Origin of the sequence: Sandarakinorhabdus sp. AAP62 (assembly GCF_000331225.1) — a bacterium.
Taxonomy (GTDB): Bacteria; Pseudomonadota; Alphaproteobacteria; order Sphingomonadales; family Sphingomonadaceae; genus Sandarakinorhabdus.
This window is the reverse complement of the sequence record NZ_ANFY01000003.1, coordinates 295001-350854: the sequence shown is the minus strand read 5'-3', so window position 1 is coordinate 350854 and position 55854 is coordinate 295001. Positions and strand designations below refer to the sequence as shown.

Sequence of the window (55854 nt, the reverse complement as noted above, 5' to 3'; positions counted from 1 at the left end):
CACGGCTTCGAAATCGCCTTCACTGGCGATGGCAAACCCGGCTTCGATGATATCAACGCCCAACGCTTCCAATTGCGCTGCGACTTTCAGTTTTTCCTCGAGATTCATCGAGCAGCCGGGGGATTGTTCTCCGTCGCGCAAGGTGGTGTCGAAAATGCGGATATGGTTGGTCATGGCACTGCCTGTCTGAATGCTTTGGTTGCAGTTGTCAGGTTCATCCCCTCAAGGCGCGCGGCCGAGGGACAATGCCCAGCAGCCAGCGTCACGCCCGAGGGCGTGTAAGTCGCAGACGCAGAAGGGCCGATTGGAAAGCCATAGGCAGCTAATGCCACGAAAGCGCCCGCCGGCGCAAGATGCCGCCTTGCTCTTGCCGCCATTGCGGGCATGAAGGCGGCATGGAAACCATCTTCTCTGCCGATACGGTCGGTTCGGCCATCCAGAGCGCGCTGGCACCCGTGTTCCTGCTCACCGCCATCGCCGGGATGCTCAACGTGATGGTGCAGCGCCTGTCGCGCGTTGTGGATCGCGCCCGCCACCTGGAAGCCCACATGGCCGAATATCCCGAACAGCGCCGCCGCATCGCCCTGGACGATCTCGCCGTGCTCGCCGGGCGGATGACAGCGGCCAACTGGGCGATTGCGCTGTGCATCCTGGCGGCCTTGCTGGTGTGCTGCGTCATCGTTCTGCTGTTTGTCGAACAACTCGCCGGCTTTCGCCTCAACGCTGCCATCGCGTGGCTGTTCATCGCTGCGACCCTGCTGCTGACCGGCGGGCTGAGCCTGTTCCTGTGGGAAGTGCAGCTGGCCCTGCGCAGCGTGCGGGTGCGGGCGGCGGCGATGATCAGCGAGCGGGGCCCGGCGAGTGAATAGCAGAGAAAGAAAGGGCGTCGCGGCCAAGCCGCGCCGTCGGACGAGTCAAAAAGGGCGGCCTGTTGGGGCCGCCCTTTTCGCTCGCCGTCCGATCTTGCCGGAGTCGGCGCGCGGCACGCGCGCTCGGGCGGCTGCGATTAATTGCGGGCCTTGTCCACCAGCTGGTTCTTCGCGATCCACGGCATCATCGCCCGCAACCGCGAACCGACTTCCTCGATCGGGTGCGCCTTGGCGGCGATGCGGCTGGCCTTCAGCTCCGGCTGGCCGGCGCGGTTGTCGAGGATGAAGTTCTTCACGAACCGGCCGCCCTGGATATCAGCCAGCACGCGCTTCATTTCGGCCTTGGTTTCCGGCGTGATGATGCGCGGGCCGGTGGTGATATCGCCATATTCGGCGGTGTTGCTGATCGAATAGCGCATGTTGGCGATGCCGCCTTCATACATCAGGTCAACGATCAGCTTCACTTCGTGCAGGCACTCGAAATAGGCCATTTCCGGCGCGTAACCGGCCTCGACCAGCGTTTCGAAGCCGGCCTGGATCAGGTGGGTGAGGCCGCCGCACAGCACGGCCTGTTCGCCGAACAGATCGGTTTCGCACTCTTCCTTGAAGCTGGTCTGGATCACGCCCGACCGGCCACCGCCGATGGCCGAGGCGTAGCTCAGCGCCACATCATGCGCGTTGCCGCTGGCATCCTGGTGGATGGCGATCAGGCAGGGCACGCCGCCGCCCTTCTGATATTCGCTGCGCACCGTGTGGCCGGGGCCCTTGGGCGCGATCATGAACACGTCGATATCGGCGCGCGGCTCGATCAGCTGGAAATGCACGTTGAGACCGTGCGCGAAGGCCAGCGCCGCGCCCGGCTTCATGTTGGGGCCGAGATCTTCGGCATAGATGGCGGCCTGATGCTCATCGGGTGCCAGCACCATGATCACATCGGCCCAGGCTGCAGCTTCGGCATTGCTCAGCACCTTGAAGCCGGCGCCTTCCGCCTTCTTCGCGGTAGCCGAACCGGCGCGCAGCGCGATGGCCACTTCGCTCACGCCGGAATCGCGCAGATTCTGCGCATGGGCATGGCCCTGGCTGCCATAGCCGACGATGGCGACTTTTTTGCCCTTGATCAGGCCGACATCGGCATCGGCATCATAATAAACGCGCATTGGAGTTCCTTCTTCTCATTCCTGCTCCCCTCCCTTGCAAAGGGAGGGGCTGGGGGAGGGTCTGCGCCGCCAGGCCCGACCTTCCGGGTTCGGTGGGGAAAGGGCTCGGCTTTGCCTCGCACCCTCCCCCGGCCCCTCCCTTGCAGGGAGGGGAGATTTGCTAGACCGCCTCCGCCCCGCGGGCGATGGCCACAACGCCGGTGCGGGCAACCTCGACCAGGCCAACCTCCCGCATCAACGTGATGAACTGGTTCACTTTCTCGGACGAACCGGACACTTCGAACACGAAACTGGCCGTGCTGGTGTCCACCGGCCGGGCGCGGAAAATGTCGGCCAGGCGCAGCGCCTCGACGCGCTTGTCCCCGGTGCCGGCCACCTTCACCAGCGCCATCTCGCGCTCCACGTGCGGGCCCCAATCGGTGAGGTCCACCACCTTGTGCACCGGCACCAGCCGATCAAGTTGCGCCATGATCTGGTCAATCACCGGCGGCGGGCCGTTGGTGACCACGGTGATGCGGGACACGGCGTGATCGTCGGAGACGTCGGCAACGGTCAGGCTCTCGATATTATAGCCGCGCGCCGAGAACAGGCCGACAATGCGGGCCAGCACACCGGCCTCGTTATCAACCAGGATCGACAGCGTGTGTCGTTCGGAGGGGAGATGTTTCATGTTCTCACCTCTCCCCGCCGGGGAGAGGTCGACTCGCGCGCCAGCGCGGCGGGAGAGGGGCCGCGCCCATCACCACATGTGCCACCCCTCTCCCGGGCCGGCTTCGCCGTCTCTCGACCTCTCCCCGACGGGGAGAGGTGATGTTCATGTGTCCCATCATCACACCAGCGCCTTTGCATCGTCATCCGCCTCGCCGCGCTCATCAGCGGCCGACAGGATCATATCGGTGTGCGCCGCGCCCGACGGGATCATCGGGAAGCAGTTGGCGAGTTTCGCCACCCGGCAATCCACCACCACCGGGCCGGGGTGATCGATCATCGCCTGAATGCCAGCATCCAGATCATCCGGCCCGTCGATGGTGATGCCCTTCCAGCCATAGGCTTCCGCCAGCTTCACGAAATCGGGCAGGCTGTCGGAGTAGCTTTCGCTATACCGCCCGCCGTGGTTCAGCTCCTGCCACTGGCGCACCATGCCCATATATTCGTTGTTGATGATGAAGATCTTCACCGGCAGGCGATATTGCGTCGCCGTGCCGAGTTCCTGGATGTTCATCTGGATGCTGGCTTCACCGGCGATATCGATCACCAGCGCGCCCGGAAATGCCAGCTGCGCACCGATCGCCGCCGGCAAGCCATAACCCATGGTGCCGAGCCCCCCCGAGGTCAGCCACTTGTTCGGCTCATGGAAGCCGAAATGCTGCGCCGCCCACATCTGGTGCTGGCCAACTTCCGTGGAGATGATCGGCTTTTTCGCCCTGGTCATCTCATACAAGCGCTGAATGGCCTTCTGCGGCAGCAGCGCCTCACCCTTCTGTTCGAAGCCGAAGCTGTTGCGCGCGCGCCAGCCCTTGATCTGTTCCCACCACGGCTTCTGATCGGCCGCCCGGTGCCCGCGCGCGCGCCACACCTTCAGCATGTCTTCCATCACGCTGCCAACATCGCCCTGGATGGCCAGATCAACCCGCACCGTCTTGTTGAAGCTGGAGCGATCGATATCGACATGGATCTTGCGGCTGTTGGGGCTGAACGCATCCAGCCGGCCGGTCACGCGATCATCGAACCGCGCGCCAAGGCAGACCATCAGGTCGCACTTGTTCATCGCCATATTGGCTTCGTAACTGCCGTGCATGCCCAGCATGCCGAGGAACTGCGGGTGATCATCGGGCAGCGAGCCCAGGCCCATCAGCGTGCTCGTCACCGGCGCGCCACAGGCCTTGGCCAGCTCGCGCAGCAACTGGCTCGCCACCGGGCCGGAGTTGATCACGCCGCCACCAGTGTAGAGAATCGGTCGCTCTGCCGCTGCCAGCATCTCCACGGCGGCCTCGATGGCAGTCAGATCGCCCTTCACCTGCGGCTTGTAGGTCTTGTGGCTGATCACGCCGGGCTTGGCATAGCCGGCCCTCATGATCTGCACGTCCTTGGGGATATCGATCACCACCGGACCGGGCCGACCGGAGCGGGCGATATAGAAGGCCTCGTGCAGGACGGGGCCGAGCTTCGCCGTCTCCTTCACCAGATAATTATGCTTGGAACAGTGGCGGGTGATGCCCACCGTGTCGCATTCCTGGAAGGCATCGGTGCCAATGAGATGCGTCGGCACCTGGCCGGTGAGGACCACCAGCGGAATCGAATCCATCAGCGCATCGGTGATGCCAGTGACGGCGTTGGTGGCGCCGGGGCCGGAGGTGACCAGCACGACGCCGACCTTGCCCGAAGCGCGCGCATAGCCTTCGGCGGCATGCACGGCGGCCTGTTCATGGCGCACGAGGATGTGGCGGATGCGGCTCTGCTTGAACAGCGCATCATAAATCGGCAGCACGGCGCCGCCGGGGTAGCCAAACACCACCTCCACACCCAGATCGGTGAGGGCCTGCACAACGATGTCGGCGCCGGTCATTTCCGTGCCCATGATCTCTATCCCACGCAAAATCGGCCGCGATGCAGCGGCGGACTGCTGTTATGGGAAGGAAAATGGCAGGTCAACCGCTATTTGCGTAATTAAAATACCGAATGGGGCGATTTTCGGTAATTCTCTGATGGGTGGGTCGTGCCCGGGGAGCAAAAAGGGCCAACGGCTGGTGCGGCTGGCCTCGGCGAAGAAGGGGGATGAATGCCGTGTGGGCCGGGATCAGGCGGAATCGGCCCGCAGATCAACAACCCACCTGCGGCAGCGCGGAACGGCGGCGGCCGAACACCAGGCCCAGCACAAGCAGCCCGGCCAGGCCCGCCACGATCTGGCCGGGGCTCATGGCGCTATCGTCTGCAACCGGCGCTGCGGCGGCGGGCTGGCAATCGGCGGTGTCGGGGGCGCAGGTCACGGCCAGCGGCCGCGGCTGGACCATGCTGGTTGCTGCCGCCGGTTGGACGAACAGTAGAGCCAAGGTCAGAACCACAAACGGCTTCAAAACACATCCCCCAAGCGCCTGATACAAACTCTAGATCGCACTGCAGCATGACGATGCCATGACATTCCGCGCCGTCTAATGGGCGAAATGCCCACTATGCGTTACAGGGAGATACGAATTGCGGTAGGCCGAGGTTGCGGTACGTCGAACGCGCCGGAGCGACCGGATCAACCCGGGCCGACGCGTTGCCAATCGGGGAATTGATTGCGCGCCCAGGTCTGCTGACGCTTCTGATATTGGCTTGTGGCGTGCAAGGCCTGGGCCATGGCCGCATCAAGATCGATCGCGCCGGCCATATGCGCCGCCAGCTGCGGCACCGCCAGCGCCTTCATCACCGGCACATCGGCGGGCAGGCCCAGCGCCAGCAGCGCCGCCACCTCGTCCAGCGCGCCGGCGGCCAGCATCGCCTGCAGACGGGTCGCGGCCCGCGCATTCAGCTCGGCCCGGGGCCGATCGACAATAACGCCCTGCACCGCTGTCGGCCCCAGCCCGCCATCGCGCCGCTGTTGCCAATCGGCCAGCGGGCGACCGGTCGATCGCACCACCTCCAGCGCCCGCAGCGTGCGCTGGCGATCGGCTGGCATCAGGCGGGCGGCGGCGGCGGGGTCCTCACGCTCCAGCGCGGCGCGGGCAGCGGCGGCGTCGAGCATCCGGACCGCTGCCCGCACATCGTCCGCGATGGCCGGCACCGGCGCCAGGCCATGCACCAGCGCCGTGAGATACATGCCGGTGCCGCCCACGATGATCGGCTGCCGCCCCGCCGCCTGCGCGGCAGCGACCTCCGCCTTGGCCAGATCGACCCAGCGCGCCACCGTGCACACATCATCGCCGGCCAGCGCGCCATAAAGTCGGTGCGGCACTGCGGCTTCCTCGACCGGCGACGGCCGCGCGCTGACGATGGCGAGATCGCGATACATCTGGCTGGCATCGGCGTTGATGATCACGCCATTCGCTTGGCGAGCCAGTTCCAGCGCCAGCGCAGACTTGCCCCCGGCGGTTGGCCCTGTCAGGACGGTGATCCGTTCCGGATCGAGGTTTATGGCAGACGCGCTCATCATCACCCTGGTTGCCGAAGGGGCCTTGTCGCCCGGCGATGCTTCGGCTGCAAGCGACGTCGTGCGCGGCATCGGTGCCGAAATCGTCGCGCAAAGCTGGCTGGAAGCCGGTGACGCCTTCGACATCCTGGCACGCGGCGACGGCCCCGCCATCCGCGCCGCGCTGGAAGACGCGCTGCCCGCCATGGACGTTGTGGTCCAATCCGGCAGTTCCCCGCGCCGCAAGCGGCTGATCGTGGCCGACATGGATTCGACCATGATCGCCTGCGAATGCATCGACGAACTGGCCGACTATGCTGGCCTGAAGGTCGAAGTGGCCGCCATCACCGAGGCCGCCATGCGCGGCGAACTGGATTTTGCCGGCGCCTTGAAGGCCCGGGTCGCCCTGCTGAAGGGTCTGCCCGTCGCCACGCTCGACCAGTGCCGCGAAGAGCGGGTGCGACTGAACCCCGGCGCCCGCCAGTTGGTGCAGACGATGGCAGCCAATGGCGCGCGATCCTTGCTGGTGTCGGGCGGCTTCATGCCCTTTGCCGTGCCGGTGGCACGCGAAATCGGTTTTGCCCGCGTGCTGGCCAACCGGCTTGACGTGGAAGGCGACGTGCTGGCCGGAACCGTGCCCGAACCCATCGTCGATGCCGCCGCAAAAAAGGCGCTGCTCGAAGCCGACGGTACGCCGATGAGCGCCGCGCTGGCCGTGGGCGACGGCGCCAACGACATTCCGATGCTCCAGGCGGCGATAGCCGGTGGCGGACTGGGCATTGCCTATCATGCCAAGCCCAAGGCCGCCGCGGCGGCCCAGGCCCATGTTCGCCACGGCGATCTTACCGTTCTGTTGCGGGCACAGGGCTATATCAGGGCCGACTGGGTGGGCTGATCCACATGGCAGCCATGCACGGCGTCGGCTTGGCAGCACGGGCACACAGGTTACACTCCCGGACCTATCGGGAGACCTGCCATGTCCAGCTTCACCCTCACCCCCATCGGCCATGTCGCAGGCGGCCGCCGCGAAGCGGTTGATGATGACTGGGGCAATAGCCGGGCCAGCATCAATCTTGATCCGGCGCGCTTTACCGCCGAAGCGCTGATCGGCCTGGACCAGTTCAGCCATGCCGAAGTGATCTTCCTGTTCGATCAGGTGGGCGACGATCAGATCACCACCGGCGCCCGCCATCCGCGTGGCAACCCCGATTGGCCGAAAGTGGGCATCTTCGCGCAACGCGGGAGGAACCGGCCCAACCGGCTGGGGGTCAGCATCTGCCGGATCGTGGCTGTCGATGGCCTGGAACTGGCGGTGGAAGGGCTTGACGCCATCGACGGCACGCCAGTGCTCGACATAAAGCCGGTGATGGCCGGTTTCCAGCCGCGCGGGGAGGTGCGCGAGCCCGATTGGGCCCGCGCCATCATGGCCGATTACTGGTGAAACAACTTTGAGGTCAGCCAGGTGCCCGCTGCCGCCGTGCCGCCGGTGAGCACCGTGCCCCAGATGAGATCGAGCACGGTCACCTTCAGGCTCCACACTTTCAGCGTGGCATAGTTGGTGAGATCGTAGGTGGCATAGCAGATGAAGCCGAGCACGGCGCCCTGCAGCGCCGCGCGGGCCACGCCTTCGCTCAAGCCCGGCCACACCGCGAAATAGACAATGCCGCCGATATAGATGGCATAGAAGATCATCGCCGGAGTGAGGCGGAAGCCATTCTCCATCATCACTTCGCCAATTTCCGGTTTGTACAGGCGCGGCGCCATGTTGATCAGCCACACCGCATCAATGGCGGCAAAGGCAACAAGTGTAAGGCCGTAGGCGGCGAGCATCTTGATCATGGGGCCCGCCTTAGCCGCGCAGCGCCAAATTGACACCCCATTTGACAGCATCCCCCCGCATCCGCGATGCTGTGTCACAACCAGGTCAGAATCTGGCAAAGGTCAGCCGGGCAGGACTGGCCAAACATGGGGAGCGCCATGCAGGGCGGGACAAAGAGTGGGCTGTCACGGCTGCTGGAATGGCTGCTGGTGCGTTTCTATTACGCCATGGGCTGGAAATCGATCGCGATCCGGCCGATTCCGAAAAAGGCGATCATTATCGCGGCGCCGCACACATCGAACTGGGATTTCGTCTATTATATCGGCCTCACCCGCGATCTCGGCATCGAAACCAGCTTCATGGCCAAACGGCAATTGTTCCGCTGGCCGTTGGGCAAGTTCATGCGCGAAATGGGCGGCGTGGAAGTGAACCGCGAAAAGGGCGGCAACTATGTCCAGGCCATGATCGACGAGTTCAATCGCCGCGATGAATTCCTGCTCACCATCGCACCGGAGGGCACCCGCAAATCGGTGGGGCAATGGAAAACCGGTTTCTATCACATCGCGGTAGGCGCCCAGGTGCCACTGATCGTCGGCATGATGGATTATGCCAAAAAAACCGGCGGGCTGGCGCTGGCCTTCATGCCCACCGGTGATTATGCCGCCGACATGGCGCGGGTGGAGGAGTTCTATCAATCCACGACGCCCAAACACCCGGACAAGGCGATGAAATCCATCCTGTCCGCCAATGTGCAACCTTTTGACAAAGCGGCCTGATCCTCCCCTATGCTGACCAATCTCGCGATTACCCTTGCCGCCGTTATCGGGCTGATGGCCCTGTGCTGGCGCTATGCCGTGTCCATCCGCGATGTTTCCTTCATCGATGCCATCTGGGCTTATGGCATGGTGTTTGCCGTGGCCGTTGCCGCGCTGCTGAACGGCGGCGTGGCTGGGCCGGCTGGCTGGGCGCTGGTCGTGCTGGTCGGCCTGTGGGGGCTGCGGCTGGGCACACACCTGATCACCCGCTGGCGCCGGCTGGGCCGCGATCCGCGCTATGAACGCATCATCGGCCATGCCGTGGAAAAACAGGGCATGAGCTTTGCCAAGGCGGCCTGGTTCCGCGCGTTCGGCATGCAGGGGCCGCTGCTGTGGGGTGTGTCGCTGCCCGCCCAGGCCGGCGTGCTCGCCGATAACGGCGCGGCGCTGCCGCTGTGGGGCGTCGCCGGGGCCGCCCTCGCGCTGATCGGCATCGCCTTTGAAAGCATCGGCGACGCACAACTGGAAGCCTTCCGCGCCGATCCCGCCAACAAGGGCAAGGTGATGGATACCGGGCTTTGGCGCTACACCCGCCACCCCAATTATTTCGGCGATTTCACCGCCTGGTGGGGCATCTTCATCGTCGGCATCGCCGCCGGTGCGCCGTGGTGGACAGTGGTGGGCCCATTGTTCCTCAGCTTCACCCTCACCCGCTGGTCCGGCGCGCCGATGCTGGAGCACAGCCTGAAGAAGCACCGGCCGGGTTATGAAGACTATATCCGCCGCACCTCGGGCTTCTTCCCGCTGCCGCCCAAACGCGGCTAGGGCTGGGCCTGCGCCCGCTCAAACAGCCACACGCGCACCGCGCTCGACAGGTTGGTGGTGCGCGCTTCGTCGATTTCGGCGACCAGCGCCGCTAACGACTTGCCCTCGGCCGAAGCCGCCTCGCTGAGCGCCTGCCAGAAGATCGGTTCCAGGGTCAGGCTGGTCGAATGGCCCTGGATGGTGAGGCTGTATTTCTTCGGGCTCATGTCACTTCAGCGAGCAGGTCCGCGGCAAAGCCGCGGACTCGTCGGACGGGTTCGCCGCGCAGAAGCGCGCGGCGCCCCGCCGACCGCGCTTGCGCCTGTCGGCGCGCGGCCCGCGCGCCAGAAACAGGCAATTTGGGCGCTGCGCGTCAATACATATGCTGCCCGCCGTTGACCGACATGGTGGAGCCCGTGATGAACCCTGCATCCTCGCTCACCAGGAAGGCGACGGCCCGCGCGATCTCGCTGGCCTGGCCCAGCCGGCCGACCGGAATCTTGGCCACGATCTTGGCCAGCACATCCGGCGGCACGGCGGCGACCATGTCGGTATCGATATAGCCGGGCGCAATCGCGTTGGCAGTGATGCCGAACTTGGCGCCTTCCTGCGCCAGCGCCTTGGTGAAGCCGTGGATGCCCGATTTGGCGGCGGCATAATTCACCTGGCCATATTGCCCGGCCTGGCCGTTGATGCTGCCGATCTGCACGAACCGGCCAAACCCGCGCTCCTTCATGCCCGCAAATGTGGCCTTGGCCATGTTGAAGCAGCCGCCCAGATTGACGCGGATCACCTCGTCCCACGCGTCCCAGCTCATCTTCATCAAGGTGCCGTCACGGGTGATGCCGGCGTTGTTGACCACCACATCGATGGGGCCCAGCTCGGCCGCCACCTGCGCGCAACCCTGAAGGCAGGCCTCGTGATCGGCGACATTCCACTTGTAGCTCTTGATGCCGGTCTTTTCGGTGAAGGCGCGGGCCTTGTCATCGCTGCCGCCATAATTGGCCGCCACCGTCATTCCCATGTCGCGCAGGGCGATGCTGATCGCTTCACCAATGCCGCGCGTACCGCCGGTGACCACTGCTACCCTTGCCATATGCCGCCCATCCCTTCTTCCCAAGTTGCCTTCTGCCTGCCTATTCCCTGACAGGCTTGGCCCGCATCTTGGGCCGGATTTGTGACAGGTTCAACCGGCGTTTATCCCTTTGTTCAGAGCCACCCGGCCAATTCGCGGCGCATGATGGCTTCCAGCATGGCCATTCCGGTGTCACTGTCGTTCAGGCAGGGAATATAGGCAAAATTCTTGCCGCCAGCCTCGATGAATTCATCCCGGCCTTCCATCGCCACTTCTTCCAGTGTTTCGAGGCAATCAGCAGCAAAGCCCGGGCAGACGACGGCAATCTTTTCCACGCCCTGTTTCGGCAGGCTGAGCAGCGTGTCGTCGGTATAGGGTTTCAGCCATTCGGCGCGGCCAAAGCGCGACTGGAAGGTCACCTTCACTGGCCGGCCCAGCGCTTCCTGCAGCAGGCGCCCGGTCTTCAGGCACTGGCAATGATAGGGATCGCCCGCCTCCAGCGTGCGCAGCGGCATGCCATGGAAACTGGTGACGATCAGATCGGGTTCGAAATCCAGCCCGGCCACACCCTCGCGGATCGATTGCGCGAGGCCCGCGATGTGATCGGGATTATCGAAATAGGGCGCCATGGTGCGCAAGGCCGGCTGCCAGCGCATCGCCATCAGCGCACGGGCGGCATCATCGACAACGGTCGCATTGGTGGCAGCGGAATATTGCGGATACATCGGCGCCAGCAGGATGCGGTCACAACCGGCCTTCTGCAGCGCCGCCAGCCGATCGGCGATGGTGCGCGTGCCATAGCGCATGGCCCAATCCACCATCACGGCATGGCCCAGCCGTGCCTGCATCGCTTCGGCCTGGCGGCGGGTATGAACGGTAATCGGCGAGCCTTCGTCCATCCACACCTTGGCATAGTTGGCGGCCGTGGTGCGCGGGCGGATATTGAGGATGAGCAGGTTCAGGATTGGCTGCCACAGGATCTGCGGGATCTCGATCACCCGACTGTCGGACAGGAATTCGCGCAGGAAACGCTTCACCGCCGGCACATCTGGCGCATCGGGCGAGCCCAGATTGACCATCAAAACGCCAACCCGCCCGGCCCGCACCGGCGGGTGATCGGTGGGCAGGGCCAACGGCGGCAGGACCAGCGGTGCCGTCATGCGGAAAAGAAGGGCAGGTTGCGCCAACGCTTGCCCGTGGCGGCAAACAGCGCATTGGCCACCGCCGGCGCGATCGGCGGCGTGCCGGGTTCGCCAATGCCGCCGGGATCAGCATCAGACGCGATGATGCGCGTTTCGATTTCGGGGCAATCGGCCATGGTGACAAGCGGATAGGCGTGAAAATTGCTCTGCGCCACCGCGCCCTGTGCAAAATCGATGCGGCCAAAAAGCGCGGCAGACAGGCCATAGATGATGCCGCCTTCGATCTGCGCCACCACCGTATCGGGGTTGATCACCCGCCCGCAATCGACCGCCGCCCATACCCGGGTGACGCGCGGGCGTTGACCCGGCACGGCTTCCACCTCGGCAATCTGGGCGACGATGCTGCCGAAACTTTCGACCAGCGCCAGGCCGCGGCCAACCACAGGATCGGTAGGGCTGTCGCTGCCGCCATCGTCGCGGCCCAGCGGCCCGCCCATTTCCATCACCGCCTGCAACACGGCAGCATGGCGCGGCTTGTCCTTCAGCATGGTGAGGCGGAAGCTGGCGGGATCAACGGCGGCGGCGATCGCCAGTTCATCCACGAAGGATTCGACGATGAAGCCAGTGAAACTGTGGCCAACACTGCGCCAGAAACCCAGCGGCGCGGTGCAATCGGCCAGGCAATGCTGCACGCGCATGTTGGGAATGGCATAGGGCAGTTCCACCGCGCCTTCGATGGCGCCGGCACCCGCCGATGGCCCGCCAGCGATGCGGCCGATGTTGCGCCCGGCAAAGGCCGCCCCCACGTCGGGCACGGCGATGGCAGTGTTCCAGCCCTGGATGCCGGCCGGCGTTGCCTTGCCATGCAGGCGCGCTGCGGCGGCCGGGCGATACATGTCGTGGCCGAAATCCTCTTCGCGGCTCCAGATCAGCTGCACCGGCCGGCCCACGGCGCGGGCGATCAGCGCAGCCTGGGCGCAGGCATCGCCTTCCACCTTGCGGCCGAAACCACCGCCAATCAGCGTCGGGTGAATGATCACATCATCACTGCCCAGCGCCCGCGCCACGGCGCGTGCGGCCAGGCTGGCACTCTGCGTGGGCGCCCAGATCTCGGCACGGTCGTCCACCACGCGCGCCGTCGCCGTCATCGGTTCGAGGCAGGCATGGGCGAGGAAGGGCAGACTATATTCAACGGTGAGGACGCCGGACTTCAGCACGGCGCCGACATCACCTTCGTCGCGCACCACTTCGCCCACCCTTCCGGTTGGCCCAAAGGGTTTTCCATCGGCGGCCAGCGCCCCGCGGACGGCGGCAATCTGCCAGGGGCCAGGCGCCTCGTCCTTGCCCTGCTGCCATTTGATCGGCAGCGCCGTGACGGCCTTGTGTGCGGCAAACCAATTGTCGGCCACGCAGGCGACGAAGCTTTCTTCTTCCACCAGACGAACGCCAGGGGGCAGCACCACTTTGCCCAGCGGCGCCGGCCTAGACCCGAGCGGCCCCTGCGCGATGGCGGCAAAGCCCATGTTGGGCAGCCGCACATCGATGCCGAAGCGCGCCGAGCCATCAACCTTGGCAGGAATGTCGAGCCGCAGCACTGGCTGGCCGGCGAGCCGGCGCTCGCTGCGCAGCGTCGGCTCCACCGGCGCGTCATTGGGGTCGATATCGGCCATCAGTTCGTGGAAGGCCAGCCGGTTGGCCTTGTAGATGACAAAACCGCCGGCCGTATCGACTTCGGTCCACTCCACCTGCCAGCGCCGGGCGGCAGCCTTCACCAGCATTTCGCGGGCAGCAGCGCCAGCGGCCCGCAGCGGCATTTCCCAGGCGCGCACGCTGTTGGAACCGCCGGTGATCTGGAAATCGAGGAAGCGCGCCACGCGCCGGCCGGCGCCCAGGATGAGGCTGCGCAGCGGCTCGGATTGGCGCGCCGCCGATGCCGCCGTCAATCCGGGATTGGCATAATCCGGGCCCAGCGGCGCCGGTTCCACCCCCACCGTCTGCCAATCGGCGCCCAGTTCATCGGCAATGATCTGCGCCAGTGCCGACCAGATGCCCTGGCCCATTTCGGCTTGCGCCACCGCCACGGTGATGCGGCCATCGGGGCCAATCTTCAGATAGGCATTGATCAGCGATTCGCCGGGGGCCGCCGCCCAGTTCAGCCGGGTCGCGCGCGGCCACACGGCCCAGCCGATGGCCAGACCAGAGCCAGCCACCGCCGCAATCAGCAGATTGCGACGGGTCAGGCCAGCGCGGACCCGCTGGCCCGCCGAGCTGGTGGGTTTCAGGCTCAGGCCAGTTGCCCCAGCAGATGTTCGGCCGACGACACGCCAAAGGCGCCAGGCGGTTCGATGTTGAGCTCGGCGACCTTGCCGTCCCGCACGATCATCGAGAAACGCTGGCCACGAATGCCCATGCCATAGGCGCTGCCATCAAAAGTGAGGCCCAGCGCTTTCGAGAAATCGCCATTGCCATCGGCGATCATCGTCACCTTGCCTGTGGCGTTGGCCGATTTGCCCCAGGCCGCCATCACGAAGGCATCGTTGACCGACACGCAGACGACCTCATCAACGCCGTTGCGCAGAAAGGTTTCGGCATGTTCGACATAGCCAGGCAGGTGGCGGGCCGAGCAGGTGGGCGTGAAGGCGCCGGGCACCGAGAACAACGCCACGGTGCGGCCGCCGAACAGTTCGGCCGTCGTCACCGGCGCCGGGCCATCGGCGGTTGCCTTCACAAGGGTCATTGTCGGAATCGAATCACCAACCTTGATCGACATGTTCATTCTCCCAGGGGCATATCTGCCCGGCTTTCCTAGCCTTGGCCCCAACCCGCGTCCAGCGCGCGTGCCAGTCTCGCTTGTATTTGCTCTGAACCGCGCATGCCGAGCTTGTCTCGCGTCCACCGCGCTTGTGACGTTGTCCCGCGCCAGGCGCCGGCCTATGGTGGCTGGCGTGGAAACCGCGCCATTTCTTTCCGGCCAATTGCTGCTGTCGATGCCTGGCATCGGCGATGACCGGTTTGATCGCACGGTCATCGCCATGTGCCTGCATGATGAAGGCGGCGCGCTGGGCCTGGTGATCAACCGGCCGCACCCGGATCTGCGCCTGCATGATCTGTTGCAACAGCTCGACATCGATCCCGGTGTGGTGCCCGATGCCCCGGTGCTGGAAGGCGGCCCGGTCGAACCCGGCCACGGATTTGTGCTGCATGAGGCCGATTATGCCGCATCCGGCACGATCAGGGTGGGCAATGCCTGGGCCTTCACCTCCACACTTGATGTGCTGCAGGCGATCGCCCGCGGCGACGGGCCGAAACGCTGGCACATGGTGCTGGGCTATGCCGGCTGGGGCGCCGGCCAGCTCGACATGGAAATGCGCCAGCACGGTTGGCACCTCGCGCCGGGTGACGCCACCACCGTTTGGGACACACCGATCGACAAGCGCTGGGAACGCGCCTTTGCCCTGACCGGGGTGGCCGTGGCGAACCTGTCGGCAACGCCGGGACGGGCCTGAACCATCACACGCCGCGCCGTAACGCGGCTCACCCCATCACAAACGCGTTCAGCTTGTTGCCGTCCGGATCACGGAAATAGCCGGCGTAAAAGCCCGAGTCGCCACGCGGGCCGGGCGGGCCTTCATCGGTGCCGCCATGTGCCAGCGCGATGGCGTAAAGCCGGTCCACCTGGGCCTGATCCTTGGCTTCGAACGCCACCATCACGCCGTTGCCAACACTGGCTGCATGTCCATCGAACGGCTTGGTGGCGGCAATGCCGGCCGCGCCGCCCGGCGTGCCCCAGGCAATGAAGCCATCAAATTCCATCATGCGACCCACACCCATTTCGGCCGCGACGGCATCATAGAATTTCGCCGCCCGCGCCAGATCATTGGTACCCACGGTGACATAACCGATCATCTGCCGTTCTCCCTTTGCAATGCCTGAACATAACAAGAACATTCTTGAGTCGCAAGCGGCGCGCGCCAACGGGCGTCGTTCAACGGCCAAGTGTCGGAAATTCTTACACTTGCCGCCCGTAATGACAGACGTGCCCATTGATAAGGCAGGATTTTCAGGCGTGGCACGAAAATTGCATCACATTCTCCACCATTATGGTGTATTTCCAGGGGGTTAACAATGCGTTTCGTTTTTGCAGCTGCGGCAGCCATCGCTGCCTTCGCCACCCCGGCCTCGGCCGCTTTCATTGATGCGCCGGTGCCGACCAATGCCTATGTCACCTTCGGCGGCCTTGATTGGGCCTGGGCCAGCCCCTGCGATCCGTTCGCGCCCGGCAGCTGTGGCCCGATCGACCTGTCGTTCCAGTCCACCCAGGGCTGGCGCATCGCCACCACTGCCGATTTCCTCAACACCGGCTTCACGGCTTCGCTCTTCAGCTTCACCGGCGCCAACGTGCCCGCCGGTGGCACCGAAGCCGTCACTGGCGCCACCTTCTTGGGCGGTAACCCGGCGGCCACCGCCTGCGCCACGCCGTGGTTTTCCAACACGTTCCGCCACTGCGATTTCGGCGATGGTGCCTCGGGCATCATCTGGAACTTCCCAGGCAACACCAGCCAGGGCAGCTGCTGCAGCGAAACCTTCGTGGTGCGCGACGCCAACCCTACGGCCGTGCCGGAACCGCGCAGCTGGGCGATGCTGATCGCCGGCTTTGGCCTGGTGGGCGCCATCCAGCGCCGCCGCAAGGCCGCTGTCGCCGCCTGATCCCGAGAGGGCCGAATGAAGGCGCCGGTTGCAGGGGTTGCCCTGTGGCCGGCGCTTCGTTATAGCGCGCCCTTCGCATGAACCGAACGGCCTGGCTGAAGGGCTGCCATGGCCGTTTTTGATGCGTCTTTAAAAGGAGACCGAAATGCCCAAGATGAAGACCAAGAGCGGGGTCAAGAAGCGCTTCAAGATCACCGCCACCGGCAAGGTGAAGCATGGTGTGGCCGGCAAGCGCCACCGCCTGATCAGCCACAACGCCAAATATATCCGTCAGAATCGCGGCACCGATGTGCTGGCCAAGTCCGATACCGCCCGGGTGCATGCCTGGGCGCCGTACGGCCTGAAGTAAGGGAGGACACCCATGCGTATCAAACGTGGTGTAACCACCCGCGCCAAGCACAAGCGCATTCTCGACGCCGCCAAGGGTTTCTACGGCCGCCGCAAGAACACCATCCGCATTGCCAAGCAGGCGGTGGAGAAGGCCGGCCAGTACGCCTATCGCGACCGCAAGGTGAACAAGCGCAATTTCCGCGCCCTGTGGATCCAGCGCATCAACGCCGCCGTGCGTGAAGAAGGCCTGACCTACTCGCAGTTCATGAACGGCGTGAAGATCGTTGGCCTGCAGATCGACCGCAAGGTGATGGCCGATCTGGCCATGAACCAGCCGGAAAGCTTCACCGCCATCATCGGCCAGGTGAAGGCCGCTCTTGAGGCGAAGGCCGCGTAACAGCGCCTGCGAAAAGCATCAGAATGGAAGGGGGCGCTCCGGCATTGTCCGGGGCGCCTTTTTCTTTTCAGAATCAACCGAATGTTAAGGCTAATCGCCTAATAACCATCGCTGGCGAGCCCGGCATTGGCGCCCGGTTCACGCCAATTCGGGGGTTGATTCATGTCGTTCGCCAATCGTCTGCTTCCACTGGCGGTGTTCGCTGCCAGCCTCGCTGCACCTGCCGCCGCGATCACCTTGTCGACACCGCTGGCTGGCGGCAACGGCCAGGCCGGCATCATGTTCGATCTGGTCGCCGGCAGCCAGGCGCTCACCATCACGGGTGGCGCGATCAGCCTGGATTTCGGGACCCATTCAGTCCAAATCTTCACCCGCCCGGGCACCGTGGTCGGCAACCTCACGCCAACCGGATGGACACTGATCGGCACGGCCGCCGGCCTGATCGGAAATGACATCGGAACGCAGACGTTCCTTGATTTTCCTGATTTCACCATGGCGGCCGGCTCCACCACCGGCATCTATTTCAACGCGGTGTCGGGCTCGCCGGTGAATTACACCAATGGCAGCGTGGTTGGCGGCATTGTGGCATCCGATGCCAATCTGTCGATCCTGTCGGGCTTTGGCCGCGGCAGCAATTTCGGCAGCGACTTCTCGCCGCGCAACTTCAACGGCAGCATCGTCTACACGCTGGGCACCGGTGCCGTGCCGGAACCGGCGAGCTGGGCGCTGCTGATTGCCGGTTTCGGCCTGACCGGCGCTGTCGCCCGTCGTCGCCGCGCCGCCGTTTCGGCCTGATCCTGTTTTTACCTGTTGCGTAACGCCGGGTGCAGCGATGCACCCGGCGTTTTCTTTGGCGGCCACGGGTCTTGCGTCGGCCAAGGGGCTGGCCTAACCGCTGCATCCCATGAGCACCGACAATCTGCAAGCCGAAACCCTGGCCGCCATCGCCGCCGCCGCGACGCCCGACGCGCTGGAGGCTGTGCGGGTGGCCGCCATGGGCAAGCAGGGCAGCATCACCGCCCTGCTGAAGACGCTGGGCGGCATGAGCCCGGACGAACGCGCCGTGGCCGGCCCGGCCTTCAACGGCCTGCGTGAAACCGTGACGGCAGCACTGGCCGCGAAGAAAGCGGCGCTGGACGAAGCAGCGCTCAACGCGAAGCTGGCGGCAGAACAGCAGGACATGACCCTGCCCGTCGCGCTGCCCGCCACCGGCAGCATCCATCCGGTTTCCCAGGTGATGGACGAGCTGGCCGAGATCTTCGCCGATCTGGGTTTCGCGGTCGCCAGTGGCCCGGAGATCGAGGACGACTGGCACAATTTCAGCGCGCTCAACATCCCGGAAAGCCATCCGGCCCGCGCCATGCACGACACCTTCTACATCGACGGTCAGCCGCATCTGGTGCTGCGCACCCACACCTCGCCGGTGCAGATCCGCACGATGATGAGCCAGAAGCCGCCGATCCGCATCATCGCGCCGGGCCGCGTCTACCGCAGCGATTCGGATGCCACCCACACGCCGATGTTCCACCAGATCGAAGGGCTGGTGATCGACAAGGGCATCACGCTGGCGCATCTGCGCTGGACGCTGGAAACCTTCATCAAGGCCTTCTTCGAGGTGGACGACGTCGTGCTGCGCTTCCGCCCGTCCTACTTCCCCTTCACCGAACCGTCGGTGGAAGTGGACGTGGGCTACTCAGCCAAGACGGGCAAGCCGGCCGGCGCCGGTCAGGTCGATAAATGGCTGGAAGTGCTGGGCAGCGGCATGGTGCATCCGCGCGTGATCGAAGCCTGCGGGCTTGATCCGAATGAATGGCAGGGCTTTGCCTTCGGCACCGGGGTCGATCGGCTTGCCATGCTGAAATATGGCCTCACCGATCTGCGCGCCTTCTTTGATGGCGACATCAAGTGGCTGAAGCACAACGGCTTCTCCGCCTTTGACCTGCCCTCCATTTCTGCTGGAGCCGTCTCGTGAAGTTCTCCCTGTCCTGGCTCAAGGACCATCTCGACACCAACGCCAGCGTCGATGAGATCGCCGCCGCGCTGACCGGCTGCGGCCTCGAAGTCGAAGGCATCGAGAACCCGGCGGAAGCGCTGGGCGCCTTCACCATCGCTCACGTGCTGACCGCCGATCGTCACCCGCAGGCCGACAAGTTGCAGGTGTTGAGCGTCGATACCGGCAGCGGCGAGCCCTGCCAAGTGGTGTGCGGCGCCCCCAATGCGCGGGCCGGCATGAAGGGCGTGTTCGGCGCGCCCGGCACCTATGTGCCCGGCAGCGGCATCACGCTGAAAGTGGCCGCCATCCGCGGTGTCGAATCGAAGGGCATGATGTGCTCGATGCGCGAGCTCGAACTGTCGGACGAGCATGACGGCATCATCGCTCTGCCAGACGATGCACCGGTGGGCGCGCGCTATGTCGATTGGGCTGGCCTCAATGATCCGGTGTTCGATATCGCCATCACGCCGAATCGGCAGGAATGCCTGGGCGTGCTCGGCATCGCCCGCGATCTGGCGGCGGCGGGCGTTGGCACGCTGAAGGCCCGCACGATTGCGCCGGTCGTGGGCTCGTTCCCGATGCCGCGCCCGATCACCATCGAGGATGCCGAAGGCTGCCCGGCCTTCGCCGGCCGCGTCGTGCGCGGCGTGACCAACGGCGCCTCGCCGGACTGGTTGCAGCGCCGCCTGCGGGCCGTCGGCCTGCGGCCGATCTCGGCGCTGGTCGATATCACCAACTTCCTGAGCATCGACTCCGGCCGTCCACTGCACGTTTATGACGTCGCCAAGTTGAACGGCGGCCTCACCGCGCGCCGTGCCCGCGCTGGCGAAAGCGTGCTGGCGCTGAACGGCAAGACCTATGCGCTCGACGAGACGATGACGGTCATCGCCGACGATGCCGAAGTGCACGACATCGGCGGCATCATGGGCGGCGAGCATTCGGGCTGCTCCGAGACCACCACCGACGTGCTGATCGAAGCGGCGTACTTCACCCCGGAACGCATCGGCACCACAGGCCGCGCGCTCGGCATCAACAGCGACGCGCGCGCCCGCTTCGAGCGCGGCGTTGATCCGCAGTTCGTCGTCCCCGGCCTCGAGCTCGCCACGCAGATGGTGCTCGATCTGTGCGGTGGCGAGGCTTCGGAAATGGTTGTCGCCGGCCAGATCCCCGACACCAGCCGCTCCATCGCCTATCGCCCGTCACGCGTGCTCGGCCTCGCCGGGCTGGATGTCGCCGAAGACGAGCAGGCCGATATACTCGCCCGCTTGGGCTTCGGCGTCACCAAGGGTGATGTCTGGCAAGTTTCCGTGCCGTCCTGGCGGCGCGATGTCGATGGCGAGGCCGATCTCGTTGAGGAAGTCGTGCGCATCCACGGGCTCGACAAGGTGCCGGCCACACCGCTGCCGCGCGCCGAAGGCGTTGCCGCTCCGACCGCGACGCCATTGCAGCGCACCCAGCGCCGCCTGCGCCGCGTGGCTGCAAGCCGCGGCCTGGATGAAGCCATCACCTGGAGCTTCCTGCCGCCAGCCGATGCCGATGCCTTCGGCGGCGCGGCATTCAACCTTGCCAACCCGATCTCGGCCGACATGGCCGCCATGCGCCCCAGCCTGCTGCCCGGGCTGCTGTCAGCAGCCGCCCGCAACATGGATCGCGGCGCAGCCTCCGTGCGCCTGTTCGAACTCGGCCAGCGCTACCTCGCCGACGCCGAACGCCCGACCGCCGCCATATTGCTGGCCGGCGAAGCGCGCGGGCGCGATTGGCGTTCCGGCCCGGCAACAAAGCCCGATGCCTATGACGCCAAGGCCGAAGCGCTGGCCGCATTGGCCGCGCTGGGCGCGCCCGTGCAGCGCCTGCAGGTCGCCGCGCCGGCGGACGGCTGGTGGCATCCCGGCCGCGCTGGCCGGCTGGTGCTGGGCAAGGTGGCGCTCGCCGATTTCGGCATCATCCACCCCCGCACCTCGGCGCAGTTCGACGTGAAGGGACCGGTGGCCGCCGTCGAACTCTATCTCGATGCGCTGCCGCCGCGCAGCCGCAAGCGCGAGGCCTGGGCGCCCAGCCCGCTACTGCCGCTCAGCCGTGATTTCGCCTTCGTGGTTGATGAAAGCCTGCCCGCCGACAGCCTGCTGCGCGCCGTGGCCGGGGCGGACAAGGCGCTGATCACCGGCGTCCGCCTGTTCGATCGCTACAGCGGCCCCGGCATCGAACCGGGCAAGCTCAGCCTGGCCGTCGAAGTCACGCTGCAGCCAACGACGGTCACGCTCACCGAAACCGAGATCGAAGCGGTATCGGCCAAGGTCATCGCGGCGGCCGCCAAGCTGGGGGCCGCGCTGCGCGGTTGATTGCAGGCCTGCCCGCCATCACGTATGAGAGGGCGTGCGGGCACCCTGGCCCCGCGTAATGTGCCCGGAGCCAATGGCCCCCTTCCCCTGGCTGGACGCCTGCATCATCGCCGGCCTGATCCTGCTCAATGGCTTTTTTGCCATGTCGGAACTTGCCATCGTCTCGGCCCGGCGGCCCCGGCTGCGTGGGTTGGCCGAACGCGGCTCATCGGGCGCGAAAATCGCGTTGACGCTGGCCGAGGATTCCAGCCGTTTCCTGTCGGGCGTGCAGATCGGCATCACCTTGGTGGGTATCATCAACGGCGCCTATTCCGGTGCCACCCTGGCGCGGCCGGTGGGGGATCGGCTGGTGCTGTGGTTTGGCCTGCCGGCGCACCTGGCCGAAGAAACCGGCTTTGCCGTGGTGATCGTGATCGCCACCTATCTCTCGCTGATCGTCGGCGAACTCGTGCCCAAGCAGTTCGCGCTGCGCAGCCCCGAAGCCATTGCCGTGCGGGTGGCGCCCATCATGGCGCTGTTCGCGCGGATCACCACGCCGTTCGTCTGGCTGCTCGACCGGTCGAGCCGCTTCGTCTTCCGCCTGCTCGGCCAGAGCCGCGAGGGCGACCAGACGGTGACCGAAGAGGAACTGCGATCGGTGGTGGCCGAAGCCACCACGGCCGGCGTGATCGAGGCGCAAGAGAGCGACATGATCGCCGGCATCATGCGTCTGGCCGATCGGCGGGTGCGCGGCGTGATGACCCCGCGCGGCGAAGTGGAATGGATCGACGCCGATGCGGATGAAGCCGTGGTGCGGGCGCGTCTCGCGGCCACCCCGCACAGCCGCATCCTGGTGGCGCGCGGCGGCGTGGACGATATCATCGGGGTGCTGCAGGCGCGCGACGTGGTGCAGGCGCTGATCGAAGGCAAGCCGCTTGATCTGGCGGCGCTGGCACGGGCCGCCCCGGTGCTGCCGGATGTGATCGACGCCGTGGAAGCGCTCAATGCGCTGCGCGATGCCGATATCCCGATGGCGCTGGTGCATGATGAATATGGCCATTTCGAAGGCATCGTGACCCCCTCCGATGTGCTGTCGGCCATTGCCGGCGCCTTCCGCAGCGATGTCGATAATCATGATGATCCGCCCGCGGTTGAACGTGACGACGGCAGCTGGCTGATATCGGGCGCGCTGCCGGTGGATGAACTGGCGCACAGGCTGGGCGTGCCGCTGCCCGATGATCGCGATTATGAAACGGTGGCCGGCCTGGCGCTGGAACAATTGCGCCACCTGCCGCAGACCGGCGAGCGGTTCCGCGTGGGGCCATGGCAGTTCGAGGTGATCGACATGGATGGCCGCAAGATCGACAAGCTGCTGGCCAACCGCATCGGTGATGGTGGAGCATCGCTGCCATGAGGCGCTTGCCGCTGATCCTCGCGCCGATGTTGCTGGCCGCCAGCCCGCCGCAACCCAGGAAGATTGCCATCCCGGTCGAGGATTATCCCGAAGCGGCCGCCAGCGTGGGCGCGGAAGGCGATGTGGGCCTGGATCTGGCCATCGATGCCAAGGGCGTGGTGACCGGCTGCACCGTCACCGCCGGCGCCGATCTGCCGGCCGGGCTGGCGGGCGACAGCTGCCGCATCGTGCAAAAGAACTGGCGCTTCACGCCGGCGCTGGATGATGCCGGCAAGAAGACCATCGGCCGCGCTTCGTTCACCATCGCCTGGCGCATCATCCGGCGCTGCCCGCCCACCAGCCCGACAACAGTCTGCGTGTTCCTCTAAAACCGGCTCACGCGCCCGCATCACAATTTTCAGGCGGCATGCCATCAAGCGCCAGCGCATAGATGAAGGCAGGCACATCGCCCGCCAGCGTGCTGGCCATCACCAGGGTGCGGCAATAGTTTGGCCCTTCAAAGGCATCGAGCCGGGCCCAGTGCTGCGGCAGATCGGCGGACGTGAAAATGTGAACCGCCACATTGGCACCGTCATCATCGAGCAGCATCCCCGGATAGCCCAGCGCCGCGCCCCACCCCTTGTCGATCAGCACGCCGCGTACCCAGCCGTGGCTCCACGATCCGGCAAGGCCGGCAAGCTGGTGATGATTGGATCGACCTGGCGCCAGCGAGCCATAAACGGCCAGCACAGAATCGGGCTGCGTTGCAGGCGCGGCAGACCGGGCCACGCCGGTTCAGCCCTGCTTCTTCTCGGTGCCGGCATAGGGCGGCACTGATGGCGCGACCGGATCCAGATTGACCCACAGCGCCAGCCCAGCTGCCAGCAGCACGGCGGCGGCGCCCGCCAGCAGTGCCGGCCGGCGGTTGCCAAGACTGCCCGGGCCATCGGGCAGCATCGGCGCGAGCAGCGCCAGCACCGGGATCAGCAGCGGCACCGTGGCAAAGGGCATGGGCGCGCCGATGCCGAGGAAGGCAAAGTGGAACAATTCCGCCCCCAGCGCGAGGCCGGGAATGGCGAGCAGCGCCGCCGGGGCCACTTGGGCCATGCCCGTGGTGCCGGGCCGCGCGCCCAGCACGGCCGCGATGGCCGCCAGCAGCGCCGGCCAGGCCAGCACCGGCCCGGCACCGGGTAGCACGATCTGCGCGACCAACGCGCCAGCAAAGCACAGCGCGGCCCACGTGAGCCAGCGATCCCACAGGCTGCCGGCCGGCGCGGCAGCGAGGAACAGCAGCACCGCCAGCGCTGCCAGCGCCGCCACCATCTCCAGCCGCGGCAGGGCGGCGAGCCGATCATAATATTCGCCGCCGACACTGCCCGAAAGCAGATTGAGGCCGAACATCAACAGCCCCGCGATGATCAGCGCCAGCACGGCCTGGCCCAGCGCCATCAACATGCCGCCCAATGACCATTCTGCCCGCCGCCAGAGCGCCGCGATCACCAGCAGGCCGGCAATGGCCGCCAGCAGCCCCCAGCCGGTGGCCGGGGAATAGGCGATGATGCCGATCAGCGGCGCACTGGCGAACACGGCGTTTTCGCTGCGGGCGGGCAATGCCGGCGCGGTCACGAGATCGCGGGTAATGGCCAGCACGCTGTCCCCCAGGTGCTGAAGCGCGCCCTGATCAAGCCGGTCCGGTGTCATCAACGGGCTGTGATAGCCCCAGGCATCGCCGATGAAGGCAAAATTCAGCCCCGCAATGCCGCGGTCTTTCACGGGTGTGAAATCCGTATCATTGGGCAGGCTTTCATAAAGAGTCACCGCCAGGCTGCTGGCCGAAGCACCCGGCGTCACATCGGCAAGGCGGCGGACGAGATCGCCGTTCTGCGGCCCGGTCTGGAACATCATCGCCCGACCGCCGCCGCCGCGCGCTTCCAGATTGATCAACACGCCGGTGCGGGCCGCGATGGGATCTTCATTATCGCGATAGATGGCGCGTGCGCCGACCAGGCCCAATTCCTCGGCATCGGTGAAGATCAGCACCAGATCGCGGCGCTGCCGGGCCTGCGGGATGGCACGGGCGATTTCCAGCGCCGCCGCAACGCCGGCAATATCATCGGCGGCACCCGGTGATGCCCACACCGAATCATGATGCGCCAACAACGCCACCGCTGGCAAGGCGGCGTCTCCGCCACGGCGGATGGCGACCAGGCTGATCGCGGGCTGGCTGGGATCGCCGCCCCATTTCGCCAGCCGCTGCGCCGGTTTGCCGTTCAGCGGCGTGACCACGCGGCGCGTGGTGAAGCCCAATGTGGCCAGCCGGCGTTCCATATGGGCGATGCCAGCCAGATTGGCCTGTGTACCGGTGGGGTGCGGCTCACGGGCCAGCACCCGCACATCGACCATGGCACGGCCGGCGCTGAACTGATCGGCTGGCGCACTGGCATCAACCGGCGTTGGCGTCTGGATTGTCCACCAGCCGAGCAGCAGCCCGGCGGCAAGGGTGAGCAGGAAAAGCGGCCAGCGGTTCATCGCCGGCCTGCCAACGGCAACGAATACCGACCCAGCCAGGTGATGGCGAGGCAAACCAGCAATAATGCAATGGCCAGCGCCGGGCTGCCACCCAATATGGTGAGATGCGCTGCCGTCGCGCCAACCATGACCATGGCCAGCATCGCCGCGCTGACGGGCGCGAAGCGCGGCACCAGCAGCGCCAGCCCGCCGCCCACCTCCAGCGCGCCGGTGAGCAGGCGGAACCATTGCCCAATGCCCACCTTTGCAAACACCGCCACCATTTGCGGATCAGCCATCAGTTTCCTGGAACCGGCGATCAGGAAGACGGCAGCCGCAGCGATCTGCAGGCCCCACGAAAGGCCCGTGTTCAATCTGGTCACTTCGCCCCCAGCTTCTGGGCCTGGGCCCAGGCCAGATCGGCCAGCGTTTCGAAACCTTCGGCGCTCTTCTTCGCATGGGCCGAAGTGGCCGTGCCGCGGATCACGCGGCCCTTGATGCCGTGGATGATGCCGGCCAGGCGGAACATGTTGTAGGCGACATAGAAATCAATGTCGGGAATCCCGTCGCGGCCGGTGCGGCGGCAATAGGCGTCGATATATTCCTGCTCGGATGGCAGGCCCATCGCTTCCAGATCATTGCCCACCAGCCCCGTCGTGGTGCTGGGCGGCATGCGGTACATCATCAGGTGGTAGGAAAAATCCGCCAGCGGATGGCCCAGCGTCGAGAGTTCCCAGTCCAGTACCGCCAGCACGCGGGGTTCGGTTGGATGAAAGATCATGTTGTCACAACGATAATCGCCGTGAACAATGCTCACCTCGTCGCCGGGCGGGATGTTGGCGGGCAGCCATTCCACCAATTTGTCCATCGCCGGATAGCGGCCCGCATCGACGTCTTCCAGATATTGCTTGGACCAGCGCCCGATCTGGCGGGCGAAATAATTGCCAGGCTTGCCGAAATCGCCAAGGCCAGCCGCCACGGGATCGATCATGTGCAGATCGGCCATGGTCTTGTTCATGGCGTCGAAATAGGCGCGGCGCTCTTCCCTGGGCACCGACGGGAAGGTCGTGTCCCAGATCACCCGGCCGTCGACACAGTCCATGATGTAGAACCAGGTGCCGATCACGTCATTGTCCTGGCACAGGCCAAAGGTGCGCGCGACCGGGAAACCCTGCGCATAGAGCGCGGTGATCACCTTGTATTCGCGGTCCACGGCGTGGGCGGACGGCAGCAACTGGCCCGGCGGCTTCCTGCGCAGCACATAATTCTGGCAGGGCGTGATCAGCTTATAAGTCGGGTTGGATTGCCCGCCCTTGAACTGCTCGATGGTCAGCGGGCCGGCATAGCCTTCGACATTGGCCTGCATCCACGCGCCAAGCCGGCTGGCGTCGATCTCCTGGCCGGGACGCACCGCGCTGGTGCCCGAAAATTGTTCTTGCCGATCGCTCACGTGCGCCTCTCCCCAAAACCCCGGCGCTGGCGGAAATCAGGCGGTTTTGCCGATATCCCGCCGGAAATGGCCGCCGTGCCACTTGATCTTGCGAATAGCTGCATACGCCAGCGCGCGCGCCTCGGAAATATCATGGCCCAGCGCCGTGATATTGAGCACACGGCCGCCGGCCGCGACCAGCCTTCCATCCTCGCTGCGCCGCGTGCCGGCGTGGAACACGTGGCAGCCCAGCGCTTCGGCGGCCGACAGGCCATCGATCACCGTGCCGGCCACCGGCCGCCACGGATAGCCCTTGGCCGCCATCACCACCGTCACCGCTGCATCCCTGCTCCATGTCGGATCGACAGCGGCGAGGCTGCCGGTGGCGGCGGCCCACATCAGTTCGACGGCGTCAGACTCCAGCCGCAACATCAGCACCTGCGCTTCGGGATCACCCAGCCGCACGTTGTATTCGATCAGCATCGGGCCATCGGCGGTGAGCATCAGCCCGGCATAAAGAAAGCCCTGAAACGGCGTGCCGCGCGCCTTCATGGCGGCCAGCGTTGGCAGCACGATGCGCTCCATCGCCTGGGCTTGCAGTTCCGGCGTCAGCCGCGGGCTGGGCGAAATCGCGCCCATGCCGCCGGTGTTCGGCCCTTCATCGCCATCGCGCAGCCGCTTGTGATCCTGCGCGGTGGGCAGCACCCGCACGGTTTCGCCATCGGTGAGGATGAACAGGCTGGCTTCCGGCCCTTCCAGACATTGCTCCACCACCACCGGGCCATGGATTTCGGCCAGCGCGGCCAGGCCTTCCTCGTTGGTTTCGGCCACTGTCACGCCCTTGCCGCCAGCGAGGCCATCGGCCTTCACCACCACGGGGAGCGGGTGCACGGCGACATAATGATGGGCATCGGCTGCGCTGGCAAAGCGCCGAAACCGCGCCGTGGGAATATCGTATTCCGCGCACAGATCCTTGGTGAAACCCTTGGAGGCTTCCAGTTCCGCCGCTGCCGCCGAAGGCCCAACCACGGGCACGCCCACGTCGCGCAGCGCATCGGCAACACCGGCCACCAGCGGCGCTTCCGGGCCGACGACGACCAGCGCGATGCCATTGGCCGCCACGAAATCGACCACGGCCTTGGGGTTGTTCGCATCGAGCGCCACGCACTGCGCCACTTCGGCAATGCCGGCATTGCCCGGCGCGCACAGCAGCCGGCCACAGCGCGGCGACTGTTTCAATTTCCAGCACAGGGCATGCTCGCGGCCGCCGCCGCCCAGCACAAGGATATCAACAGATTCGTAGGCTGCGCTCATGGTCCCTTCCCTATCATGCCAAAATGTCGCGGCAAGGCAGTTTCCCGCTGGCCATCCAGGGTTTAAGGAATAACGCGTGAACGAACCGGTCAACAACACGCCCGAATATTCGGTCAGCGAAATCGCCAGCGCCCTGAAGCGCACGGTAGAGACCGCCTTTGGCCAGGTGCGCGTACGCGGCGAGCTTTCGGGCTTCCGCCGTCAATCCAGCGGCCACTGGTATGGCAGCCTGAAGGACGAGCGCGCCCTGATCGATCTCGCCATGTGGCGCGGGCCTGCGGCGAGCCTCTCGTTCCGGCCCGAAGATGGCCTGGAAGTGATCGTCACCGGCAAGCTCACCACCTATCCTGGCCGTTCCAAATATCAGTTGATCGTGGAAAGCATGGAGCCGGCCGGCGTCGGCGCGCTGCTCGCCCAGATCGAGGCGCGGCGGCTGAAGCTGCAAGCCGAAGGCCTGTTCGATCCGGCGCGCAAGAAACAGCTGCCGTGGCTGCCCGGGACCATCGGCGTCGTCACCAGCCCGACTGGCGCCGTGATCCGCGACATTCTCCACCGCCTCGCCGATCGCTTCCCGCGCCGCGTGCTGGTGTGGCCAGTGGCGGTGCAGGGCGAAGGATCGGCCGCGCAGGTTGCGAATGCCATCGCCGGCTTCAACGCCATAGCGCCGGGCGGGCCAATTCCGCGCCCCGATCTCATCATCGTCGCGCGCGGCGGCGGCTCCATCGAGGATCTGGCGGCGTTCAACGAGGAAAATGTCGTGCGCGCCGCCGCCGCCAGCCAGATCCCGCTGATCAGCGCCGTCGGGCACGAGACGGACACGACCCTGATCGATTTTGCCTCGGACTGGCGCGCCCCCACCCCGACGGCAGCCGCCGAACGCGCCGTACCGGTGCGCGCCGAACTCACCGCATCGCTGGCCATGCTGGCCGGCCGGCTGGACGATGCCGTGGTGCGCGGCTGGAAATTGCGCCGCGAACGCAGCATCGGCCTGGCCCGCCGGCTGCCGCAACCGCGCAACCTGATCGGCATGGCGGCGCAGCGCATTGACGATCTTGCCGAACGCCTGCCCAATGCGCTGAGCGCCCGCACTGCGCAGATCAGCCTGCGGCTGACCACCGCCAGCGCGCGCCTGCGCCCCGAGTTGCTGACCGTGCGAGCGACACGCAGCGCCGAACGCCTGGCCAGTGCATCGGCGCGACTGGTCCCGGCCCTGGCCCGGCCGCTGAACGCCGACAGCCAGAAGCTCGCCCGCATCGGCGCCGGGCTGCGGCCGTTCCTGATCGAATCGCGGCTGGCCGCAGCGTCGGCCCGGCTTGGCCAGGCTGGGCGCATGCTCGCCAGCCTTGGGCCCGAACAGGTGCTCAGCCGCGGTTATGCCCTTGTCATCGGCCCTGATGGCCATGTCGTGGCCAGCGCCAGCGCTGCTGCCGCACATGCAAGCTTGACGATCCGCTTTGGCGATGGCGAAACGCCAGTCTTCACCAAACCCGCGTCTCCGCAGGGGAGTTTGTTCTGATGCTCGATCGTTTCGGCCGACCGGCCAGGCTCCTGTATGAATCCGGCAGCTATCGCATCCTCGAAGCGGGCGATCATGTGCTGTGCGCGGTTACCGGCCAGCGCATCAATCTGGCCGCCCTGCGCTACTGGAGCCACGAACTGCAGGAAGCCTATTTCAGCGCCGATGTCGCCACGGCGCGCTATGCCGAGATGCGCGCCAGGGGCCAGTTCCCGGCGTGATGCGCTTCCTGGGCCCAAGATATTTTCTTTGGCCGGTGCTCGTGGCCGGCGCGGCGATGACGGTGGCTGCGGCGCCAGTCCCACTGGTGATCGCCCAGCCGCTCACCGCTGTGCAGGGCCAGTTGCTGATCACCGCCCTGCCCGCCGGCAGCCGCGAACTTCGCCTGGATGGCCAGCCGGTGCACCTCGATGCCGATGGCCGCTTCATGCTGGGCGTCGATCGTGATTTTGCCGGCACCAAGCGCCTCGAATGGGTGACGAAGGATGGCCGCAGCGCCCACCGTGATCTGGTGGTGACCGGCCGCGAATGGGTGATCGATCGCCTGCCCGCCCGCCTGAACCCGCCTGCCGATCCCAACGCACCGCGCAACCTGGAATATGAGGCCCGCCGCGAAGCGGAGGTTGCGCGGGTGAAGGCCGCCCGCGCCTCACTGTCGCCATGGCCATTTTGGCGAGCGCCGTTCCAGTGGCCCGCCGTGGGCCGCATCTCCACCCACTTCGGCGCCCAGCGCGTCTATGGCGACGTGCCCGCCAATTATCACAGCGGCATGGATATCGCCGCCCCGCACGGCACGCCGGTGAAGGCGCCCATCCCCGGCGTGGTGCGGCTGGCGGCCGGGCCATTCATGCTGGAAGGCAATCTGATCATCATCGATCACGGCCGCGGGCTGTTCTCGGCAATGATGCATCTTTCCAGGCTGGAGGTGAAATCCGGCGACATCGTGGCCCAGGGCCAGGTGATCGGCCGTATCGGTTCCACCGGCCGTTCCACGGGCCCGCATTTGCACTGGGGCATGACCTGGCACGGCGTGCGTGTCGATCCCGAAGCGCTGCTGCCCCCAATGCCGAAAGACCAGACCTGATGACCGACCGCCCCGCTCTGTTTGCGCTCAACCGGGCGCTGGATCGCCCGGCGATCCGCGCGGCGCTGGCCGAAAACCGGCTGGTGCAGGTCGAGAATTTTCTGGAGGCCCAATCAGCCGAAACCCTGTGGCAGGTGCTGCAGCAGCAGACTCCGTTCGGCCTGGCCTGGGCCGGCGATGGCCAGCCACATGGCCAGCATGTCCGCGCCGAACAGATTCCGGCCCTGAGCGCCGAGCAGAAGATGGCCATGGGCAATGCTGCGGCCAATGCTGCGGCTGCCGGGCGCTTTGCCTTCCTTTATGCGCAATATCCGCTGGTCGAAGCCTATGTGCAGAAATGGCACCCCGGCCACCCGCTTTATGGCCTGCTGGAAGAAGTGAACGCCGCGCCGGTCCTCGATTTTGCCCGCGACGTCTCTGGCCATGCCGATATCATCAAGGCCGACGGACAGGCGACCCTTTATGCGGGCGGGCATTTCCTGACCGATCACGACGATCTGGTCGAAGTGGAGGGCCGGCGGCTGGCCTATGTGCTCAACCTGGCCAAGGACTGGAAGCCGGATTGGGGCGGCTATCTGAATTTCATGGATGCCAAGGGCAATATCGTCGCCGGCTTCATGCCGCGCTTCAACACCATGAACCTGTTCCTGGTGCCGTTGCGGCACAATGTCAGCCTGGTGCCGTCCTTTGCGCCGGTGGGGCGCTTTGCCATCACGGGCTGGTTCCGCAACCGCTGATGCTCACCCTGGCCAACAACATCGATGTTGCGGCAGCCAACGCCGCCTTTGCCCGCGATGGCCATGTGCGGCTGCAGCCGTTCCTGGCAGAAGCGGCGGCCATCGCCTGCCTGGCCGAAATGAAGCGCCGCAGCGACTGGGTGCAGGTGATCAACAGCGGCGACAAGGTGTTCGAACTGTCCCGCGAGACCCGCGCCGCGATGACGGCCACGCAGCGTGACGGGCTTGAACAGGCCGTGCTGGCCGGCGCGCAGACCGGGTTCCAATACCGCTATGAAGCGCTGCGCCTGCCCGATGGCACCGCGCCGCCACCCGCCGGCGACAGCCTCATTGCCGGCTGGCCGGCGTTCCTGTCGGGCGCGGAAGTGCGCGGCCTGCTGCAGGCCATCACTGGTGCGGCCGATATCGCCTTTGCCGATGGCCAGGCCACGGCCTATGGCCCCGGCGATTTCCTGACCGGCCATGATGATGCCGTCTCAGGCAAGCACCGCCGCGCCGCCTATGTGTTCAGCCTCAATCCACTGTGGCGGGTGGAATGGGGTGGGCTGCTGCTGTTCCATGCCGATGGCAACCGGGTGCACGGCGTAGCGCCGGATTTCAACAGCCTGGATATCTTTGCCGTGCCGCAGATGCACAGCGTGTCGATGGTGACAGGCTCCGTGCCCAACCGGCGCTATTCGATCACCGGCTGGCTGCGCGCCAACGGCTGAGTCATTCGTTCAGGCGGCGGACGCGGACGGCAATCTGGCCATCGACATTGGCAAGAAACGTGCCCGCGGCCGCCCGGCGGATACGAATTTTCATGCCGGCACGCGGGTCGCGCGGGAAGATGCGGCCATCGGTCTGCACCCACACGCTGTCGTCATCCAGCACAAAACGCCAATTGCCGTTGGCACCGGGCCGGGCGCTTTTCACGACCGCTTCGATTTCCTTCAGAGCGCCAGTTTCGTCGCTCGACTCCTTGTCGCCATCATCCTTGCCGCCGCCAAACAGGTTGAGATTGGGCAGCGCGATGCCAAACAGGCCGCGCCGGGCCTTCTTCACTTCTTCGCGGTCGGCCACCACCACATCACGCTTTTCCACCGCAGCAGCCAATGCGGCCACGCCGGCATCAAGACAGGCCAGCCGCGCGGCGGAATCAGTGAGGGCGCGGCAATCGAGCAGTTTCTGCACCACCGCCGGCGGGGCATTCTTCGGCTTGTCAGCCGCCAGCGCCGGTGCGGCGATCAACAGGGCGGCAGTGGCAGCAATGCGCATGGGCTGAACCTCTCGTAGGCGTCTGCGGTACTGGATACGCCATCACCGCGCTCAGGCCAACATTTGCGATGGAAGCAGGAAAAGGCGGCTTCTGGCGGCCGGGGCCTGATCCGGGGCGGATACCCCCCTTTCCTGTTCCTCCACTCCCAACCGGCTTGCCGTCGGCCCGTCGGCAGGCCATGAACAGGCTAGGGAGGCACCATGATCAAACAGTTCGTTTCCACGCTGGCGCTGATTCTGGCCGTCAGCGGCCACGCCCAGCCGGCCGCGCTCACGCCGACGATGCAGCCCGATATCGGCGCAAAATATGATGCGGTCACCCCGGATGCCGATTATGTACGCCGCGAGATCATGATCCCGATGCGCGACGGGGTGAAATTGTTCACCGTCGTGGTGATGAAGAAGGGCACCAGCGGCGGGCCGATCCTGCTGACCCGCACACCCTACAGCGCGGCCCGGGCAACGTCGCGCAATGTCAGCCTGCAGATCAGCGAAATCCTGCCCGTGGCCGACAAGAAGCTGGTGGAGGATGGCTATATCCGCGTCTATCAGGACGTACGCGGCATCCACAAATCCGAAGGCGATTATGTGATGACGCGTCCCCTGCGCGGGCCGCTGAATGGCACCGCCACCGATCACAGCACCGATGCCTATGACACGATCGACTGGCTGGTGAAGAATGTGCCGGAAACCAATGGCCGGGTGGCCATCACCGGTTCGTCCTACCCCGGTTTCACCAGCCTGATGGCGCTGATCGATCCGCACCCGGCCTTGAAAGCTGCCGTGCCGATGTCCCCCATGGTCGATGGCTGGGTGGGCGATGACTGGTTCCACAACGGCGCCTTCCGCCAGGGCTTTCTCGATTATTTCGTCGGCCAGACCGGCTCCAAATCCGCCGATACCGATGTCGCAATGGGCCGGCGGGACTATTATGCCGAGTTTCTCGCGGCAGGCTCGGCAGGCGGCTTTGCGAAAAAATATGGCTTCGACACGCTGCCGGCAGTGAAGAAGGTGATGGAGCACCCGGCCTATGACAGCTGGTGGCAGGGCCAGGCGCTGGATCGCCTGCTCGGCAGCCGGCCCTTGACGGTACCGACCATGCTGGTGGTGGGCCAGTGGGACCAGGAAGACAGCTATGGCGCGCCCGCCGTCTATCGCGCGCTGGAGCCCAAGGACACGAACAACAAGATGCTGTCGCTGGTGATCGGGCCGTGGCGGCATTCGGGCGTGAACTATGACGGTTCGGGCCTAGGCGTGCTGCGCTTCGAAGGCGACACCGGCCGGCAGTTCCGCGACGACGTGATGAAGCCCTTCCTCGACAGCCATCTGAAGACCGGCGCGCCGGCATTCGACGCGCCGCCGGTGCTCACCTATGCGGTGGGCGCCGACAAATGGCAGCGCCATGATCGCTTCCCGGCTGGCGAGAGGGTCAATCTCTATCTGGATGACCGTTTCAGCCTGTCACTGAACGCGCCTGCCGCCAAGGCGGCGCATGATGACTATGTCTCCGATCCGGCCCACCCGGTGCCGTTTGTGCCGGTGCCGGTGAATTTGAACGATCGCGCCATGTGGGGTGCCTGGCTGGTGAGCGACCAGCGCCACGCCAGCACGCGGCCCGATGTTGTCACCTATGTCTCGCCGCCGCTGAAGGCGCCGCTGCAGATCCACGGCCAACCGGAAGCCAATCTGTTTGCCAGCACCTCGGGGACGGACAGCGACTGGGTGGTGAAGTTGATCGATGTCTTCCCGGAAGAAAACAGCAGCCAGCCTGATCTGGCCGGGCTGCAGCTTGGCATCGGCATGGAGATTTTCCGTGGACGCTATGTGAAGAGCTTTGAAAAGCCGGAGCCGCTCACCCCCGGCAAGGCCGAGCGTTACCGCTTTCTGCTGCCCGGCGTGAATCATGTGATTCCAGCCGGCCACCGGCTGATGGTGCAGGTGCAATCGAGCTGGTTCCCGCTCTATGATCGCAACCCGCAGAAATATGTGCCCAACATCTTCCACGCTGCGCCCGGCGATTTCCAGAAGGCCACGCAGGGCGTCTGGCGCGATACCGCCCGGCCCAGCCACATCGCCATTCCGGTGGTAGGCGGCGCTGCTGCCGCGCGTGCCGCGCTGCCGAACTGAATTTCAACCAGGGGACTACCGATGCTGACTGCCTATCCAATGACGACGCTGGCGCTGATCGCTGCCTTGCTGGTCTATTTCGGCCTCGGCGTCGTGGTCGGCGGTGCGCGCGCCAAATATGGCGTGCCGGCCCCGCAAGCCAGCGGCCATCCCGAGTTCGACAAGCGCAACCGCGTCCACATGAACACGCTGGAGCAGCTGGCGCTGCTGGTGCCGGCGGTGATCGTTGGCGCGCCGGTGCTGGGCGACATGGTCGCCGCCGGCCTCACTGCGGTGTGGAGCCTGGGCCGCATCCTTTATGCCCGCGCCTATTATGCCGATCCGGCCAAGCGCGGGCCCGGTTTTGGCCTCACTTTCCTTCCCACCCTGATCCTGCTGGTGGCTGGCATCTGGGGTGGCATTTCGGCACTGATCTGAAACGCCAACCGGCCCGGCATCCCTGAAGGGACACCGGGCCGGTGACGGGCCGGGCGGGAGAGTGTGCCCGGCACGGGGGAACGATCAGAACCGCCAGCCAACGCCCACCCCAACAATCAGCGGATTGATATCGGCCCTGAGGTTGTTGACCAGCGCGCCTGTGGTGAGCCGGGCATTGGTATCCATGTCGACATATTTGACATCGAGATTGACGAACATCTTCTCGGTAATGTCGAAATCGATGCCGGCCTGCAGCGCGAAGCTGAAGCTGTTGGAAAGGTTCACGTTGGTGGCACCAATGGCGGTGTTGAGCTGGCTCGACGCCTTCTCGTTATAGAACATCGTCCAATTCACGCCGGCGCCGACATAAGGGTGAATCTTCCCTTCCGGCGCGAAATGATATTGCAGCGTCAGCGTCGGTGGCAGCACCCAGGTGCAGGCCAGCCGCCCGACGCCGGCGAGGCTGCCGCCGCCTTCCACGCAATGTTTGGTGGTCGCCGCGATCAGCTCCACGCCGATATTGTCGGTCAGCATGTAGGTGAAATCGATCTCCGGCGCATAGGCATCGGTGATACGGCCGGCGCTGGTCGGGAAGGTGGGCAGCACCGGGCCAACCTTTTCCTGCGGCACCACTGCAATGGCGCGCAGCCGCACCAGGAAATCGCCCTGTGCGGCCGCAGCCGGGCCGGCGGCCAGCACAAGCGCAACAATGGCAGCGGCAGTCTTCAACTTGGTCATCATGTTCGTCCCTGTTGTCGTGATGACCATCTTGTGGCGAAGCATGCCGCGCTTCTCTTTGATCTGGCTCAACAAATGCCTAAGGGCGATTGCGGAGAGGGTTTCCCCCTAGCACCGCAAATGTGAGGGCTGGCGAAGCCACCTGCGCCCTGTCAGGCTCAGCCAGCATCAAGGGAGGACAAGATCATGGGGACACTTGCGGGGCGCGTCGCTTTCGTCACCGGGGCAGCCAGCGGCATCGGCCGCGCCTGTGCCGTGCAGCTGGCGGCCGAAGGCGCCATCGTTTTCGCCACCGACATCGATGCCGAAGGCGGCCGCAAGACGGTGGAGCTGATCGAAGCCGCCGGCGGCCAGGCAACGTTTCGCGGGCAGGACGTGGTGGAAGAACCGCGCTGGGCGGAGTTGGTAAAGCGCGTCATGGATCTCTATGGCCGGCTTGATATTCTGGTGAACAACGCCGGCATCGGCACGACGGGCCTGATCACCGATGTGACGCTGGAACAGTGGAACCGGCAGATGGACATCAATGTCACCAGCTGCTTCCTCGGCACCAAGCACGCGCTGCCGGCGATGCGGTCGCCGCGACCTGATGGTCATGTTGGCGGCTCGATCATCAACATCTCCTCGGTGGCCGGGCTCGGCGGTTCAGCCGGCATGTCAGCCTATTGTGCCAGCAAGGGCGCGGTGCGGTTGCTGACAAAGGCCGTCGCCATGGAATGTGCGGCCATGAAGGACGGCATCCGCTGCAACAGCGTCCACCCCGGCATCATCGACACGCCGATCTGGCAGAAGATCGACACCTCGGGCGCCCTGTCAGCCGCTTTGGCTGTGTCTACCCTGCCGGGCGCGAACGCAATCGATGTCGATGCTGTCGGTGCCGGCGCCCCAGTCGGCTTTGCCGGCAAGCCCGAGGATATCGCGGCCGGCGTGGTGTTCCTGGCCAGCGATGCCAGCCGGTACATGACGGGTTCGGAACTGGTGATCGACGGCGGGTGGACGGCGCACTGAAAACCGACGGGCTGCGGGTTACGGCGTCACCCGCAGCACCTTGCCCGCATCTTCGTCCGTCGTCAGCCACACCGCGCCATCGGGGGCCACGCGTACATCGCGGATGCGTGCCGAAATCTTCGGAAAGATGCGGCTTTGCCCCACCACGCGGCCTGCAGCATCCACATCCAGCCGCCGCACTTCCTTGTTCACCAGGGCGCCGATGATCAGATCGCCCTGCCACTGCGGCCACAGCGCGCCGCGATAGACCGCCAGGCCGGACGGCGCGATCGAGGGCACCCACACGGCACGGCCATCGATCATGCCCTTGTATGTCTGGAACGGGCTGATGGTCGCGCCGCTGTAGTCCAGGCCCCTGGTGGCGACCGGCCAGCCATAATTGCCGCCCTTTTGGATCAGATTCAGCTCATCCCCGCCGCGTGGCCCATGTTCATGCTCCCACAGCCAGCCCGTCACGGCATCAACCGCAAGCCCTTGTGGATTGCGGTGGCCATAACTCCAGATATGGGGCTGCGCGCCGGCCTTGCCCCCCCGTTCATTGGCAAACGGATTGCCCGCCAGCGGCCGGCCATCGTCGGCCATGCGCATGATCTTGCCCAGGCCCGATTGCAACCGCTGCGCCTGCTCGCGATAGTCGAAACCGTCGCCGGTGGTCAGCACCAGGCTACCATCGGGCAGGAAGGCCATGCGCCCGCCAAAATGCACCGGCGTGTCCTTGGCCGGGCTGACCTGGAAGATGACCTTGGCCTCCACCAGCCGATCCCCGTCCAGCCGGGCGCGGGTGACGCGGGTGAAGTTCGCACCCTCCTCTCCGGCAGCATAGCTGAGGTAAATCAAGCCATTATCGGCGAACTTCGGGTGCAGCACCACATCGAACAGCCCGCCCTGGCTCTGCGCCCGCACCGCCGGCACGCCGGCAATCGCCCGCTTCTGCCCGCCCGTGCCCAGCCGCCACAGCCGCCCGGCGCGCTCCGTTACCAGCACATCACCTGCCGGCAAGAAAGCGATGCTCCACGGGTGATCCAGCCCGCTGGCCATCACCTGCACCTGCTCTGCCTGCGCCGCACCAGCCATCAAGGGGCCATACGCGGCGACAGTAAGAGTTATTAACAACTTTTTAGCGAAGCTTACCATTTCCGCCGAATCAACCCTTCCCTCGCGATTCCATCATGGAGTAAGAAGCGGCAAGGAACAGGAAAAAATACAACATGGCATCCATCAAGGACCTGTTGCGTACCGCCCCGGCCTGGTCAGCCGCGGTTCTCACCACCACTGCCATCGCCAGCATGATCCAAAGCTGGCAGGTGCAATCCGGTCTGCGCGATCTGGGGGTGGAAATCCCAGCCGGTCTGGCACTGGAAACCGCGGGCCGCGATTTTGCTGGCCTGCTGTTGCCATTGCTGGCGGTGTTCGGCTTTGCCCTGCTGGTCGCCTTCAGTCTCGCGCACTGGCTGAAGCCGCGCCTGCCGCTGCTCGCGCCCATCGCCTGGCCGCTGGCTGGCGGCCTTGCCATCGCCGCCGTGCTGATGGCCATGCATGCCCAGTTCCAGATGACCCCGTTGGCCGGCGCGCGCGGCATGGATGGTTTCATCCTGTTCTGCCTGGCCGGCGCCATCGGCGGATTCGTGTTCGGCTGGGTCAAACCGCGCTGAAGGATTTTACGCAACACCCCTACTTGTGTTGCCGTAAAGCCACACCATATCCTCCGATGAACAGGAGGAACGACCTCACATGAACATCGAAAAATTCACCGATCGCGCCAAGGGATTCCTGCAATCGGCGCAGACCGTGGCGATCCGCAACAACCACCAGCGCGTCGCGCCGGAACATGTGCTGAAGGCCCTTTTGGAAGATGAGCAGGGCATGGCCTCCGGCCTGATCAAGGCCGCCGGAGGCACCCCCGCCACCGCGCTGCAACTCACCGATCAGGCGCTGGCCAAGATCGCCCAGGTTTCCGGCAGCGGTGCGCAAAGCCTGGCGTGGGACAATGACACGGTGCGCGTGCTCGACAGCGCTGAACAGGTGGCGACCAAGGCAGGTGACAGCGTTGTCACCGTCGAACGCCTGCTGGTCGCCCTCGCGCTCGCCACCACCACCGAGGCCGGCAAGGCGCTGAAAGGCGCCGGCGTCACCCCGCAGGCGCTGAACGACGCCATCAACAGCGTGCGCAAGGGCCGCTCGGCTGATTCTGCCGGCGCCGAAGACAGTTTCGATGCGCTGAAGAAATATGCCCGCGACCTCACCGAAGCGGCGCGCGCCGGCAAGCTTGATCCGGTGATCGGCCGCGACGAGGAAATTCGCCGCACCATCCAGGTGCTTGCCCGCCGCACCAAGAACAACCCGGTGCTGATCGGCGAACCCGGCGTCGGCAAGACCGCGATTGCCGAAGGTCTGGCGCTGCGCATCGCCAACGGCGACGTGCCCGATGGCCTGAAGGACAAGCGGCTGATGGCGCTGGACATGGGCGCGCTGATCGCCGGCGCCAAATATCGCGGCGAGTTCGAGGAGCGGCTGAAGGGCGTGCTCGACGAAGTGCGTGCCGAAGGCAGCGACGTCGTGCTGTTCATCGACGAGATGCATACCCTCGTCGGCGCCGGCAAGGCGGAAGGCGCGATGGACGCTTCCAACCTGCTCAAGCCCGCGCTCGCCCGCGGCGAGCTGCACTGCATCGGCGCCACCACGCTGGAAGAATATCGCAAGCATGTGGAGAAGGACGCGGCGCTGGAACGCCGCTTCCAGCCTGTCCTTGTGGGCGAACCCACGGTGGAAGACACGATCTCCATCCTGCGCGGCCTGAAGGAGAAATATGAACTCCACCACGGCGTGCGCATCACCGATGGCGCCATCGTGGCCGCCGCGACGCTGTCCAACCGCTACATCGCCGACCGCTTCCTGCCCGACAAGGCCATCGACCTGATGGACGAAGCCGCCAGCCGCCTGCGCATGGAGGTGGAATCGAAGCCCGAGGAGATCGAGGCCCTCGACCGCCGCATCATCCAGCTCAAGATCGAGGCTGCCGCGCTGGAACGCGAGACCGATGCGGCCTCCAAGGAGCGGCTGAACGCGCTCAACGAGGAACTGGCCGGGCTGGAGGAAGAGTCCGGCACGCTCACCCGCCGCTGGCAGGCCGAGAAGGAAAAGCTGGCCGGCGCCACCCGCATCAAGGAGCAGCTGGACGCCGCCCGCATCGAGGTGGAGCAGGCCCAGCGCAGCGGCGATTATGCCAAGGCCGGTGAGCTGACCTATGGCCGCATCCCAGACCTCGAACGCCAGTTGGCCGAAGCCGAGCAGGTGACCCAGGCCGCGATGGTGCGCGAGGAAGTGACCGGCGATGATATCGCCGCCGTTGTCAGCCGTTGGACCGGCATTCCGGTCGACCGCATGCTGGAAGGCGAGCGCGACAAATTGCTGAAGATGGAGAGCATCCTCTCCGCCCAGGTGATCGGCCAGGAGGCCGCCGTGAAGGCGGTTTCCAGTGCCGTGCGCCGGGCCCGCGCCGGCCTGCAGGATCCGAACCGGCCGCTGGGCAGCTTCCTGTTCCTCGGCCCCACCGGCGTCGGCAAGACCGAGCTGACCAAAGCGCTGGCGCAGTTCCTGTTCGATGATCCGCGCGCGATGGTGCGGCTCGACATGAGCGAGTTCATGGAAAAGCACAGCGTCGCCCGGCTGATCGGCGCCCCTCCCGGCTATGTCGGCTATGAAGAAGGCGGCGTGCTGACCGAAGCGGTGCGGCGGCGCCCCTATCAGGTGGTGCTGTTCGACGAGGTAGAAAAGGCCCACGGCGACGTGTTCAACGTGCTGCTGCAGGTGCTCGATGATGGCCGCCTCACCGATGGCCAGGGCCGCACGGTGGATTTCACCAACACGCTGATCATCCTGACCAGCAACCTGGGCAGCCAATATATCGCTGCCCTGCCCGATGGCGCGCCAATCAGCGAGGCCGAACCGCAGGTGATGGAGGTGGTGCGCGGGCACTTCAGGCCCGAATTCCTCAACCGGCTGGACGAGATCGTGCTGTTCCAGCGGCTTGGGCAGGACGCGATGGCGCCGATCGTCGATATCCAGGTGAGCCGAGTCGCCGCCCTGCTGAAGGACCGCAAGGTGACGCTCGACCTCACCGACGCCGCCCGGCGTTGGCTGGCGCGGGTGGGCTATGATCCGGTCTACGGCGCACGCCCGCTGAAGCGCACCGTACAGAAACATTTGCAGGACCCGCTGGCCGAATTGATCCTTTCGGGCAGCGTGCCCGATGGCAGCACGGTGAACGTGGACGAAGGCGACGGAAAACTGGTGCTGGTCGCCGGGTCATGACAACGGCCAAGGGTTAGGCTTCAGTCGCGAACCAACGATTGGGTGCAGGCCTCAGGCCTGCCCGCCAGAGGCCATGCTTCCTTTTCTGCAACGTGATGGCTAGAACCCCGCCACCAACTGCAGCAACGCCTGCCGCCCCACCGGCCCATCGGCGCGTCCGGCATCGGCTGCGTTGCTGATGCTGGCCACCAGCCGGATGCGTGGGCTGAGCTGACGTTCGAGCCCCAGATCCAGCCCTCCGCGCGACGGCACGCCGGCCAGGGGCGAGCGCTGCCGCCAGCCGGCCATGGCGGCCCAGCCGTCATCTTCGACCCGCACCCGCAGCAAGGACTGAAAGTGCGCCACCGGCAGCGGCGTGAAATCGGCGCGCTGGTGGTGGGTGACCAGCGTTTCCAGCGTCAGTTGCGCCGTGGCGCCAATGCGGCCGCGCCAGAAGGCCGCCGCATCGATGGCCTGCACCCGCGCCGTCCCCGCCGTCTGGCGGCGCCAATCAATGCTGGCCACAAGACCCGGCACAAAGGCCGGCGCCAGCCGCAGGCCGATACTGCGGCCGATGCCGCTGGTGGAAGCCAGATCATCGATCCCGCGCGCCAGTTGGCCGCGCAGGGCGACGCCGGGGAAAAACTCCCAGCGCGCCCGCACGTTCCACAGTGCCTCGCTGCGGCCGGCGATCCAGGCCTGCCGCCAGCCCAGTTCCAGCCCAAGATCTTCGGCGGCGGGGCGATCCTGCAGCAGCGGCAGATAGGCCTGGGCATACAGCTCACGCGCCACGATCCGTGTTGCCGCCAGTCGCAATCGCCGCTGTTCGGCGCCAAAGGCCAGCGTGACCGCATCAACGGCGCCGGGCAGGACCATGTCGGTCTGCCGCGACACACCGGCGGAGAACAGCGCCTGGCGGCTGCCGACACCGGCGGCCTGATGGGCACCAGTTGCGGCGGCCAGGGTCCATTGCCAGGCCCGGCCGCCGCGCAGTTGCAGCGCCAGATCATGAAAATCGGCCTGATCCTGGCCTTCACGCCGGCTGGCAAACAGCCCCCGGCCAGTGAGCATCGCGCCCCCGATATCCTGCGCGAACCGGCCCGCCACGTGCCAACGCCCCTGCCGCGTGCCGGCCAGGCCAGCGGGGGTGGATACGGCGCCGCCCTGCGTGAAGCCCGCGCTGACCCAGCCACCATCGTCGCCGGCGCGCACATCAAGACCGCCAATGCCATGACCCGCCTGCTGGCCCGCCACGGCCCAGGAGCGATTGCCGGCGCCGGCTGGCGCGAGGGACAGATCGAGTGCACCGCCTATGCTGCCCGCGCCATGGCCCGTCCCCGCCGGCCCGGCCGACAATGCCGCGCCCGAAAGCCAGGCCAGCGGCAGTAGCGACAGATCAACCCGCCCATCGGCGGCCGGCGTGAGGCGCAGGCCGTCGAGCCGCACGATCGTGCCCGGCAAGCCAGACAGCGAAACCCCGCGCCCTGCCGGGGTGAGCAGGCTGAAATCTACCAGGGCTTCCCCTGTCAGCACGGCGCCGCGCTGGCGCAACCGATCCTCGCCCAGCACATGTTCCGTCACCATGGCAGGCCGCGCTGCAGCATCGGCGAAGGTGGGAACATCGGCAGGCATCGCCCCTTTCTAACGTCTGGACAGACAAAGGCCAGCGGGCCAAAGCTGCCGCCATGCCAAGGTGTTTCCCATGGACGTGAACGCCCTGTTCGCCCGCGCCGAACGCGCCTTTGCGGCTGGCCAGCATGCCAGTGTCCGGGCCGACTTGCGCGAGGTCCTCAGGCTTGTTGGCGAGCATCCGGCGGTGCTGCACCTGGCGGCGCTGAATGAATCGCGGGCTGGCGATGCCGGTGCCGCCCGCGTTGCGTTTGCGAGGGCGCTGTCGGCTGCGCCGACCGACGCGCAGATCCTGAACAATTTCGCCAACTTCCTGAAGCAGCAGGGCGATCTGCCGGCAGCACTGGGGCATTATGATCGCGCGCTGCAGGCCGCGCCCAACCTGCATCAGGCCAGGCTGAACCGTGCCATCCTGCTGAACAGCATGTCGCGCCATGAAGACGCCCGCCGCGATGCCGATCTGCTGATGGTCGCTCTGCCAGGCGATGCAGCGGTTCGGCAGACGAGCGGCGCCATCCACCTGGCGCTGGGGGCGATTGAGGCGGCAGCCGCCGATTTCGATGCCGTGCTTGCGCAGAACCCGCAGGATCTGAAGGCCCTGCATGGCCGGGCCCGGGCTGCGGCGATCGGCGGAGAGGAGGCGCGGGCTATCGGCCTGTATCGCGCCGCGCTTGGCCTCGCGCCGGATGACGGCGACCTGCTGATTGGGCTGGCAGAAGCACTCGAAGCGGCCGGTGAGGCAGAAGCAGCAGCCCCGTTGGCGGCCGCCGTTGCGGCGCGGCCAGACTGGGTGGAAGGCCATGGCGCGCTGGCACGCATGCAGGCCGAAGCGGGTGCAGGCGCGGAATTTGACGCGGCATGGCGGGTGGCAATAGCGGCGCGACCGGCGGATCTGGCGTTGGCGCTGGGCCATGTGGGCTGCCTTCTGGCCAGTGCCATGCCGCAGCAGGCGCTCGCAGCGCTGGATCGCATGGCGCCCCTGCATGGCAATCGCCCGGAATTTCACCTGTACAGCGCGATGGCAGCGGTGGATGCCGGCGACAGCGAACGCGCGGCGGCCGCGCTGGCGCAAGCCGGTGCGTTGCCGGGCACGGAGCTGACCCGGGCGCGCCTGGCCCTGCAGCAAGGAGACCCCGTGCAGGCGCGCGACCTGCTGGCACCCCTGGTGGCGGCGGCGCCGGATGATGTCGTGCTGTGGGCAAATCTCGATCTGGCCTGGCGGTTGCTGGGGGACGACAGCCATTACTGGTTGTCGGGTCAGCCCGGACTGGTTTCCACGCAAGAGATTGAATATGAAGGTGATTGGCAGCAGCTTGCGCAGGTTCTGCGCGGGTTGCACCGGGCGCGATCGCACCCGATCGGCCAATCGCTGCGCGGCGGCACGCAAACACGCGGACGGTTGTTCGGCCGACCGGAACCCGAGATCGCCACCCTGGGCCGGGCCATCATGGCTGCAGTGTCGCGGCATCTCGCAGCACTGCCGCCGGCGGATGCGCGGCATCCGCTGCTGCGCGATCGGCACCGGACACCACATTTCTCCGGAAGCTGGTCGGTGCGCCTGGTGGGAGAGGGTTTCCACGTCGCCCATATCCATCCTGCCGGTCGGCTTTCGTCGGCCTGTTACATCGTATTGCCCGACGGGCTGGATGCAGCGGGTGCGCCGGGCTGGCTCGAAGTGGGCGGGCCACCGGCCGAGTTGGCGCTTGATCTCAAGCCGCTGCATCTGATCCGGCCGCAGCCGGGCCGGCTGGCGCTGTTTCCCTCCACCTTGTTCCACGGCACCAGGCCATTCCCGGCCGGGGAGCGGCTGACCGTGGCCTTTGATGTGATGCTGCGATGACGGATGCCTGGAGCCGTTATTGGGCGCGCGAGACCAGCGGCGCCTGCCTGCCCGGTGCACCGGCGGCCGTGCAGGCTGCTTTGGCTGCGGTGTGGCAAGGTGCGTTCGCCGAACTGCCGGCGGGGTCGCGGCTGCTTGACGTGGCTTCGGGTGGCGGCGCCCTGCTGAAGCTGTTGGCGGAAAGTGGCAGCGGCGTGCTGGGCACCGGGATCGATTCTGCCGAGGTCAGCCCGGCGGCGGCCGCGCTGGGTGTGCGCGGTGCCGTCGATGCCCACGCTCTGCCATTTGGCGATGCCAGCCAGGATGTCGTGATCAGTCAGTTTGGGCTGGAATATTGCGGGCCCAAGGCCTGGGCAGAAGCGGCGCGCGTGCTGGCACCGAACGGCCTGTTGCTGCTCGTCTGCCATCACGCCGAAAGTCCGGCGGTACGGCACAATGGCCGGCGGCTGCGGGCGATGCAGGCCATGGCTGCAGCTGGCTTGTTCACCCTGGCCGAGCAGATTGCGTCCGGCCACGGCGAGGATGCGGCGCTGGCCCAGGCCGTGATGGCAGCTCGCAGGGACCATGCTGATCAGACGGTGGTGTCAGAGCTGCCCGGCGCGCTGGGCCATTGGGCCCAGCGAAGGCAACGGGAGGCCGTCGCGGCGATCCGGATTGAAGCCGAGGCCGAGATGGCGCGGTTGGCGGCGATGCAATCGGCAGCGCTTGATGCGGAAGGCGTGGCGCAGCGCCTGGCATGGCTTGCGCCGCTGGCAGCGCAGGCGCGGTCGTTGGACGGCCCGGATGGCGTGATCGGTTGGGTGGTACGCGGCCAACGCGATTGAACCGCAGCGCGATAGAGGCCGGCCGGACCTGATTGCATTCGGACTGAAGCGCGCTTTCCCAGTTTGTTGCGGCGCCGGCCGGCTGCGGTGCGCGCCGCGACAGGCTCGGCATGAATGAGGCTCTCCGGGTCAACTCGAACGCCAGTGAGTCCAGACTGTTTTCAACACGCAAGACCAAACAGAAAAGGGGCGGCTGGTTTCCCAGCCGCCCCTGATCTTGCGTCAGACGTCCGCGATTAGAAGCGGAAGCCAACCGAGATGAAGAAGTCGCGACCCAGCACGTCGTAAACGCCGGCGTAGGTGTTGGCCTGCTCCTGGTTGGTGCCGATGATCGGCGGCTTCTTGTCGAACAGGTTGTTGATACCTGCCGTAATGGCCACGTTGTCGGTCACGTCATAGTTGAAGGACAGATCGAACAGGCTGTAGGCCGGGATGCGTTCCACAACGAAGCGGACGGCGTCGTTGTCATCCTTGACCGCAGCCAGGTAGCGCCAGCGCACGTTGGTGGTCATGTTGCCATCCATCCAGGTCAGGCGGCTCTGGCTCTGGAACTTGCCCTGCGGGGTGCCGCAACGCGCGCCAAAGAAGCCAGCGCACTCGATCACGTTGTTGATACCCAGCACCGGGGTGAAGGTATTGCGCTGATAGATCGAGCCCAGGAAGTTCAGGTTGACGCGGGATTCATTGCCAAACAGGCCGAACTGCAGCGGGATGGTGTAATCCACGCCGATGTCGAAACCGCGGGTCTTCAGCGAGGACAGGTTGGCCACACCGGCGAAGATCGAGGCGATCGTGCCGTCGGGGTTGGTCGAACCATCAAGCGCACCGGTCGAGTCGTTGCGATTGATCAGCTGGCAGAAGCCGTTGGTCGGATCCTGGAAGGTGTTGAAGCACAGGTTGAGGATGTTGGCAGCGCCACCACCGGCCGTGGCAACAGCGTTGCCAATTTCGATGTTGAAATAGTCAACCGTGATCGACAGGCGCGGGATGAAGCTGGGCTTCAGCACGACACCGGCGGTCCAGGTATCAGCCTGTTCGGCGTTCAGGTTCGGGTTACCGCCCGTGCGAGCCTGCAGCTGGGTGTTGGGCTGCAGAGCCGACGGGATGCCCTGGCCAAGGTTGGCCGCCGGCACGCCGGTACCGATGCAGGTGTTGCGCAGCGGGCCAGCAGCAAGAGCAGCCGCCGTGGTGCACGGATCGGTAGCAGTCGGGAAGCCGATGCCGCCACCGCCGAACAGTTCGCCGACGTTCGGAGCGCGAACGGCGCGGCTATACTGGCCACGGAAGGTGATGTCCTTGATCGGGCTCCACTGAGCGCCAACCGCATAGGTCCACACGCCGCCGACGGTCGGCAGGTTGTAGTCCGAATAACGGCCGGCAGCAGTGACTTCCAGGCGCTGGAAGAACGGCTGATCAGCGGCGATCGGCACGATGATTTCACCGAACACTTCCTTGGCGTGGTAACCGCCGCGGGTCGGGTTGGTGGCGTTGAAACCGATCACGTCACCCGACGACAGCGCAGTGTCCGGGATGAACTGCGAGGTCACGCGGCGATATTCGAAACCGCCGTTGACGGCGACGTCGCCACCGCCCCAACCGAGGTTGAACAGCGGACCGCCAACGTTGGCCTGGGCCACTTCCAGCGTCGAAACAGTGGTGTTCTGCGCGATGATCGAGATGGCGCTGGCCATCGCCGGCGACAGCGAGTTTTCGCCGAAGATATCGAGCGCCACAGCACCGGCGGTGCCGTCAAGGCCACGCTGGAAGGCGGAACGCGACACGTTGCCTTCCTGGATGTTGCTGTTGCGGGTACGCGCGAACGAATAATAGGCGTCGTAGTTCCAGCCGCTGCCGATATCGCCACGCAGACCGAACAGCACGCGGAAGGCGCTGCGCTCGTCGTTGTTGATACGGGCATTGATATCGGTGACGCGACGGTTGATCGTCGCGGCAATCACGCCGGGGCCGTTGGCGATGGCGTTGGCACCGGTCGGGCTGTACAGCGTCGCGGCATTGCCGGTCAGGCCGGCAGCAGCGCGCGCCGCGTTGATCGCGGTTTCGTTGGCATCGATCTGCTGCAGCAGGGTGTTGTCAGCAGCCGACAGGAACGGCGCCACGGTGGCGAGACGCACGTTGAAGGTGCCGGTGACCGGGGTCGCGGCCAGCTGCGCACGCACATTGTTCTGCACATACGAAACTTCGGTGTAGGCCGTCACACCCTTGGTGATTTCGTAATCAGCGTAACCACCGAACAGGTAACGCTCTTGCGGCACCATCAGATAGTTGACCGGCGCATAGTTGTAGAGATCGGTCGCGCCGCTGAAGGGGCGCGCGCTGGCCGTGGTCGAATCAAAGGTGCCGCCCAGCGAAGTGCCGAATGCACCGACGCCCAGCGGCAGCACGTTGCAGCCGGCCGGCTGCGTGGCGCCCAGCGCATCGCAGATGGTCGAAGTCGGGGTGCCCGGGGTCAGGAAGGTGTTGGAAGCGGCAACCGCCAGACGGCCGGCCGGGGTGGCGGCAGAACCACCCGAGGTGAAGCCCGTGGCCGTCGCGTTGTCAGCAAACGCAGTCGCCGAGAACGGACGCTCGCCCTGGAACACCGGCTTGCGGTTGTAGTAGCTGGCATAGACCGTGGCATGGCCGCGGCCGTCACCGAAGGAACCACCGAACGCCACGTTCATGTCGAGGCGGTTGCCATCGCCGCGCTCGGTCAGGCTCTGGGTCACATTGGCCTGGAAGCCTTCCAGGTTCTTCAGCTTGAAGTTGACGACGCCGGCAATGGCGTCCGAACCGTAGACTGCCGAAGCACCGCCGGTGATGGTTTCCACGCCTTCCAGCAGGAACTGCGGAATGGTGTTGAGGTCGACGACCTGGTTGGTGCTGTAGAACATCCAGCGACGGCCGTTGACCAGCACCGAGGTGCGGGTGGCGCCAAGGCCGCGCAGGTTGAGGGTGGCGACGCCGCCGCCCGGGTTGTTCGAGAAGGCGGTGGTGCCCGGCACCACCTGCGGCAGCGTGTTGATGATGCTTTCAACGTTCACGGCGCCGAAATTCTTGAATTCCACGCCAGACACGACAGCCAACGGGGCCGGCGTGTCGAGGTCACGCCGCGCGATGCGCGAACCGGTGACGACAATGGCTTCATCAGCAGCAGCTTCTTCGGCAGCCGCCGTCTGCTGGGCGAACGCCGGAGCCGACGCCATGGCGAAAGCCAGCGTCAGGGCGCTGGTCGTCAGCGCCAGGCGGCGAGGCGAGTTCTTGAATTGCGTCACGGAAAAATCCCTTCTGTTGACCAAATTTTCAGGGAGCTGCGCCGCATCAAAAAGGACGGCCGACAGCCTTTCGGCTGCAAACCATCCATCAAGTGGCGCCTTTTCGGCACCACGGCACAACACCCAGCCCCTCTACAGGCCTGTGTACGTTTTGTGAAAACCCCGTCGCCGTGTAAAGCGCGCAAACGCCCGCAGGGTCGTTTCCGCCTCTTTGTGTGACCATTTCGCCACAATAACAAAGCCCAGCTTTGCCGTGCCTCAGCGACAGGCGCGGCATATCGGCCTTTTGCTCCCGCCATGATGGCTCTAAGGCAGAGTGATGGAGAGCGACGCCGCAATTGCCGCCTATGCAAGGCGGTTTTCCGACCCGGACGCCCGTGCACGCGGCCGGGGGCCGGCCCTGCCGCCCGATCTGGCGCGGCTGGAGGCGGAGGCCATCCACATCCTGCGCGAGGTGGCGGCCTCGTTCCGCACGCCGGTGATGCTCTACAGCATCGGCAAGGATTCAACGGTGATGCTGCACCTGGCGCTGAAGGCGTTCTGGCCGTCGCTGCCGCCCTTCCCGCTGCTGCATGTCGACAGCCTGTGGGAATTCGCCGCCATGGGATCGTTCCGCGACACGCTGCGGGACGCGCTGGGCATCGATATCCGCGTGCATGTGAACGAGGAAGGGGCGGCGCGCGGCATCAATCCCTTCGTCCACGGATCGGCGCTGCACACCGAAGTGATGCGCACCACCGGCCTGCTGCAAGCACTGACCGACGGCGGCTTTGACGCGGCCATCGGCGGCGGCCGCCGTGACGAAGAGAAATCCCGCGCCAAGGAGCGCATCTTCTCGTTCCGCGACGCCCACCAGGGCTGGGACCCGCGCCGCCAGCGCCCGGAATTCTGGCGCACCTACAACACGCGCGTTGGCCCCGGTGAATCCATGCGCGTCTTCCCCATCTCCAACTGGACCGAGCTCGATGTGTGGCGTTACATCGAGGCCGAAACCATCCCGGTGGTGCCGCTCTATTTCGCCGACGTTCGCCCCACCGTGATCCGCGATGATGTGCTGCTGATGGTGGATGATGATCGCCTGCCATTGCAGCCAGGCGAAACGCCGATGATGCGCCGGATCCGCTTCCGCACCCTGGGCTGCTACCCGCTCACCGGTGCGGTGGAGTCCGAAGCCGAAACGCTGGCCGATATCGTGGCCGAAATGGCCGATACCCGCACCTCCGAACGCCAGGGCCGGGTGATCGATCGCGACGGCGACGGATCGATGGAGCAGAAGAAGCGGCAGGGGTATTTCTGATGGCCACTGCCCTCAACCGTGACGGCGTGCTGCGCCTCATCACCTGCGGATCGGTGGACGACGGCAAGTCCACCCTGATTGGCCGCCTGCTGTACGACAGCCAGGCCATCATGGACGACACGCTGAACACCCTTGCCACGGACAGCCGCAAGCACGGCACCACCGGCGGCGAAATCGATTACGCCCTGCTGCTCGACGGGCTGGAGGCCGAGCGCGAGCAGGGCATCACCATCGATGTCGCATGGCGCTTCTTCGCCACACCGCGCCGCCGCTTCATCATCGCCGATACGCCCGGCCACGAACAATATACGCGCAACATGGCCACCGGCGCCTCCACCGCCGATCTGGCGATCATCCTCGTTGATGCGTCCAAGGGCCTGCTGCCGCAGACGCGCCGCCACAGCTTCATAGCCTCGCTGATGGGCATCGGCCACATCGTGCTCGCCGTGAACAAGATGGACCTTGTCGGCTTTGACGAGGCACGGTTTCGCGCCATCGTCGCCGAATACACCACCATCGCCGAACGGCTGGGCTTTGCCGGCTTCACCGCCATCCCGATGGCCGCCCGCGCCGGCCTCAACCTCGCCAGCCCGGCCGCCGAAATGGCCTGGTACGATGGGCCCACCCTGATCGCGCATCTGGAAAGCATCGAACTCGCCGCCACCGATGCCAGCGGGCCCCTGCGCTTCCCGGTGCAATGGGTGAACCGCCCCGATGCCCATTTCCGTGGCTATGCCGGCACCATCGTTGCCGGACAGGTGAAGCCCGGCGACCCCATCGTCACGGCGCGGTCAGGCAAGGCCAGCAAGGTCGCCCGCATCGTCACCGTCGATGGCGATCTCGCCGGCGCCGGCCCGGAGGCGGCCGTCACCCTGGTGCTGGAAGACGAGATCGACATCTCGCGCGGCGACATGCTGGTCAGCCCGGAAAGCCGGCCCGCCGTCGCCCAGCAATTCGCCGCCGATCTGATCTGGCTGGATGAAGACGCGCTGAAACCCGGCCGCTCCTACCTGCTCAAATCCGGGCCCCTCACCACCCCGGCCTCGGTCACGCTGCTGAAACACCGCATCGATATCACCACGCTCGACGAACGCCCGGCCCGCACGCTCGCCATGAACGAGATTGGCCTCGCCAACCTCGAAACCACCGCGCCGCTGCTGTTCGATCCCTACACCGACTGCCGGGACACCGGCGGCTTCATCCTGATCGATCGCTACACCAACAACACCGTCGGCGCCGGCATGATCCGCCACGCCCTCAGGCGCGCCAGCAACATCCACCTGCAACCGATGACAGTCACCCAGGCCCAGCGCAGCGCGCTGAACGGCCATCAACCCGCCGTGATCTGGTTCACCGGGCTTTCAGGCAGCGGCAAATCCACCATTGCCAACCTGGTCGAAGCCCGCCTCGCCGCGCTCAGCTGCCACACCTACGCGCTGGATGGCGACAATGTCCGCCACGGCCTCAACCGCGACTTGGGCTTCACCGATGCCGACCGTGTCGAAAACATCCGCCGCATCGGCGAAGTCGCCAAACTGATGGCCGACGCCGGACTGATCGTCACCTGCTCCTTCATCTCGCCCTTCCGCTCCGAACGCGAAATGGCGCGGGCTTTGGTGGGTGCTGACCGCTTCATCGAAGTCTTCGTCGATACCCCGCTCGAAGTCTGCCAGTCCCGCGACCCCAAAGGCCTCTACGCCAAGGCCGCCAGCGGCGAGCTGCGCAACTTCACTGGCATCGACAGCCCCTACGAAGCGCCTGAAGCGCCGCAGCTGCACATCAAGACGCAAGAAATGAGCGAAGCCGACGCGGCCGAGGCGATCATCACCTGGCTGCGGGCGCGCGATATCATCGGGTGAAGAGGGAGCGAGAGAGCCTCCGGCGGGGCAGGTGCTCAGCCCCTGTCCGCCGGAGGCCACTTAGTTCTTGTTCAGATTATACTTCATGATCCGCCCATGCCGCCCTTCCCGGTCGCGTTCCAGCGCATAGACATCGCCTTGCGGACCCGGCGTCAGCACGGCGGCAATGGCGGCATGGTCAGCGGCGGAGAGGCGCAAGGCGGCGATGGCCAGCGTGTCGGCCAGGTGGCCGGCGTGGCGGGCGCCGATGATGACGGCGCTGACGCCAGGTTGATCGAGCACCCAGCGCGCGGCGACGGCGGAGAGCGGGACGGCGTGCGCCTGGGCGATGCGGTCGAGCGCGCGCAACAGCGCCTGGAACGCGTCCCACCCGCCGCATTCATCGATGATCAGGCGATATTTGATCAGGCTGCGGTTGGAGAGGGTTTCGGCGGGATCCTGTGCCCCGAGCCAGCGGGCGGAGAGGAAGCCGCCGGCCAGCGCGCCATAGCAGATCAGGCCGGTGTTGCTGGCGGCGGCAGTGGCAGTGAAGTCGCCGGCCGGGCGACGATCGAGCAGGGAATATTGCACCTGAATGCTGGTGAGCGGCGCGCCGGCGGCGGCGAATGCGGCAACGTGGGACGCATCGAAATTGGTGCCGGCGATGTGGGCGATCTTGCCGGCTTGCTGCAACGCCTGCAGGTGCAGCAGCGTTTCGATGCAGCGCGGCTGGGCATAATCCCACCAGTGGAACTGCACCAGATCGAGCCGGTCCATGCCGAGCCGGGCGCGACTGCGATCGATGATGGCTTCCACATCGGCGCGGGTAATGGTGGGCAACAGGGTAAGATCGGGCACGAACTTGGTGTGCACCTTCAGCCGGGCCAGCGCTTCAGCACCGCGCGCCTGGCCAAGATGGCGGCGGAAATCGCCGATCATTTCTTCCACGCCGGTGTAGATATCGGCGCAATCCAGCGTGGTGATGCCGGCATCGAAGAAGGCGAGGAAGCCATCGTTCAGGCTGTCGCGCTCAACCGGTCCGTGATCGCCGGCGAGCTGCCAGCCGCCACGGATGATCCGCGAAATCTCGTGGCCGGGGGCCAGTGTGGTGCGCTCGACGCTCATGGTTTCACCGTTGCCGTGGTCTCGGCGCGGCGGAAGCTGCGCTTGGTCAGGCGGGTGATGCGCAGGCGGGATGGGCAATTGGGATCGGGGCAGGCGATTTCGGCGTCGCTGTCCATCCAGTCGTTGGGGTCGGTGGCGCGTTGCTTGGCCGCTAGCAGCGGCAGCACGGCGGCGAGGCTGTAGATCGAAAAACCCTGGCCCGGCGGCAGGAACAGCAGCTCGCCGCGCAGTTCGAACCAGTCACCCGGCTTGGCGTTGCACCACAGGGCAGCGCCGGGCGGAGCGATCACTTCGACCTTGAGGTCATAGAGTTCGAATGCATCATCCATGTTGGCCCTTGTGCAACAGATGAACGGTCATCACCAGCCCGCTGGCCAGCACGGCGGCTTCATGGCATCATCACGACAGGGTCAGTCAAATTCTGCTTGGGGGAAGAAGATGTTGCGCCTGTTTGCGATCATGCTGCTCTGTTGCGCTTTGCCGGGCTGCGCCTATCACAGCCTCACCGTGCCGGTGCCCAATCGCGGCGATCAATATCTGCACCCTGTGACCAGCAATGCCATTGCCTGGGGCGCCATCGAGGATCCGAAGAAGGCCGAAGCCTGTGTTGGCACCAACAGCATCAGCGATGTGCAGGTGCGCACCTCGTTGCTGCAGTCGCTGGCGACCGTGCTCACCCTCGGGTTCTGGCAACCGTCCCACATCCGCTATCGCTGCGGCAAGCTGCCGACCGGTGAAGGCGAGATTCCGAAATAAGGGGGACGCCGCATGGCTCGGATCCTGAAATTTGACGATCGCACCTGGCACAATTGGCATTTCACCGAACGGGATGTGCCGATTGCCGGCCGGTACGAGCTGCACCGTGCCGTTACCGCCAGCCTGGCCGACATGCGGGCCAGCGCCTCGGCCGTGCAGGATCTGATTGGCAAGGCCTTCACCGAACGGCGCCGGCTGCGCGCACATGGCGCGACCTGGTCCTTTTCGGCGGCGCCGTCGGTGCCCGGCGGCTGGCCGCTGGCGACGGGCTATGCCAACCAGTTGTTTGCGCTGCCGCCCAGCCATGTCGATCCCGGCTTTACGGGGGACAGACAAGGCCTGGTGCTGTGCCAGACCGGGATTTCGGTGGCCGAACTGAACATGTGGCTGGAGCCGCGCGGGCGATCGCTGGCGACCACCGGCGCATCGAACGGGCAGACATTCGTGGGCGCGATGAGCTGTTCCACCCACGGTTCCGCGATCGATCATGGCGCCATCCAGAGCCAGGTGCGCGCCATCCAGCTGATCCCGGGGCCCGACCGCAATCTGTGGATCGAGCCGGCGAGCCGTCCCGTCACCGATGGCCGGCTGGCGGCCGAACTGGGTGCCACCGTGATGCGTGATGACCGGCTGTTTGCCGCCGCACTGGTGTCGCTGGGGGCGCTGGGGGTGGTGCATGCCGTGCTGGTGGAAAGCGTGCCGCGGTTCCTGCTTGAAAGCCACCGCAAGCGCTTGCCGGCCGGGCCGGAGTTGCTGAACGCGATGCGCAGCCTGGCTGATGCCGATTTTGCCGCCAGCGATCTGCCAGGCGCAGCGGGACGGCGGCCCTATTTCTTCCAGTCGGTGATCAATGATCAGATTGACAAGGGTTTTGCCTATGTCACCTGCGGCTATCGCTGCGACTGGGACGATGGCCATGATCTGGATTACAGCATACAGCCCAAGCGCAGCCCGGGCTATAATCTGGCGACGGTGGTGGCCAATCTGCTCGATGCGGCGCCAGGGCTGACGCCAATCATCACCAAGGCGGTGCTGGCCGATCAATTGAGCCCCATCAACGGCCGGGTTGGCAGCTGGGGGCAGAGCTTCAACTTCACGACGCCGCGCGCCGGTACGGCAGGTGCTTCGGTAGCGACGCCGGTGGATTTCGTGCACGACGTAAGGGCAATCTTCCAGGCCGCGCTGAAGAAGGTTGGCAAGGCACCGGTGGCCTTTGCCTGCCGTTACGCCCGCAAATCGCCGGGCCATCTCGCCTTCATCCGCTGGCCACAGAGTGTGATCATCGACATCGATGGGCTCGACAACAATGCCACGAGGCAGGTGATGGCCCAAGCCATTGTCGATCTGCGCGCCGCCGGGATTCCGCATGCCGAACATTGGGGCAAATTGAACCAGGCGACGGCCACAAGCGTGCGTGATGCCTATGGCGATGATCTGGAACGCTGGCTGGCGGCGCGGGTCGATCTGCTGGATCGCGAAGGCGAATATGTGTTTGGCAGCGATTGGCTGGATCGCCTTGGATTGAGCAATCGCAATTTCTGAGGGGAGGCGTGCGCGATGAGCTATATCGACGGCTATGTGATCGCCGTTCCGGCTGCAAACAAGGACAAGTTTGAAGCGCATGCCCAGCTGGGCGACAGCGTGTTCATTGATCTGGGCGCGCTGCGCGTGATGGAATGCTGGGCGGACGATGTTCCTGAGGGGAAACAGACGGACTTCCGCCGCGCCGTGCAGGCGACGGCAGACGAAGAAATCGTGTTTTCCTGGGTGGAATGGCCAGACAAGGCCACGCGCGACGCCGCTTATGCCATCATGACGGGCTGGATGACCAACCCCGAAACAGCCGATCCACGCATGGACCCGGTGACGAACCCGATGCCGTTCGATGGAAAGCGGATGATCTTTGGCGGATTCACACCGTTGGTCGTGTTGGAGCGGCCGTAAGCCGAACAACAAAAAGCCCCGCCGGGATAAGCCGGCG

General features: G+C 65.7%; 56 protein-coding genes (1 of these 56 running past the window's edge). 31 read left to right on the top strand and 25 right to left on the bottom strand.

Annotated elements, in window-relative coordinates; all coding sequences use genetic code 11:
* A protein-coding gene (locus tag D619_RS0101915) for a 2-isopropylmalate synthase (protein ID WP_017666867.1) crosses the window boundary here: on the bottom strand, nt 1-174 show its beginning. The gene continues 1365 nt to the left of window position 1, outside the view; only the first 174 of its 1539 coding nucleotides appear in the window; the start codon lies at nt 172-174; the stop codon falls past the left edge of the window.
* A gap of 221 nt (nt 175-395) precedes the next feature.
* Between D619_RS0101915 and D619_RS15265 the strand changes: the two genes are divergently transcribed.
* A complete protein-coding gene (locus D619_RS15265; RefSeq protein WP_017666866.1) occupies nt 396-869 on the top strand; it encodes a DUF2721 domain-containing protein in 474 nt (157 codons plus the stop codon).
* A 137-nt stretch (nt 870-1006) separates the two neighbouring features.
* Here the strand turns inward: D619_RS15265 and ilvC are convergent, their stop codons facing one another.
* The 5 genes from ilvC to miaA form a co-directional block, all read right to left on the bottom strand.
* Nucleotides 1007-2026, bottom strand: coding sequence for a ketol-acid reductoisomerase (gene ilvC, locus D619_RS0101905; protein ID WP_017666865.1), 1020 nt, complete (start codon nt 2024-2026; stop codon nt 1007-1009).
* Between the two features lie 160 nt (nt 2027-2186).
* Nucleotides 2187-2696 carry an acetolactate synthase small subunit gene (gene ilvN, locus D619_RS0101900; protein ID WP_017666864.1) on the bottom strand — a complete coding sequence of 170 codons (510 nt, stop codon included), beginning with the start codon at nt 2694-2696 and terminating at the stop codon, nt 2187-2189.
* Nucleotides 2697-2855: 159 nt separating this feature from the next.
* The gene (locus D619_RS0101895) at nt 2856-4604 is read right to left on the bottom strand and encodes an acetolactate synthase 3 large subunit (RefSeq protein ID WP_017666863.1); all 1749 of its coding nucleotides are present in this window, start codon (nt 4602-4604) and stop codon (nt 2856-2858) included.
* A 241-nt stretch (nt 4605-4845) separates the two neighbouring features.
* Nucleotides 4846-5037, bottom strand: a complete 192-nt coding sequence (locus D619_RS0101890; RefSeq protein WP_017666862.1) for a hypothetical protein — start codon at nt 5035-5037, stop codon at nt 4846-4848.
* A 230-nt stretch (nt 5038-5267) separates the two neighbouring features.
* Nucleotides 5268-6158 carry a tRNA (adenosine(37)-N6)-dimethylallyltransferase MiaA gene (gene miaA, locus D619_RS15260; RefSeq protein ID WP_347574767.1) on the bottom strand — a complete coding sequence of 297 codons (891 nt, stop codon included), beginning with the start codon at nt 6156-6158 and terminating at the stop codon, nt 5268-5270.
* On the opposite strand from miaA, the gene serB reads away from it, so the two are divergent.
* Nucleotides 6139-7029 (top strand): phosphoserine phosphatase SerB, encoded by an 891-nt coding sequence (gene serB, locus D619_RS0101880; RefSeq protein WP_017666860.1) that lies wholly within the window; start codon nt 6139-6141, stop codon nt 7027-7029. The two genes, miaA and serB, sit on opposite strands and share 20 nt — an antisense overlap.
* A gap of 81 nt (nt 7030-7110) precedes the next feature.
* Complete coding sequence (locus D619_RS0101875; protein ID WP_017666859.1) at nt 7111-7575, top strand: SAM-dependent methyltransferase; 465 nt, start codon at nt 7111-7113, stop codon at nt 7573-7575.
* Here the strand turns inward: D619_RS0101875 and D619_RS0101870 are convergent.
* Nucleotides 7566-7973 carry a DUF2177 family protein gene (locus tag D619_RS0101870; protein WP_017666858.1) on the bottom strand — a complete coding sequence of 136 codons (408 nt, stop codon included), beginning with the start codon at nt 7971-7973 and terminating at the stop codon, nt 7566-7568. The genes D619_RS0101875 and D619_RS0101870 overlap by 10 nt on opposite strands.
* Before the next feature lie 138 nt (nt 7974-8111).
* On the opposite strand from D619_RS0101870, the gene D619_RS0101865 reads away from it, so the two are divergent.
* On the top strand, nt 8112-8729 hold the full coding sequence (locus D619_RS0101865; RefSeq protein ID WP_017666857.1) for a lysophospholipid acyltransferase family protein: 618 nt from the start codon (nt 8112-8114) through the stop codon (nt 8727-8729).
* 9 nt (nt 8730-8738) lie between these two features.
* The gene (locus D619_RS0101860; RefSeq protein WP_017666856.1) at nt 8739-9533 is read left to right on the top strand and encodes a DUF1295 domain-containing protein; all 795 of its coding nucleotides are present in this window, start codon (nt 8739-8741) and stop codon (nt 9531-9533) included.
* On the opposite strand, the gene D619_RS0101855 is transcribed toward D619_RS0101860, so the two are convergent.
* From D619_RS0101855 to D619_RS0101835, 5 genes are all read right to left on the bottom strand, one after another.
* Complete coding sequence (locus D619_RS0101855; RefSeq protein WP_017666855.1) at nt 9530-9739, bottom strand: ribbon-helix-helix domain-containing protein; 210 nt, start codon at nt 9737-9739, stop codon at nt 9530-9532. The two genes, D619_RS0101860 and D619_RS0101855, sit on opposite strands and share 4 nt — an antisense overlap.
* A 146-nt stretch (nt 9740-9885) precedes the next feature.
* Complete coding sequence (gene phbB, locus D619_RS0101850; RefSeq protein ID WP_026090603.1) at nt 9886-10608, bottom strand: acetoacetyl-CoA reductase; 723 nt, start codon at nt 10606-10608, stop codon at nt 9886-9888.
* Nucleotides 10609-10721: 113 nt separating this feature from the next.
* Nucleotides 10722-11747 (bottom strand): ferrochelatase, encoded by a 1026-nt coding sequence (hemH, locus tag D619_RS0101845; protein WP_017666853.1) that lies wholly within the window; start codon nt 11745-11747, stop codon nt 10722-10724.
* Nucleotides 11744-13939 (bottom strand): molybdopterin cofactor-binding domain-containing protein, encoded by a 2196-nt coding sequence (locus D619_RS0101840; protein ID WP_017666852.1) that lies wholly within the window; start codon nt 13937-13939, stop codon nt 11744-11746. Before D619_RS0101840 ends, hemH begins: the two co-directional genes overlap by 4 nt.
* 74 nt (nt 13940-14013) lie before the next feature.
* Nucleotides 14014-14499 (bottom strand): peroxiredoxin, encoded by a 486-nt coding sequence (locus tag D619_RS0101835; protein ID WP_026090600.1) that lies wholly within the window; start codon nt 14497-14499, stop codon nt 14014-14016.
* Nucleotides 14500-14662: 163 nt separating this feature from the next.
* Between D619_RS0101835 and D619_RS0101830 the strand changes: the two genes are divergently transcribed.
* On the top strand, nt 14663-15235 hold the full coding sequence (locus D619_RS0101830) for a YqgE/AlgH family protein (protein WP_017666850.1): 573 nt from the start codon (nt 14663-14665) through the stop codon (nt 15233-15235).
* A 28-nt stretch (nt 15236-15263) separates the two neighbouring features.
* On the opposite strand, the gene D619_RS0101825 is transcribed toward D619_RS0101830, so the two are convergent.
* Nucleotides 15264-15635, bottom strand: coding sequence for a VOC family protein (locus D619_RS0101825; protein WP_017666849.1), 372 nt, complete (start codon nt 15633-15635; stop codon nt 15264-15266).
* 219 nt (nt 15636-15854) lie between these two features.
* Here D619_RS0101825 and D619_RS18265 point away from each other — a divergent pair, with 219 nt between their 5' ends.
* From D619_RS18265 to D619_RS0101785, 8 genes are all read left to right on the top strand, one after another.
* The gene (locus D619_RS18265; RefSeq protein WP_017666848.1) at nt 15855-16436 is read left to right on the top strand and encodes a PEPxxWA-CTERM sorting domain-containing protein; all 582 of its coding nucleotides are present in this window, start codon (nt 15855-15857) and stop codon (nt 16434-16436) included.
* Nucleotides 16437-16581: 145 nt separating this feature from the next.
* Nucleotides 16582-16785 carry a 50S ribosomal protein L35 gene (gene rpmI / locus D619_RS0101815; protein WP_017666847.1) on the top strand — a complete coding sequence of 68 codons (204 nt, stop codon included), beginning with the start codon at nt 16582-16584 and terminating at the stop codon, nt 16783-16785.
* Between the two features lie 12 nt (nt 16786-16797).
* A complete protein-coding gene (rplT, locus tag D619_RS0101810) occupies nt 16798-17163 on the top strand; it encodes a 50S ribosomal protein L20 (RefSeq protein WP_017666846.1) in 366 nt (121 codons plus the stop codon).
* Between the two features lie 162 nt (nt 17164-17325).
* Entirely contained in the window at nt 17326-17958 is a 633-nt protein-coding gene (locus D619_RS0101805) for a PEPxxWA-CTERM sorting domain-containing protein (RefSeq protein ID WP_017666845.1), read from the top strand.
* A gap of 109 nt (nt 17959-18067) precedes the next feature.
* A complete protein-coding gene (gene pheS / locus D619_RS0101800) occupies nt 18068-19135 on the top strand; it encodes a phenylalanine--tRNA ligase subunit alpha (protein ID WP_017666844.1) in 1068 nt (355 codons plus the stop codon).
* On the top strand, nt 19132-21495 hold the full coding sequence (pheT, locus tag D619_RS0101795) for a phenylalanine--tRNA ligase subunit beta (protein WP_017666843.1): 2364 nt from the start codon (nt 19132-19134) through the stop codon (nt 21493-21495). The genes pheS and pheT overlap by 4 nt, the downstream gene beginning before the upstream one ends.
* A 73-nt stretch (nt 21496-21568) precedes the next feature.
* Complete coding sequence (locus tag D619_RS0101790) at nt 21569-22888, top strand: hemolysin family protein (protein WP_017666842.1); 1320 nt, start codon at nt 21569-21571, stop codon at nt 22886-22888.
* Entirely contained in the window at nt 22885-23256 is a 372-nt protein-coding gene (locus D619_RS0101785; protein WP_017666841.1) for an energy transducer TonB, read from the top strand. Before D619_RS0101790 ends, D619_RS0101785 begins: the two co-directional genes overlap by 4 nt.
* A gap of 7 nt (nt 23257-23263) precedes the next feature.
* Here the strand turns inward: D619_RS0101785 and D619_RS0101780 are convergent, their stop codons facing one another.
* The 5 genes from D619_RS0101780 to purD are packed head-to-tail and all read right to left on the bottom strand — an operon-like array spanning nt 23264 to nt 28118.
* Nucleotides 23264-23656, bottom strand: a complete 393-nt coding sequence (locus D619_RS0101780) for a gamma-glutamylcyclotransferase (RefSeq protein ID WP_017666840.1) — start codon at nt 23654-23656, stop codon at nt 23264-23266.
* A 6-nt stretch (nt 23657-23662) separates the two neighbouring features.
* Nucleotides 23663-25396, bottom strand: coding sequence for a M20/M25/M40 family metallo-hydrolase (locus tag D619_RS0101775; protein ID WP_017666839.1), 1734 nt, complete (start codon nt 25394-25396; stop codon nt 23663-23665).
* Complete coding sequence (locus D619_RS0101770; protein ID WP_017666838.1) at nt 25393-25758, bottom strand: DoxX family protein; 366 nt, start codon at nt 25756-25758, stop codon at nt 25393-25395. The genes D619_RS0101775 and D619_RS0101770 overlap by 4 nt, the downstream gene beginning before the upstream one ends.
* Nucleotides 25755-26825: a phosphotransferase family protein gene (locus tag D619_RS0101765; protein ID WP_017666837.1), complete on the bottom strand. Its 1071-nt coding sequence runs from the start codon at nt 26823-26825 to the stop codon at nt 25755-25757. Before D619_RS0101765 ends, D619_RS0101770 begins: the two co-directional genes overlap by 4 nt.
* Nucleotides 26826-26861: 36 nt before the next feature.
* Entirely contained in the window at nt 26862-28118 is a 1257-nt protein-coding gene (gene purD / locus D619_RS0101760; RefSeq protein ID WP_017666836.1) for a phosphoribosylamine--glycine ligase, read from the bottom strand.
* A gap of 76 nt (nt 28119-28194) precedes the next feature.
* Between purD and xseA the strand changes: the two genes are divergently transcribed.
* The 5 genes from xseA to D619_RS0101735 are packed head-to-tail and all read left to right on the top strand — an operon-like array spanning nt 28195 to nt 32165.
* Nucleotides 28195-29634, top strand: coding sequence for an exodeoxyribonuclease VII large subunit (gene xseA, locus D619_RS0101755; RefSeq protein ID WP_017666835.1), 1440 nt, complete (start codon nt 28195-28197; stop codon nt 29632-29634).
* Nucleotides 29634-29855 (top strand): DUF2093 domain-containing protein, encoded by a 222-nt coding sequence (locus tag D619_RS0101750; RefSeq protein ID WP_017666834.1) that lies wholly within the window; start codon nt 29634-29636, stop codon nt 29853-29855. Before xseA ends, D619_RS0101750 begins: the two co-directional genes overlap by 1 nt.
* Nucleotides 29856-29890: 35 nt before the next feature.
* On the top strand, nt 29891-30718 hold the full coding sequence (locus D619_RS18410; protein ID WP_279379366.1) for a M23 family metallopeptidase: 828 nt from the start codon (nt 29891-29893) through the stop codon (nt 30716-30718).
* On the top strand, nt 30718-31455 hold the full coding sequence (locus D619_RS0101740; RefSeq protein ID WP_017666832.1) for a 2OG-Fe(II) oxygenase family protein: 738 nt from the start codon (nt 30718-30720) through the stop codon (nt 31453-31455). The genes D619_RS18410 and D619_RS0101740 overlap by 1 nt, the downstream gene beginning before the upstream one ends.
* Nucleotides 31455-32165 (top strand): 2OG-Fe(II) oxygenase family protein, encoded by a 711-nt coding sequence (locus D619_RS0101735; protein WP_017666831.1) that lies wholly within the window; start codon nt 31455-31457, stop codon nt 32163-32165. Before D619_RS0101740 ends, D619_RS0101735 begins: the two co-directional genes overlap by 1 nt.
* 1 nt (nt 32166) lies before the next feature.
* On the opposite strand, the gene D619_RS0101730 is transcribed toward D619_RS0101735, so the two are convergent.
* Nucleotides 32167-32712 carry a hypothetical protein gene (locus D619_RS0101730; protein WP_017666830.1) on the bottom strand — a complete coding sequence of 182 codons (546 nt, stop codon included), beginning with the start codon at nt 32710-32712 and terminating at the stop codon, nt 32167-32169.
* Nucleotides 32713-32913: 201 nt separating this feature from the next.
* Between D619_RS0101730 and D619_RS0101725 the strand changes: the two genes are divergently transcribed.
* Nucleotides 32914-34839 (top strand): CocE/NonD family hydrolase, encoded by a 1926-nt coding sequence (locus D619_RS0101725; protein ID WP_017666829.1) that lies wholly within the window; start codon nt 32914-32916, stop codon nt 34837-34839.
* A gap of 21 nt (nt 34840-34860) precedes the next feature.
* A complete protein-coding gene (locus D619_RS0101720) occupies nt 34861-35256 on the top strand; it encodes an MAPEG family protein (protein ID WP_017666828.1) in 396 nt (131 codons plus the stop codon).
* An 84-nt stretch (nt 35257-35340) separates the two neighbouring features.
* On the opposite strand, the gene D619_RS0101715 is transcribed toward D619_RS0101720, so the two are convergent.
* Entirely contained in the window at nt 35341-35994 is a 654-nt protein-coding gene (locus D619_RS0101715) for an OmpW family outer membrane protein (RefSeq protein WP_152417269.1), read from the bottom strand.
* Between the two features lie 186 nt (nt 35995-36180).
* Between D619_RS0101715 and D619_RS0101705 the strand changes: the two genes are divergently transcribed.
* The gene (locus D619_RS0101705; RefSeq protein WP_017666825.1) at nt 36181-37002 is read left to right on the top strand and encodes an SDR family oxidoreductase; all 822 of its coding nucleotides are present in this window, start codon (nt 36181-36183) and stop codon (nt 37000-37002) included.
* 18 nt (nt 37003-37020) lie between these two features.
* Here D619_RS0101705 and D619_RS0101700 read toward each other — a convergent pair whose 3' ends face one another.
* Nucleotides 37021-38076 (bottom strand): PQQ-dependent sugar dehydrogenase, encoded by a 1056-nt coding sequence (locus tag D619_RS0101700; RefSeq protein WP_017666824.1) that lies wholly within the window; start codon nt 38074-38076, stop codon nt 37021-37023.
* Nucleotides 38077-38210: 134 nt separating this feature from the next.
* Here D619_RS0101700 and D619_RS0101695 point away from each other — a divergent pair, with 134 nt between their 5' ends.
* Together D619_RS0101695 and clpB are read left to right on the top strand one after the other, a co-directional pair.
* The gene (locus D619_RS0101695; RefSeq protein WP_020480365.1) at nt 38211-38654 is read left to right on the top strand and encodes a hypothetical protein; all 444 of its coding nucleotides are present in this window, start codon (nt 38211-38213) and stop codon (nt 38652-38654) included.
* 79 nt (nt 38655-38733) lie between these two features.
* Nucleotides 38734-41313, top strand: a complete 2580-nt coding sequence (gene clpB / locus D619_RS0101690) for an ATP-dependent chaperone ClpB (protein ID WP_017666821.1) — start codon at nt 38734-38736, stop codon at nt 41311-41313.
* Between the two features lie 99 nt (nt 41314-41412).
* On the opposite strand, the gene D619_RS0101685 is transcribed toward clpB, so the two are convergent.
* Complete coding sequence (locus D619_RS0101685; RefSeq protein ID WP_017666820.1) at nt 41413-42924, bottom strand: hypothetical protein; 1512 nt, start codon at nt 42922-42924, stop codon at nt 41413-41415.
* 70 nt (nt 42925-42994) lie between these two features.
* On the opposite strand from D619_RS0101685, the gene D619_RS15255 reads away from it, so the two are divergent.
* Together D619_RS15255 and D619_RS17040 are read left to right on the top strand one after the other, a co-directional pair.
* Nucleotides 42995-44761: a putative 2OG-Fe(II) oxygenase gene (locus D619_RS15255; RefSeq protein WP_017666819.1), complete on the top strand. Its 1767-nt coding sequence runs from the start codon at nt 42995-42997 to the stop codon at nt 44759-44761.
* Nucleotides 44758-45585 carry a class I SAM-dependent methyltransferase gene (locus tag D619_RS17040; RefSeq protein WP_017666818.1) on the top strand — a complete coding sequence of 276 codons (828 nt, stop codon included), beginning with the start codon at nt 44758-44760 and terminating at the stop codon, nt 45583-45585. The genes D619_RS15255 and D619_RS17040 overlap by 4 nt, the downstream gene beginning before the upstream one ends.
* Before the next feature lie 236 nt (nt 45586-45821).
* Here D619_RS17040 and D619_RS0101670 read toward each other — a convergent pair whose 3' ends face one another.
* Nucleotides 45822-48857 carry a TonB-dependent receptor gene (locus D619_RS0101670; protein WP_243442590.1) on the bottom strand — a complete coding sequence of 1012 codons (3036 nt, stop codon included), beginning with the start codon at nt 48855-48857 and terminating at the stop codon, nt 45822-45824.
* Nucleotides 48858-49176: 319 nt separating this feature from the next.
* On the opposite strand from D619_RS0101670, the gene cysD reads away from it, so the two are divergent.
* Both cysD and cysN read left to right on the top strand, forming a co-directional pair.
* Nucleotides 49177-50154, top strand: coding sequence for a sulfate adenylyltransferase subunit CysD (cysD, locus tag D619_RS0101665; RefSeq protein ID WP_017666816.1), 978 nt, complete (start codon nt 49177-49179; stop codon nt 50152-50154).
* Nucleotides 50154-52013 carry a sulfate adenylyltransferase subunit CysN gene (gene cysN, locus D619_RS0101660; protein ID WP_017666815.1) on the top strand — a complete coding sequence of 620 codons (1860 nt, stop codon included), beginning with the start codon at nt 50154-50156 and terminating at the stop codon, nt 52011-52013. Before cysD ends, cysN begins: the two co-directional genes overlap by 1 nt.
* Nucleotides 52014-52073: 60 nt before the next feature.
* Here the strand turns inward: cysN and D619_RS0101655 are convergent, their stop codons facing one another.
* Entirely contained in the window at nt 52074-53117 is a 1044-nt protein-coding gene (locus tag D619_RS0101655) for an aldo/keto reductase (RefSeq protein ID WP_017666814.1), read from the bottom strand.
* Nucleotides 53114-53446 carry a TIGR04076 family protein gene (locus D619_RS0101650; protein WP_017666813.1) on the bottom strand — a complete coding sequence of 111 codons (333 nt, stop codon included), beginning with the start codon at nt 53444-53446 and terminating at the stop codon, nt 53114-53116. Before D619_RS0101650 ends, D619_RS0101655 begins: the two co-directional genes overlap by 4 nt.
* 109 nt (nt 53447-53555) lie before the next feature.
* Here D619_RS0101650 and D619_RS0101645 point away from each other — a divergent pair, with 109 nt between their 5' ends.
* Genes D619_RS0101645 through D619_RS0101635 form a run of 3 tightly spaced genes read left to right on the top strand, consistent with a single transcriptional unit; the run spans nt 53556 to nt 55817 of the window.
* Nucleotides 53556-53873 (top strand): hypothetical protein, encoded by a 318-nt coding sequence (locus D619_RS0101645; RefSeq protein WP_017666812.1) that lies wholly within the window; start codon nt 53556-53558, stop codon nt 53871-53873.
* Between the two features lie 12 nt (nt 53874-53885).
* On the top strand, nt 53886-55415 hold the full coding sequence (locus tag D619_RS0101640) for a hypothetical protein (RefSeq protein WP_017666811.1): 1530 nt from the start codon (nt 53886-53888) through the stop codon (nt 55413-55415).
* 15 nt (nt 55416-55430) lie between these two features.
* Nucleotides 55431-55817: a DUF1428 domain-containing protein gene (locus D619_RS0101635; RefSeq protein WP_017666810.1), complete on the top strand. Its 387-nt coding sequence runs from the start codon at nt 55431-55433 to the stop codon at nt 55815-55817.
* Nucleotides 55818-55854: the final 37 nt, after the last annotated feature.

What these genes read in the sequence shown, in the direction of transcription:
- purD (WP_017666836.1), bottom strand. Translation starts at nt 28,118, where the DNA reads ATGAGCGCAGCCTACGAATCTGTTGATATCCTTGTGCTGGGCGGCGGC.
- D619_RS0101890 (WP_017666862.1), bottom strand. Translation starts at nt 5,037, where the DNA reads ATGGTCCAGCCGCGGCCGCTGGCCGTGACCTGCGCCCCCGACACCGCC.
- D619_RS0101685 (WP_017666820.1), bottom strand. Translation starts at nt 42,924, where the DNA reads ATGCCTGCCGATGTTCCCACCTTCGCCGATGCTGCAGCGCGGCCTGCC.
- D619_RS0101865 (WP_017666857.1), top strand. Translation starts at nt 8,112, where the DNA reads ATGCAGGGCGGGACAAAGAGTGGGCTGTCACGGCTGCTGGAATGGCTG.
- D619_RS0101655 (WP_017666814.1), bottom strand. Translation starts at nt 53,117, where the DNA reads ATGAGCGTCGAGCGCACCACACTGGCCCCCGGCCACGAGATTTCGCGG.
- D619_RS0101835 (WP_026090600.1), bottom strand. Translation starts at nt 14,499, where the DNA reads ATGTCGATCAAGGTTGGTGATTCGATTCCGACAATGACCCTTGTGAAG.
- D619_RS0101700 (WP_017666824.1), bottom strand. Translation starts at nt 38,076, where the DNA reads ATGGCTGGTGCGGCGCAGGCAGAGCAGGTGCAGGTGATGGCCAGCGGG.
- D619_RS0101785 (WP_017666841.1), top strand. Translation starts at nt 22,885, where the DNA reads ATGAGGCGCTTGCCGCTGATCCTCGCGCCGATGTTGCTGGCCGCCAGC.
- D619_RS0101645 (WP_017666812.1), top strand. Translation starts at nt 53,556, where the DNA reads ATGTTGCGCCTGTTTGCGATCATGCTGCTCTGTTGCGCTTTGCCGGGC.
- D619_RS0101715 (WP_152417269.1), bottom strand. Translation starts at nt 35,994, where the DNA reads ATGACCAAGTTGAAGACTGCCGCTGCCATTGTTGCGCTTGTGCTGGCC.
- D619_RS0101735 (WP_017666831.1), top strand. Translation starts at nt 31,455, where the DNA reads ATGCTCACCCTGGCCAACAACATCGATGTTGCGGCAGCCAACGCCGCC.
- ilvC (WP_017666865.1), bottom strand. Translation starts at nt 2,026, where the DNA reads ATGCGCGTTTATTATGATGCCGATGCCGATGTCGGCCTGATCAAGGGC.
- D619_RS0101860 (WP_017666856.1), top strand. Translation starts at nt 8,739, where the DNA reads ATGCTGACCAATCTCGCGATTACCCTTGCCGCCGTTATCGGGCTGATG.
- D619_RS0101725 (WP_017666829.1), top strand. Translation starts at nt 32,914, where the DNA reads ATGATCAAACAGTTCGTTTCCACGCTGGCGCTGATTCTGGCCGTCAGC.
- D619_RS0101705 (WP_017666825.1), top strand. Translation starts at nt 36,181, where the DNA reads ATGGGGACACTTGCGGGGCGCGTCGCTTTCGTCACCGGGGCAGCCAGC.
- D619_RS0101640 (WP_017666811.1), top strand. Translation starts at nt 53,886, where the DNA reads ATGGCTCGGATCCTGAAATTTGACGATCGCACCTGGCACAATTGGCAT.
- D619_RS0101775 (WP_017666839.1), bottom strand. Translation starts at nt 25,396, where the DNA reads ATGAACCGCTGGCCGCTTTTCCTGCTCACCCTTGCCGCCGGGCTGCTG.
- ilvN (WP_017666864.1), bottom strand. Translation starts at nt 2,696, where the DNA reads ATGAAACATCTCCCCTCCGAACGACACACGCTGTCGATCCTGGTTGAT.
- D619_RS0101875 (WP_017666859.1), top strand. Translation starts at nt 7,111, where the DNA reads ATGTCCAGCTTCACCCTCACCCCCATCGGCCATGTCGCAGGCGGCCGC.
- D619_RS0101790 (WP_017666842.1), top strand. Translation starts at nt 21,569, where the DNA reads ATGGCCCCCTTCCCCTGGCTGGACGCCTGCATCATCGCCGGCCTGATC.
- pheS (WP_017666844.1), top strand. Translation starts at nt 18,068, where the DNA reads ATGAGCACCGACAATCTGCAAGCCGAAACCCTGGCCGCCATCGCCGCC.
- cysD (WP_017666816.1), top strand. Translation starts at nt 49,177, where the DNA reads ATGGAGAGCGACGCCGCAATTGCCGCCTATGCAAGGCGGTTTTCCGAC.
- D619_RS0101720 (WP_017666828.1), top strand. Translation starts at nt 34,861, where the DNA reads ATGCTGACTGCCTATCCAATGACGACGCTGGCGCTGATCGCTGCCTTG.
- phbB (WP_026090603.1), bottom strand. Translation starts at nt 10,608, where the DNA reads ATGGCAAGGGTAGCAGTGGTCACCGGCGGTACGCGCGGCATTGGTGAA.
- D619_RS0101830 (WP_017666850.1), top strand. Translation starts at nt 14,663, where the DNA reads ATGGTGGCTGGCGTGGAAACCGCGCCATTTCTTTCCGGCCAATTGCTG.
- D619_RS0101825 (WP_017666849.1), bottom strand. Translation starts at nt 15,635, where the DNA reads ATGATCGGTTATGTCACCGTGGGTACCAATGATCTGGCGCGGGCGGCG.
- serB (WP_017666860.1), top strand. Translation starts at nt 6,139, where the DNA reads ATGGCAGACGCGCTCATCATCACCCTGGTTGCCGAAGGGGCCTTGTCG.
- D619_RS17040 (WP_017666818.1), top strand. Translation starts at nt 44,758, where the DNA reads ATGACGGATGCCTGGAGCCGTTATTGGGCGCGCGAGACCAGCGGCGCC.
- rpmI (WP_017666847.1), top strand. Translation starts at nt 16,582, where the DNA reads ATGCCCAAGATGAAGACCAAGAGCGGGGTCAAGAAGCGCTTCAAGATC.
- D619_RS0101635 (WP_017666810.1), top strand. Translation starts at nt 55,431, where the DNA reads ATGAGCTATATCGACGGCTATGTGATCGCCGTTCCGGCTGCAAACAAG.
- miaA (WP_347574767.1), bottom strand. Translation starts at nt 6,158, where the DNA reads ATGATGAGCGCGTCTGCCATAAACCTCGATCCGGAACGGATCACCGTC.
- D619_RS15265 (WP_017666866.1), top strand. Translation starts at nt 396, where the DNA reads ATGGAAACCATCTTCTCTGCCGATACGGTCGGTTCGGCCATCCAGAGC.
- D619_RS0101805 (WP_017666845.1), top strand. Translation starts at nt 17,326, where the DNA reads ATGTCGTTCGCCAATCGTCTGCTTCCACTGGCGGTGTTCGCTGCCAGC.
- clpB (WP_017666821.1), top strand. Translation starts at nt 38,734, where the DNA reads ATGAACATCGAAAAATTCACCGATCGCGCCAAGGGATTCCTGCAATCG.
- hemH (WP_017666853.1), bottom strand. Translation starts at nt 11,747, where the DNA reads ATGACGGCACCGCTGGTCCTGCCGCCGTTGGCCCTGCCCACCGATCAC.
- rplT (WP_017666846.1), top strand. Translation starts at nt 16,798, where the DNA reads ATGCGTATCAAACGTGGTGTAACCACCCGCGCCAAGCACAAGCGCATT.
- D619_RS0101870 (WP_017666858.1), bottom strand. Translation starts at nt 7,973, where the DNA reads ATGATCAAGATGCTCGCCGCCTACGGCCTTACACTTGTTGCCTTTGCC.
- D619_RS0101750 (WP_017666834.1), top strand. Translation starts at nt 29,634, where the DNA reads ATGCTCGATCGTTTCGGCCGACCGGCCAGGCTCCTGTATGAATCCGGC.
- D619_RS0101695 (WP_020480365.1), top strand. Translation starts at nt 38,211, where the DNA reads ATGGCATCCATCAAGGACCTGTTGCGTACCGCCCCGGCCTGGTCAGCC.
- D619_RS0101895 (WP_017666863.1), bottom strand. Translation starts at nt 4,604, where the DNA reads ATGGGCACGGAAATGACCGGCGCCGACATCGTTGTGCAGGCCCTCACC.
- D619_RS0101740 (WP_017666832.1), top strand. Translation starts at nt 30,718, where the DNA reads ATGACCGACCGCCCCGCTCTGTTTGCGCTCAACCGGGCGCTGGATCGC.
- D619_RS0101730 (WP_017666830.1), bottom strand. Translation starts at nt 32,712, where the DNA reads ATGCGCATTGCTGCCACTGCCGCCCTGTTGATCGCCGCACCGGCGCTG.
- cysN (WP_017666815.1), top strand. Translation starts at nt 50,154, where the DNA reads ATGGCCACTGCCCTCAACCGTGACGGCGTGCTGCGCCTCATCACCTGC.
- D619_RS0101650 (WP_017666813.1), bottom strand. Translation starts at nt 53,446, where the DNA reads ATGGATGATGCATTCGAACTCTATGACCTCAAGGTCGAAGTGATCGCT.
- D619_RS15255 (WP_017666819.1), top strand. Translation starts at nt 42,995, where the DNA reads ATGGACGTGAACGCCCTGTTCGCCCGCGCCGAACGCGCCTTTGCGGCT.
- D619_RS18265 (WP_017666848.1), top strand. Translation starts at nt 15,855, where the DNA reads ATGCGTTTCGTTTTTGCAGCTGCGGCAGCCATCGCTGCCTTCGCCACC.
- D619_RS0101855 (WP_017666855.1), bottom strand. Translation starts at nt 9,739, where the DNA reads ATGAGCCCGAAGAAATACAGCCTCACCATCCAGGGCCATTCGACCAGC.